Annotated in this window: 46 protein-coding genes and 1 pseudogene (2 of these 47 only partly in view); 22 read left to right on the top strand and 25 right to left on the bottom strand. The window is 47.0% G+C overall.

The window, feature by feature from the left end; genetic code table 11:
* Positions 1–427 carry the 5' portion of a CvfB family protein gene (locus KXJ80_RS15405; protein ID WP_037425700.1) on the bottom strand. Its footprint begins 413 nt before the window's first position, so the window shows 427 of its 840 coding nt (coding positions 1–427); the start codon lies at positions 425–427; its stop codon lies off the left edge, out of view.
* A gap of 476 nt (positions 428–903) precedes the next feature.
* Between KXJ80_RS15405 and KXJ80_RS15400 the strand changes: the two genes are divergently transcribed.
* The gene (locus KXJ80_RS15400; RefSeq protein WP_011071981.1) at positions 904–1,056 is read left to right on the top strand and encodes a hypothetical protein; all 153 of its coding nucleotides are present in this window, start codon (positions 904–906) and stop codon (positions 1,054–1,056) included.
* A 168-nt stretch (positions 1,057–1,224) separates the two neighbouring features.
* Here the strand turns inward: KXJ80_RS15400 and KXJ80_RS15395 are convergent, their stop codons facing one another.
* Positions 1,225–1,389, bottom strand: coding sequence for a hypothetical protein (locus KXJ80_RS15395; RefSeq protein WP_218738375.1), 165 nt, complete (start codon positions 1,387–1,389; stop codon positions 1,225–1,227).
* Between the two features lie 129 nt (positions 1,390–1,518).
* Here KXJ80_RS15395 and speA point away from each other — a divergent pair, with 129 nt between their 5' ends.
* Positions 1,519–3,432, top strand: coding sequence for a biosynthetic arginine decarboxylase (speA, locus tag KXJ80_RS15390; RefSeq protein ID WP_037417405.1), 1,914 nt, complete (start codon positions 1,519–1,521; stop codon positions 3,430–3,432).
* Between the two features lie 302 nt (positions 3,433–3,734).
* Entirely contained in the window at positions 3,735–4,691 is a 957-nt protein-coding gene (locus KXJ80_RS15385) for an adenosylmethionine decarboxylase (RefSeq protein WP_218738626.1), read from the top strand.
* A gap of 229 nt (positions 4,692–4,920) precedes the next feature.
* Here the strand turns inward: KXJ80_RS15385 and bcp are convergent, their stop codons facing one another.
* Together bcp and KXJ80_RS15375 are read right to left on the bottom strand one after the other, a co-directional pair.
* Complete coding sequence (gene bcp, locus KXJ80_RS15380; RefSeq protein ID WP_218738376.1) at positions 4,921–5,391, bottom strand: thioredoxin-dependent thiol peroxidase; 471 nt, start codon at positions 5,389–5,391, stop codon at positions 4,921–4,923.
* A 3-nt stretch (positions 5,392–5,394) separates the two neighbouring features.
* Entirely contained in the window at positions 5,395–5,946 is a 552-nt protein-coding gene (locus tag KXJ80_RS15375; RefSeq protein WP_037417572.1) for a glycine cleavage system transcriptional repressor, read from the bottom strand.
* A gap of 172 nt (positions 5,947–6,118) precedes the next feature.
* Between KXJ80_RS15375 and dapA the strand changes: the two genes are divergently transcribed.
* From dapA to KXJ80_RS15355, 4 genes are all read left to right on the top strand, one after another.
* Positions 6,119–7,003, top strand: a complete 885-nt coding sequence (gene dapA / locus KXJ80_RS15370) for a 4-hydroxy-tetrahydrodipicolinate synthase (protein WP_037417569.1) — start codon at positions 6,119–6,121, stop codon at positions 7,001–7,003.
* A 3-nt stretch (positions 7,004–7,006) separates the two neighbouring features.
* The gene (bamC, locus tag KXJ80_RS15365) at positions 7,007–8,104 is read left to right on the top strand and encodes an NlpB/DapX family lipoprotein (RefSeq protein WP_037417567.1); all 1,098 of its coding nucleotides are present in this window, start codon (positions 7,007–7,009) and stop codon (positions 8,102–8,104) included.
* A 356-nt stretch (positions 8,105–8,460) separates the two neighbouring features.
* Positions 8,461–9,543: an efflux RND transporter periplasmic adaptor subunit gene (locus KXJ80_RS15360; protein WP_011623099.1), complete on the top strand. Its 1,083-nt coding sequence runs from the start codon at positions 8,461–8,463 to the stop codon at positions 9,541–9,543.
* The gene (locus tag KXJ80_RS15355; protein ID WP_218738377.1) at positions 9,540–12,635 is read left to right on the top strand and encodes an efflux RND transporter permease subunit; all 3,096 of its coding nucleotides are present in this window, start codon (positions 9,540–9,542) and stop codon (positions 12,633–12,635) included. Before KXJ80_RS15360 ends, KXJ80_RS15355 begins: the two co-directional genes overlap by 4 nt.
* Before the next feature lie 72 nt (positions 12,636–12,707).
* On the opposite strand, the pseudogene KXJ80_RS15350 reads toward KXJ80_RS15355, so the two are convergent.
* The 15 genes and pseudogenes from KXJ80_RS15350 to KXJ80_RS15280 all read right to left on the bottom strand — a co-directional run.
* A pseudogene (locus tag KXJ80_RS15350) lies at positions 12,708–12,959 on the bottom strand (GNAT family N-acetyltransferase); the annotation flags it as partial.
* Positions 12,960–13,185: 226 nt separating this feature from the next.
* Positions 13,186–13,413: a hypothetical protein gene (locus tag KXJ80_RS15345; RefSeq protein ID WP_122040746.1), complete on the bottom strand. Its 228-nt coding sequence runs from the start codon at positions 13,411–13,413 to the stop codon at positions 13,186–13,188.
* Positions 13,414–13,514: 101 nt separating this feature from the next.
* Positions 13,515–14,270, bottom strand: coding sequence for a sulfite exporter TauE/SafE family protein (locus KXJ80_RS15340; protein WP_218738378.1), 756 nt, complete (start codon positions 14,268–14,270; stop codon positions 13,515–13,517).
* Positions 14,271–14,500: 230 nt separating this feature from the next.
* Positions 14,501–14,812, bottom strand: a complete 312-nt coding sequence (locus KXJ80_RS15335; RefSeq protein ID WP_218738379.1) for a cytoplasmic protein — start codon at positions 14,810–14,812, stop codon at positions 14,501–14,503.
* A gap of 31 nt (positions 14,813–14,843) precedes the next feature.
* The gene (locus tag KXJ80_RS15330) at positions 14,844–15,446 is read right to left on the bottom strand and encodes a DJ-1/PfpI family protein (RefSeq protein WP_218738380.1); all 603 of its coding nucleotides are present in this window, start codon (positions 15,444–15,446) and stop codon (positions 14,844–14,846) included.
* Positions 15,447–15,552: 106 nt separating this feature from the next.
* Positions 15,553–16,584, bottom strand: coding sequence for a hypothetical protein (locus KXJ80_RS15325; protein WP_256931086.1), 1,032 nt, complete (start codon positions 16,582–16,584; stop codon positions 15,553–15,555).
* Between the two features lie 365 nt (positions 16,585–16,949).
* Entirely contained in the window at positions 16,950–17,606 is a 657-nt protein-coding gene (locus tag KXJ80_RS15320) for a 3-oxoacid CoA-transferase subunit B (RefSeq protein WP_011623089.1), read from the bottom strand.
* 122 nt (positions 17,607–17,728) lie between these two features.
* Positions 17,729–18,433 carry a CoA transferase subunit A gene (locus KXJ80_RS15315; RefSeq protein ID WP_011623088.1) on the bottom strand — a complete coding sequence of 235 codons (705 nt, stop codon included), beginning with the start codon at positions 18,431–18,433 and terminating at the stop codon, positions 17,729–17,731.
* A 68-nt stretch (positions 18,434–18,501) separates the two neighbouring features.
* Positions 18,502–19,449 carry a hydroxymethylglutaryl-CoA lyase gene (locus KXJ80_RS15310; protein WP_218738382.1) on the bottom strand — a complete coding sequence of 316 codons (948 nt, stop codon included), beginning with the start codon at positions 19,447–19,449 and terminating at the stop codon, positions 18,502–18,504.
* A complete protein-coding gene (locus KXJ80_RS15305; protein WP_218738383.1) occupies positions 19,450–21,489 on the bottom strand; it encodes an acetyl/propionyl/methylcrotonyl-CoA carboxylase subunit alpha in 2,040 nt (679 codons plus the stop codon).
* Positions 21,489–22,334 (bottom strand): enoyl-CoA hydratase-related protein, encoded by an 846-nt coding sequence (locus KXJ80_RS15300; RefSeq protein ID WP_218738384.1) that lies wholly within the window; start codon positions 22,332–22,334, stop codon positions 21,489–21,491. Before KXJ80_RS15300 ends, KXJ80_RS15305 begins: the two co-directional genes overlap by 1 nt.
* A 46-nt stretch (positions 22,335–22,380) precedes the next feature.
* Positions 22,381–23,988, bottom strand: a complete 1,608-nt coding sequence (locus KXJ80_RS15295; RefSeq protein WP_099458072.1) for a carboxyl transferase domain-containing protein — start codon at positions 23,986–23,988, stop codon at positions 22,381–22,383.
* A 102-nt stretch (positions 23,989–24,090) separates the two neighbouring features.
* Entirely contained in the window at positions 24,091–25,260 is a 1,170-nt protein-coding gene (locus KXJ80_RS15290; protein ID WP_099458073.1) for an isovaleryl-CoA dehydrogenase, read from the bottom strand.
* 153 nt (positions 25,261–25,413) lie between these two features.
* Positions 25,414–25,818, bottom strand: coding sequence for a MerR family transcriptional regulator (locus KXJ80_RS15285; RefSeq protein ID WP_011623082.1), 405 nt, complete (start codon positions 25,816–25,818; stop codon positions 25,414–25,416).
* Between the two features lie 259 nt (positions 25,819–26,077).
* Positions 26,078–27,760 (bottom strand): L,D-transpeptidase family protein, encoded by a 1,683-nt coding sequence (locus KXJ80_RS15280; RefSeq protein WP_099458074.1) that lies wholly within the window; start codon positions 27,758–27,760, stop codon positions 26,078–26,080.
* A 225-nt stretch (positions 27,761–27,985) separates the two neighbouring features.
* Here KXJ80_RS15280 and KXJ80_RS15275 point away from each other — a divergent pair, with 225 nt between their 5' ends.
* From KXJ80_RS15275 to KXJ80_RS15250, 6 genes are all read left to right on the top strand, one after another.
* On the top strand, positions 27,986–29,893 hold the full coding sequence (locus KXJ80_RS15275; RefSeq protein ID WP_099458075.1) for a propionyl-CoA synthetase: 1,908 nt from the start codon (positions 27,986–27,988) through the stop codon (positions 29,891–29,893).
* 326 nt (positions 29,894–30,219) lie between these two features.
* Positions 30,220–30,534 carry a quaternary ammonium compound efflux SMR transporter SugE gene (sugE, locus tag KXJ80_RS15270; protein WP_037425659.1) on the top strand — a complete coding sequence of 105 codons (315 nt, stop codon included), beginning with the start codon at positions 30,220–30,222 and terminating at the stop codon, positions 30,532–30,534.
* A 227-nt stretch (positions 30,535–30,761) separates the two neighbouring features.
* Positions 30,762–32,297, top strand: coding sequence for an NADP-dependent phosphogluconate dehydrogenase (gnd, locus tag KXJ80_RS15265; RefSeq protein ID WP_099458076.1), 1,536 nt, complete (start codon positions 30,762–30,764; stop codon positions 32,295–32,297).
* 532 nt (positions 32,298–32,829) lie between these two features.
* Positions 32,830–34,953 carry a S8 family serine peptidase gene (locus KXJ80_RS15260; protein WP_218738385.1) on the top strand — a complete coding sequence of 708 codons (2,124 nt, stop codon included), beginning with the start codon at positions 32,830–32,832 and terminating at the stop codon, positions 34,951–34,953.
* A gap of 10 nt (positions 34,954–34,963) precedes the next feature.
* Complete coding sequence (locus tag KXJ80_RS15255; protein ID WP_037425650.1) at positions 34,964–35,428, top strand: serine protease external chaperone; 465 nt, start codon at positions 34,964–34,966, stop codon at positions 35,426–35,428.
* A gap of 241 nt (positions 35,429–35,669) precedes the next feature.
* The gene (locus KXJ80_RS15250; protein ID WP_256931087.1) at positions 35,670–36,479 is read left to right on the top strand and encodes a hypothetical protein; all 810 of its coding nucleotides are present in this window, start codon (positions 35,670–35,672) and stop codon (positions 36,477–36,479) included.
* A gap of 250 nt (positions 36,480–36,729) precedes the next feature.
* Here KXJ80_RS15250 and KXJ80_RS15245 read toward each other — a convergent pair whose 3' ends face one another.
* The gene (locus KXJ80_RS15245; protein ID WP_218738386.1) at positions 36,730–37,626 is read right to left on the bottom strand and encodes a LysR family transcriptional regulator; all 897 of its coding nucleotides are present in this window, start codon (positions 37,624–37,626) and stop codon (positions 36,730–36,732) included.
* A 201-nt stretch (positions 37,627–37,827) separates the two neighbouring features.
* Here KXJ80_RS15245 and KXJ80_RS15240 point away from each other — a divergent pair, with 201 nt between their 5' ends.
* Both KXJ80_RS15240 and KXJ80_RS15235 read left to right on the top strand, forming a co-directional pair.
* A complete protein-coding gene (locus tag KXJ80_RS15240; protein WP_047537258.1) occupies positions 37,828–38,304 on the top strand; it encodes a DoxX family protein in 477 nt (158 codons plus the stop codon).
* 70 nt (positions 38,305–38,374) lie between these two features.
* Positions 38,375–39,184 carry a DODA-type extradiol aromatic ring-opening family dioxygenase gene (locus KXJ80_RS15235; RefSeq protein ID WP_218738387.1) on the top strand — a complete coding sequence of 270 codons (810 nt, stop codon included), beginning with the start codon at positions 38,375–38,377 and terminating at the stop codon, positions 39,182–39,184.
* Positions 39,185–39,322: 138 nt separating this feature from the next.
* Here the strand turns inward: KXJ80_RS15235 and KXJ80_RS15230 are convergent, their stop codons facing one another.
* On the bottom strand, positions 39,323–40,198 hold the full coding sequence (locus KXJ80_RS15230) for a 1,4-dihydroxy-2-naphthoate polyprenyltransferase (RefSeq protein WP_037425645.1): 876 nt from the start codon (positions 40,196–40,198) through the stop codon (positions 39,323–39,325).
* Between the two features lie 330 nt (positions 40,199–40,528).
* On the opposite strand from KXJ80_RS15230, the gene KXJ80_RS15225 reads away from it, so the two are divergent.
* The 4 genes from KXJ80_RS15225 (at position 40,529) to KXJ80_RS15210 (ending at position 47,339) form a co-directional block, all read left to right on the top strand.
* Entirely contained in the window at positions 40,529–41,461 is a 933-nt protein-coding gene (locus KXJ80_RS15225) for an SDR family NAD(P)-dependent oxidoreductase (RefSeq protein ID WP_218738388.1), read from the top strand.
* Positions 41,462–41,579: 118 nt separating this feature from the next.
* Positions 41,580–42,446: an acyl-CoA thioesterase II gene (tesB, locus tag KXJ80_RS15220; protein WP_218738389.1), complete on the top strand. Its 867-nt coding sequence runs from the start codon at positions 41,580–41,582 to the stop codon at positions 42,444–42,446.
* Between the two features lies 1 nt (position 42,447).
* Complete coding sequence (locus KXJ80_RS15215) at positions 42,448–42,852, top strand: YbaY family lipoprotein (RefSeq protein WP_208662418.1); 405 nt, start codon at positions 42,448–42,450, stop codon at positions 42,850–42,852.
* Positions 42,853–43,421: 569 nt separating this feature from the next.
* Positions 43,422–47,339, top strand: coding sequence for a S8 family serine peptidase (locus KXJ80_RS15210; protein ID WP_259474461.1), 3,918 nt, complete (start codon positions 43,422–43,424; stop codon positions 47,337–47,339).
* 92 nt (positions 47,340–47,431) lie between these two features.
* Here the strand turns inward: KXJ80_RS15210 and KXJ80_RS15205 are convergent, their stop codons facing one another.
* Positions 47,432–48,313 carry a LysR family transcriptional regulator gene (locus KXJ80_RS15205; RefSeq protein ID WP_099457923.1) on the bottom strand — a complete coding sequence of 294 codons (882 nt, stop codon included), beginning with the start codon at positions 48,311–48,313 and terminating at the stop codon, positions 47,432–47,434.
* A gap of 180 nt (positions 48,314–48,493) precedes the next feature.
* On the opposite strand from KXJ80_RS15205, the gene KXJ80_RS15200 reads away from it, so the two are divergent.
* On the top strand, positions 48,494–49,744 hold the full coding sequence (locus KXJ80_RS15200) for an MFS transporter (RefSeq protein WP_047537240.1): 1,251 nt from the start codon (positions 48,494–48,496) through the stop codon (positions 49,742–49,744).
* A gap of 105 nt (positions 49,745–49,849) precedes the next feature.
* A complete protein-coding gene (locus KXJ80_RS15195) occupies positions 49,850–51,364 on the top strand; it encodes an MATE family efflux transporter (RefSeq protein ID WP_218738391.1) in 1,515 nt (504 codons plus the stop codon).
* Between the two features lie 374 nt (positions 51,365–51,738).
* On the opposite strand, the gene KXJ80_RS15190 is transcribed toward KXJ80_RS15195, so the two are convergent.
* Complete coding sequence (locus KXJ80_RS15190) at positions 51,739–51,942, bottom strand: DUF2986 domain-containing protein (RefSeq protein WP_069454764.1); 204 nt, start codon at positions 51,940–51,942, stop codon at positions 51,739–51,741.
* A gap of 156 nt (positions 51,943–52,098) precedes the next feature.
* Between KXJ80_RS15190 and yqfB the strand changes: the two genes are divergently transcribed.
* Complete coding sequence (gene yqfB / locus KXJ80_RS15185) at positions 52,099–52,416, top strand: N(4)-acetylcytidine aminohydrolase (protein ID WP_218738628.1); 318 nt, start codon at positions 52,099–52,101, stop codon at positions 52,414–52,416.
* Positions 52,417–52,469: 53 nt separating this feature from the next.
* Here the strand turns inward: yqfB and KXJ80_RS15180 are convergent, their stop codons facing one another.
* Positions 52,470–55,535, bottom strand: a complete 3,066-nt coding sequence (locus KXJ80_RS15180) for an efflux RND transporter permease subunit (protein ID WP_218738392.1) — start codon at positions 55,533–55,535, stop codon at positions 52,470–52,472.
* Positions 55,532–57,671 carry the 3' portion of an efflux RND transporter permease subunit gene (locus tag KXJ80_RS15175; protein ID WP_099457925.1) on the bottom strand. It continues 1,124 nt past the right edge of the window, so the window shows 2,140 of its 3,264 coding nt (coding positions 1,125–3,264); its start codon lies off the right edge, out of view; it ends in the stop codon at positions 55,532–55,534. Before KXJ80_RS15175 ends, KXJ80_RS15180 begins: the two co-directional genes overlap by 4 nt.

Here is a 57,671-nt window from a genome sequence, read left to right as displayed (position 1 = left end):
ACTGGGCGGGAGTTTTATCGAGGAATTTATCGATTTTTGATGACGCAACAATACGCTCATCAGCACGATTAACGTGCACATATACAAGGTACGAGCGACCTTCTTCAATCGGCTTGTGTTGTTCGCCAAAGGGCAGCAATAGATCTTTATCCAATCCCCAATCTAAAAATGCGCCAAAAGGCCCAGTGGCCACGGCTTTTAAGTAGGCAAATTCTCCTACTTGCGCTAAAGGCTTGCGGGTAGTGGCAATAACGATATCTTCGGAGTCCAGATATAAAAATACCTCTAGCCAGTCACCGACTTGGCAGTCTTTTGGGGTGGCTTTGTTGGGCAGTAACACTTGGCCAAATTCGTGGGCATTTAAATACACACCAAAACTGACTTGTTTTACTACCTCAAGTTTGCAGGTTTTTCCTATCTGTACCATGGAGCTCTCTATCTAAGGATGTCATTCGGCGGTGATTATAACCGCTTTATCCGTAAACAGCAGCTTCCAGATCGGCTTTTGCGTCGATAGTCGAAAATGAACAGCCGCGCTGAGATAAAACAATATTGCTGATGTGAGCAAATGTTATCAATTTATCTTGATTGGCTATTAAAAAATATTGAACGCACGTAGAGTAAGGTTGATGATTAACCTATTAATTTAAAATAGATAAATCTACTTTTCACTAGCCATTCTGTTAATGTGGTGTTTATTATATTTTAATGAAAAATATTAAATGAGATTCTTGCTTGCATTCTGTGACATTGCGCGGTTTAATTGCGCCGTTTAACGACTTCGCTCGTTACAGACATGACAAATATTACGTGAGTTGTAATGATTTTATGGTTCACAGGTCATTCACCGTGTAACGTACAATTTATAATGGTTACATGGGGTTAAGAGGAATTGTTTAGCTAATGCACAAGCATCCATTTTTTGCTCTTTGCCTAAAAGCATCTCAATGCCAGCGCTCAATCGTTGTTCCCTATGACGATACTAGCCTTAAACATCTCACGTTAATCCGTATCAACTCTGGCCGCGAAGAAGCCAACAGTCCCCTGTTACAATAATCTCACCTAGTGTTAGGTGTGCTTGGTGATGCCTTGCCGCTTAATACCTAATGTTTATCCTTAGTGTTACCTATTGTTTATCCACTTAATCGGCACCTCGTTTTTAGAGAGAGTCATATTGAGCGGAGACGCAACGCTTTAGCTTAAGGTTTTGAGTGTTTTTTAACCTCAAAGCGCGTTATGGTTAATGCCTTTGGGTGAAAGACCTATGGCGATAAAGGGGGATATAAACACCATCTTGTTATCGCCAAGGTAAAAGAGTATCGGGTTAATCCCGGTTGCGTTAAGGGAAATCGCATCAATGTCGCCTAAGCTGGGTTGATTTTGCTGCACAAATTAGGGTGAATTCATCCTAACTGTATGTCAGGTAACTATATGGTTTACCTGGGTTTGTCGAACGGGCGGTCTTGCAATGTTGCACTGACCGTTTAACCCATTTTTTTATAGACGGGCTAAATAAAAATGAATGATTGGTCTATTGATGCTGCTCGTGCTGGGTACAACGTTACCCACTGGAGCCAAGGGTTTTATGGGATCAGCGACCAAGGTGAGGTGACAGTGTCGCCGGATCCTAAGAATCCTGATCACAAGATTGGCTTAAATGAGCTAGCAAAAGACATGGTTAAAGCAGGGGTCGCTTTACCTGTATTAGTTCGTTTCCCGCAAATTCTGCACCACAGAGTGAACAGTTTGTGCCAAGCATTCGACCAAGCGATACAAAAATATGAGTATCAGGCGGACTATTTGCTGGTTTACCCCATTAAAGTAAACCAACAAAAAACTGTGGTAGAAGAGATCCTTGCGAGCCAAGCATCAAAAGAAGTTCCACAATTAGGCCTAGAAGCCGGCAGTAAGCCTGAATTAATGGCCGTACTTGCCATGGCGCAAAAAGCCAGTTCAGTGATCGTATGTAACGGTTACAAAGATAACGAATACATTCGTTTAGCCTTAATTGGTGAAAAGTTAGGCCATAAGGTCTATATCGTTTTAGAAAAACTGTCTGAGCTTAAGATGGTACTAGCTGAGTCTGAGCGTTTAGGGGTGAAACCTCGCTTAGGGTTACGTGCTCGCCTTGCATTCCAAGGAAAAGGCAAGTGGCAAGCCAGCGGTGGCGAAAAGTCTAAGTTTGGTTTATCTGCGGCGCAGATTTTGACTGTAGTTGACCAGTTAAAACAAAGCGATATGTTGGATTCGCTGCAATTACTGCACTTTCACTTAGGTTCGCAAATCGCCAATATCCGCGATATTCGTCAAGGTGTGAGCGAAGCGGCGCGTTTCTACTGTGAATTACGTGAGTTAGGGGCCAGCATTAACTGCTTCGACGTCGGCGGTGGTTTAGCGGTAGATTACGACGGCACTCGTAGCCAAAGTAATAACTCAATGAACTATGGTTTAAGCGAATACGCGAACAACATCGTAAACGTGCTTACCGATATCTGTAATGAATACGAGCAACCTATGCCACGTATTATTTCAGAATCTGGCCGTCACTTAACGGCGCACCATGCGGTACTGATCACCGATGTGATTGGCACAGAAGCTTATCAGGTTGAAGATATCCAGCCGCCAGCGGAAGAATCGCCGCAGCTGCTGCACAATATGTGGCAATCTTGGACTGAGCTGAGTGGCCGTGCCGATCAACGTGCCTTGATTGAGATTTATCATGATAGCCAAAGTGACCTGCAAGAAGCGCAATCGCTGTTTGCCTTGGGTCAATTAAGCTTGGCAGAACGTGCGTGGGCTGAGCAGGCTAACCTACGCGTATGCCATGAAGTTCAAGGTTTGTTAAGCACCAAAAACCGTTACCACAGACCGATTATTGATGAGTTAAACGAAAAGTTAGCCGATAAGTTCTTCGTTAACTTCTCATTATTCCAATCCTTACCGGATGCTTGGGGTATCGATCAGGTGTTCCCTGTGCTGCCATTGTCTGGTTTAGACAAAGCGCCAGAGCGCCGCGCTGTGATGCTGGACATCACCTGTGACTCCGACGGTATTGTGGATCAATATGTAGACGGCCAAGGGATTGAAACTACGCTACCAGTACCAGCGTGGAGTGCTGAAAGCCCGTATTTAATCGGCTTCTTTATGGTGGGGGCATATCAAGAGATTTTAGGGGATATGCACAACTTGTTTGGCGACACTAACTCGGCCGTTGTCAGCATTGAAGAAAACGGTATGACCAATATTGAATCGGTACTTGCCGGTGACACAGTCGCTGACGTATTACGCTATGTTAACTTAGATGCCGTTGACTTTATGCGGACTTACGAAGAGTTAGTCAACCAGCATATTGTTGAGGATGAACGCGCACAAATTTTAGAAGAATTACAAGTGGGCCTAAAAGGTTACACTTATTTAGAAGATTTTTCTTAATATTGAGTGTGTTAAAAAAGTCAGCCTAGGGACACTTAGGCTGACTTTTGTTTTTTATAGCCTATTATTTTTGCTAGCGAGTTGTAAAGGTGAGTGCGTTGCAAGGCTATCATCTTGTAAAAGCAAGCGCGGTGGTTTTATTGCGGCGCTAGTCGTGTAAAAATAGCCGCGCAAATTTGATGGGTTATCAGTCTTAAAATGCGTGCATACATTTAAGTCAGCGTTGCCAGCGAACCATGAATGACTGATATACCAATAGATTAGATGCCCAAACACAGGGATAAGATGAGGCGAACGGCTTGATGTTTTTTGAAGGCGCGGAAAAAAAGCTTGAGATCAGACTCACTTCCAATATGGCATCACTGCGCCAACGAGAGTACGGCTTTTGGTCAACCTTGGTCGCCTGTGCCAATGCGGAAATCCTGTCAATAATCCGTAATCCTGCCTGCGATGCCTATCTACTGAGTGAATCGAGCCTGTTCGTCTGGGATGATAAGATTCTGCTGCTCACCTGCGGTAATAGCACCCTGATTGAGGCGGCCTGCTACTTTATTAACGCCTTAGGGGTTGAGCACATTGCCGCGCTCTGTTATCAGCGTAAGAATGAATACCAAGCCCAGCTACAAAGCACACACTTTGCTGACGATATTGCGAAATTGCGCACCTTGATCCCCGGAAAAGCCTTTCGAGTTGGTCACTTAGATTCACATCATCACTATTTGTTTTGTACTGACAATCTGTTTTGCACTGACGGCCAACCTATGTCGTCAACGTATGATACCTGCCTTGAACTGATGATGTACCACATCTGTGGCGAGTTGGCTGATTACCTCAAGTTGCCCACACAAACCGAGCAGGGGATTTATCAACGCTTAGGATTGCAGCGAATTTTCCCTGATTTTCAATTTGATATGCACTGTTTTCAGCCCGCGGGATTTTCGTTAAATGGGATACGTGGGGCTGACTATGTTACCTTGCATATCACGCCATCGATAGGGCCGGGAGATAACTCCTACGTCAGCTTTGAGACTAATCTGGATTTAGCTGTTTATCCCTATCCCCTTGTTGCACAAATGATTAAGCTATTTATGCCCTCAAGCTGGGATCTCATCCGTTTTAACCAGTCGCTTATGACTGCTGGATTTCCTGAGCATGTATGTTTAGCGCATGGTTCAATCGTGACTGAGCAAGGCTGTCAGATTGATTTTAATCACTATCAACAGCTTCAAACTGAAGCGTTACTGCCTGTATTCCTATAATCGTTTCCCATAATTGAGTTGGTGATTCACTCGAATAAGCGACTGTTAAAGTTGCGGTGTGATTAGAGGATTTATTCGCCACAAGCTGAAAATTTTTCATCAAAAATGGCCCTGATTTCGGGCCATTTTATGTTTGCTTGCGGTTTTTTTGGGCAATTCAAACTGAAATTTCTAAACTGAGCCGTTGGCAATTAGTCAGAAAATCCCTTGCTATACCATTTAGCGGCCATTACTGCGCTGCAATCTCTGCCAACACTACTTGATGGTGGTCGCTGGTTTTAAACTTATCGAACACATGGGCAATAGTGCCATCGGTGTTGATGAGGAAACTTAACCTATGGATTCCATCATAGACTTTACCCATAAATTTCTTTTCGCCCCACACGCCAAAGGCATCAGCAACGCTGTGGTCTTCATCGCTGAGTAGGGTAAAGTTAAGTGATTGTTTTTCAGCAAACTTAGCTAATTTAGCCACAGGATCTGGGCTAACGCCAAGAACAGTGACGTTATGGCTATCGAGTTCAGCTTTGCTATCACGTAAACCGCAGGCTTGTACTGTGCAGCCAGGGGTTGACGCTTTAGGGTAAAAATAGACTAAAACGGGACCACGCGTTAAGCATTCTTGTAGTGAAACAGCGTTACCCTGTTGATTTTGTAAGGTAAAAAGTGGCGCTTTGGCACCAGCGGTTAAGGTATTCATCTATTATCCTCTGTCGTTTCTTGAGGTCGTGCCTTCCATGCGTCTAATGGTGCAATCCAGTGCCATCTCCTCGGAGAGTTGATAGATACTCTTTTCGAGCTTTTCTAGTTCAACTTTTTCAGGAATATTGATGGTTAATGAAATAGTTTGCGTTTGCTCGCCATTTTCAAGCTCTTCAGAGAAGGAGCGTACTGCCGCCAAGTCTAAGGAGCGGTCGGCAAGAAACTGGGTGATGGATTTCATCGTGCCGCGCTGATCTTTACCAGTAAAGCGCACTTCAAGGCGCGAAAGATAATTTTGCGGCGTGTGCTTAGAGGTACGCTTCATCACCGTCATCAGTTCTAATTCAACACTGAGACTCGGGAGCAAGCTTTCAATTTTCGTTATGGATGCCCACGAACCTGACAACATCATGATTAAGGTAAATTCGTTACCAAATAATGCCATACGGCTGTCGACGATATCGCAGTCACAGTCACTGGCAAGCCGAGCTAGTTTACTTACGAGTCCAGGACGGTCTACGCCCATTGCAGTTACGACCAGGAAATTGGTCATGAATTGTCCTCACTTTTTCGATATCATAGAGCGAAAACTCGAGACCGAGCGCCGAGTTTTTGTGCGGGATGTAATGCTACCATAACTAAATCAATTTGAGACCCCCGTTAGTGCTTGTCATTAATGGTTGGCATCAGTACCATAGCGAATCCTGAAATTTTGGGGAAGTCAGATGATAAACGGAAGCATCGTAGCCTTAATCACGCCAATGAACAGTGATGGCTCAGTAGATTTTGCAAGTCTTGAAAGGTTAGTCGAATTCCATATTGACCAAGGCACAGACGCCATTGTTGCCGTGGGTACTACCGGTGAGTCAGCGACTCTGCCAATGAATGAGCACGTTGCCGTGGTCGCTCAAACCGTTAAGTTTGTCGCAGGTCGTATCCCTGTGATTGGTGGCAATGGTGCGAATGCGACAGCAGAAGCTATCGAACTCACCAAGTCCTTATCTAAAGTCGGGGTTGACGCCATGTTAGGCGTAACACCTTACTACAATAAACCGACGCCAAAGGGCTTAGTGGCCCACTATAAAGCCGTGGCGGCCAGCACTGATATTCCCCAAATTCTCTATAACGTTCCTGGGCGCACCGCGGTTGATATGAAGCCTGAAACCGTGGCCGAGTTAGTGAGCGTGAGCAATATTATTGGTGTAAAAGAAGCCACGGGTGATGTATCACGGGTTAAACGACTACGTGAACTTTGCGGCAATGACTTTATGTTGTACAGCGGTGATGATGCGACAGCGAGAGAGTTTTTGCTCCTTGGTGGTAACGGGGTGATTTCGGTTGCCAACAACATAGTGCCAAAAGCCTTTAAAGCTATGTGCGACGCCGCATTGGCGGGCAACGCCGAATTAGCCGCCAGTATCGACGAGCCACTACGTGGTTTATATAGCACACTGTTTTGCGAAGCAAATCCTATCCCAGTGAAATGGGCAGCCCATCGTATGGGGTTGATTCAGTGTGGCCATATTCGTTTACCTTTGACTGAACTTTCTGAGCAATGTCATGGTCTGTTGTTAGATGCAATGACTCGTGCCCAGATAGAGGTTAAATAATTAATGTTAAAGAAAGTCACTCCACTGTTCTTAGTTGCTGCTGTTGCAGCTTGTAGTTCGCCATTAGAGCGTCGCCAAGCCAACGGTGCTGAAGACTATGTTCAGGCTGAGCAAGCGCCAATGCTAAAGATCCCTGAGGGATTGAAAACGCCGCCTTACAATAAAGAATACGAGGTTCCGGCAATCGGCGCTAAAGCAAACCCTGCGCTTGTTGGTAAAAACCTTGATATCCGCCCACCACTGCAAGTTTTGCCAATGGCAGAAGGTACGCATGTGGAAGAGGGCAGCGATAACATTAAGATTGTGGTTGAATCGATTGATAACAGTGTCGATCTTAAGCAAGAGATTTTCGCTAACTTAGATGGATTCTTAGCGAAGCAAGCGATCCCTGTTCGTAGTCGCGACTATGATAAAGGCAACATTGAAACCGATTGGATTGAAAGCCGAGAGGTGTTGGAGTCAAGTTTATGGGGCTCAGATAAAGAATATCTGCTGCGTCAGCGTTATCGCTTCGATATCGAAACCCGTCCACACGGCCGTACCGCTAATATCGTTATTCACTTAGTAGAACACGAAGAGTTTTACGATGGTAAAGAGCAGGATGTAATGCTCAGTGGTGAGGATAAGCAGCGTTACACCATCGATATGCTTAACAGTGCCATTGCTTATATGAGCGTTAAGCGTGAGCAAACCATTCAAGCAAACCGCTTAAAGCAGACCTTAGGGATCAATGTTGATTTGGTCACGCCAGAAGAGGGTGCTGCATATTGGTCTGCTAAGGCTTCCTATAAGCAAGTGTGGGATCGTCTGCGTATAGTATTGCCAGAAATGGGCTTTGAAATTTCAGATATGGACAGTGCTAAAGGCCTGTACTTTATCAAGTTTACCGATAACTCCGGTTTCTGGAGTTCATTGTGGAACGACAATCAATTGTCCTTAAAAGAAGGTAGCTACCGTTTACTCTTACAAGACGGTGATACCCCTGATGAGACTAAGATTTTGCTTCGTGACGCTGAAGATCAGCCGTTATCGAATGACGTTGTCGCCAAGGTGTATGAATCATTGTCGAATCTGATGAAAGAAGAGCGCAAACTGCGTTAATTCCACCTCAGTCAAAAAGGGCGATTTATCGCCCTTTTTTGTGTCTGCAATTCAGCCTATTGCTCTAGGACGATACAGCATGATGTATCAGAATATTTCTAGGTAATATCAATAGTTATATTATGGTTTTAGATTAAACCGCTTAAGTTGTGAGTTATTTTGAAACAATCCGCTTAAATTGCCATGTATCGTATTGCATTCTTCACCTCTGTGGTGTTTTTCGACTTGTCCGCAGCGTTATTACAAATTTTGCGCGCTCAGCGTAATTTGTAAGAAAAAGTAAAACGTATTGATGCAATGATGCGAGTGGGTAAACTAGCCGTCACTAATGCGAGTCATCATCATTTGGAAGCCAGATGAAAAAAATCATAATTATCATCGCTATTTTGGCTGCGGGCTGGTTTGGATACCAAAGTATGCAACCCCAAGCACCGCAGAAAGCTAATGTTAAGCTCACCCCTAATGTGGTCATCGCGACTGCCGCTATGGCGCCCGTGCGTGACGAAGTCGAAGCCATAGGCACCAACAAGGCCTATGAGTCTGTCACTATCACGCCTAAAGTCACCGATGTGGTCACCTCTCTCAAGTTTGATGATGGCGATATCGTCAAGAAGGGCGACTTATTGGTGCAATTGCAAAATGCCGAGCAGATAGCCAAAGTGAAAGTGGCGCAGGTGAAGGTGAGTGACAATCAACGCGAGTTAGCGCGGATCAGCTCTCTGGTGACCAGCCGCACTGTGGCAGAGTTAGAGCGTGACCGCCTGCAAACCTTAATCGATACCACCCGCGCCGAGTTAGAGCAGGCACAATCATCTCTAAATGATCGCAGCATAGTGGCGCCCTTTAATGGTCGTTTAGGCCTGCGCCAAGTGAGTGTGGGTAGCTTAGTGACTCCGGGGACTGAGATCACCACACTCGATGATATCTCTAAGATTAAATTAGACTTTTCGGTGCCTGAGCGCTTTATTCAAGACTTACAGCCCGGCAAGCAAGTCGAAGCCAAAGCCGTAGCTTTCCCTGATGAAATCTTTAAAGGCAAAGTGATTTCTATCGATAGCCGCGTTAATCCAACCACTCGTGCCGTGATTGTGCGCGCCGAAATCCCAAATCCGGATTTACGCTTACTGCCTGGGATGCTGATGAAGGTGAAACTCATCAAGCGCAGCCGTGAGGCCTTGATGTTGCCTGAGTCGGCGATTATCCCAATCCAAAAAGAGCACTTTGTTTACAGCGTCAATAAGGACAATGTGATTGAGCGTAAGCAAGTCACCATTGGTATTCGTACCCGCGGCTGGGTCGAAATCCTCGGTGGTTTAGAGATTGGTGAAAACGTGGTGATCCGCGGGCTACTCAAAGTGCACCCAGGCGATGTGGTCAAAACCGAATTGGCTGAGAAGTTTAGCTATCTTTCCGATGCTAATGCGGAGCCAAGTGTATGATCCTGACCGATCTTTCCGTTAAACGACCGGTATTTGCCTCGGTTATTAGCCTATTGCTGGTGGCCTTTGGTTTAGTGGCATTCGATAAGTTACCGCTGCGGGAATACCCTAACATCGACCCGCCGATTGTCTCGATTGAAACCAACTATCGCGGCGCCAGTGCCGCCGTGGTCGAGAGCCGTATCACCCAGCTGATTGAAGATAGGATCAGCGGCGTTGAAGGTATTCGCCATGTGAGTTCATCGAGCAGCGATGGTCGCTCGCAGGTGACCTTAGAGTTCGATATCAGCCGCAACATTGAAGATGCGGCCAACGACGTACGCGACAGAATTTCGGGCCTGTTAGATAACTTACCCGAAGAAGCCGATCCCCCAGAGGTACAAAAGGCCAACGGTGGCGATGAAGTGATTATGTGGCTCAACCTAGTGTCGGATCAAATGACCACATTAGAGCTGACCGATTACACCCGTCGTTATTTATCCGACCGTCTGTCCGTGGTGGACGGGGTGTCGATGATCCGTATTGGTGGTGGCAAAGTTTACGCCATGCGCGTGTGGCTCGACAGACAAGCCCTAGCATCCAGAAGCCTTACAGTTGCTGATGTTGAAGCCGCATTAAGGGCTGAAAACGTTGAGTTGCCCGCAGGTTCACTCGAGTCCAAGGAGCGTCACTTTACCGTGCGTTTAGAGCGTAGTTATCGCACCGCCGAGGACTTTGCCAATTTGGTGATTTCCCAAGGTGAAGACGGCTATTTAGTCAAACTTGGCGATGTGGCTAAGGTGGACATTGGCTCGGAAGAAGAGCGCATCATGTTCCGCGGCAACAAGGAGGCCATGATTGGTCTTGGGGTGTCGAAACAGTCGACCGCCAACACCTTAGAAGTGGCCCGCGCCGTTAATGCGTTAGTCGATAAAATCAATCCTACATTACCAGCGGGAATGTCGATTAAGCGTAGCTACGATAGCTCAGTGTTTATCGAAGCCTCGATCAAAGAGGTGTATCAAACGCTGTTTACCGCAATGATCTTAGTGATTATTGTGATTTATCTATTCCTTGGCAGCGTGCGTGCCATGTTAATCCCTGCAATTACCGTGCCCGTGTCTTTGCTCGGCACGTTTATCGTGCTCTATGCCTTGGGATATACCATCAACCTGTTGACGCTGCTGGCGATGATCCTCGCCATCGGTATGGTGGTGGACGATGCGATAGTGATGTTGGAGAACATTCACCGCCGTATCGAAGAAGGGGATTCCCCCTTAAAAGCGGCGTTTCTTGGTGCCCGTGAAGTCGCCTTTGCGGTCATTGCCACCACCTTAGTGTTAGTGGCGGTATTTATGCCGATCACGTTCCTCGAAGGAGACTTAGGCAAGCTCTTTAAGGAGTTTGCGGTGGCCATGAGTGCGGCGGTGATTTTCTCCAGTATCGTGGCGTTAACCCTAAGCCCGATGATGTGCTCTAAGCTGCTTAAACCCGCGTCGCAGGACTCATGGCTAGTGCGTAAGGTTGATAGCATTATGACAGGCATTTCCCGTCGCTATCAAAGCTCGCTAGAGAGCGCGATGGCAAAACCAGTGCTGATGTCAGTTATCGTGTTGATTGCGCTCGGTAGTAGTGTGTTTCTTGCCCAAAAAGTACCGCAGGAATTTGCACCGCAGGAGGATCGAGGCTCATTATTTTTAATGATTAACGGGCCTCAGGGGGCGAGTTACGAGTATATCGAATCCTATATGACTGAGGTAGAAAGCCGCCTAATGCCATTGGTGGATTCGGGGGATATCAAGCGTTTGCTGATTCGTGCGCCCCGTGGCTTTGGCCGCGCGGCAGACTTCTCTAACGGTATGGCGATTATTGTGCTCGAGGATTGGGGGCAACGTCGTCCTATGAAAGAAGTGATTGTCGATATTAACAAGCGCCTCGCGGATTTAGCCGGTGTGCAGGCTTTCCCTGTGATGCGCCAAGCCTTTGGCCGTGGCGTGGGCAAACCAGTGCAATTTGTTATTGGTGGTCCAAGCTATGAGGAACTCGCTGCTTGGCGGGATATTATGATGGAAAAGGTGGCGGAAAATCCTAAACTGCTTGGCCTTGACCACGATTATAAAGAGACCAAACCGCAGCTTAGAGTGGTGATTGATAGAGACAGGGCAGCAAGCCTAGGGGTGTCAATTTCTAATATCGGTCGCACCTTAGAATCTATGTTAGGTTCGCGCCTTGTCACCACCTTTATGCGTGATGGCGAAGAGTATGATGTGATTGTGGAAGGGGAGCGCAGTAACCAAAATACCGCGGCCGATCTGCAAAATATCTATGTTCGCTCTGAACGGACGAAGGAGCTGATCCCATTATCCAACTTAGTTACGGTAGAAGAGTTTGCCGATGCCAGCTCCCTTAACCGCTACAACCGTATGCGGGCGATTACCATTGAGGCCAGCTTGGCGGATGGTTATAGCCTAGGCGAAGCGCTGGATTACCTCAATCAAGTGGCGCGAGCTTACTTGCCTGCGGAAGCTGTCATCAGCTACAAGGGACAATCGCTGGATTATCAAGAGTCTGGCAGCTCAATGTACTTTGTGTTCTTGCTGGCGCTTGGGATTGTGTTCCTGGTATTAGCGGCGCAGTTTGAAAGCTATATTCACCCTATGGTGATCATGTTGACGGTACCGCTTGCCACGGTTGGCGCCTTGATAGGGCTGTGGTTTACGGGGCAGAGCCTTAATATCTACAGTCAGATTGGGATTATTATGCTGGTCGGTTTGGCGGCGAAAAACGGTATTCTGATCGTCGAATTTGCCAACCAGTTGCGGGATAAGGGCGTCGATTTTGACCGCGCCATTATCCAAGCCTCATGCCAGCGTTTACGGCCTATCCTGATGACGGGGATTACCACTGCCGCGGGCGCCGTCCCTCTGGTTTTGGCAACGGGCGCAGGTGCTGAAACCCGCTTTGTGATTGGCGTAGTGGTGCTTGCGGGCATTATGCTGGCGACGTTGTTTACCATTTATGTGATCCCAACTGCCTACGGTCTTTTTGCCCGTAATAGCGGCTCGCCAGAAGCGATTGCCCAGCAATTAGAAAAGGAATTAGCGCAGGATTAATCCCTCGCGAACGCTTACCCAAATAAATTAGGCGCTTAAGTACACTTAAGCGCCTAATTTATTTGGGTAAACTTACTTTGGGTTAACTTCAAGAGCTTGAATATAGCGAAAGGAGGTTTTCTCAAAGCCAATGGACTCATAGTAAGCTTGGGTCTGTTCCCGTCTCATTGACGTGGTGACCTCAAGTTGGCGACAACCTCGTTCACTTGCCCTCGATTTCGCAAAATCAATTAGTTGCGTCCCCACACCTAAGCCTCGACTGGCCTCAGTCACCACTAAAGCAGTAATGCGGCAGATTTGCTGCTGCGAGGGAAAATAATCAAAAAGATTAGGGCGTGTTGACGTTTCGAGATTAAATTTTGTTCGTTCTGGCAAGCACGTGCTCGCGAAACGAGGAATGATGTGTAGTTATTCTACTCAAATGACGAGTGACAAAGAGCAAGGGCTTGCCAGACGAACCCTTCGGGCAGCATTTGGCTGGCGTTTCTGCTGCGTTATCGTCCGTTTATGTAGAATAACTACACTGCACGGACTTTGCCTTGCATAAACGTCAGCCAAATAGCTGCAAAAATAACCCTGAAACGCCAACACGCCCTATACTTATCAACCCAACCACAACTCCCTCAGACTCGGCGAGATAGATTTCATCCGATCTTTTAGGATCATCGAGATACTGATGTAACTGCGCCTCGGTGGCACTATAACCCAGCTGCAACAGTAAGGCCGTCATGGCGTTATGGTCGGCTATCTGTGCTTGTCTAATTGAAATGGCGCCCATCACGCTTCCTTGTTTTATCCAGTATCTAGATTTCTATTAAGCAGGTAGTTTGCCAATACATGACTCTTGAGGTTGGCATATTTTAGGCTAACGCAAAGGGGTTAACGCATAAAAAATCCCACACTCATAGCGAAACCGACAAGCACAATAAAACCCCGCAGCAGTGATTGGGGAATGCGATAAGCCAGCGCGGCGCCAAGATAGCCGCCAATAATCGCCATAATGGCAAGCAGTAACAGATATTGTCCATCAATCAGATTACCTAGGGCGTATATAACCACGGCAATGGTGGTGAGTAGGGCGGAGAGCAAATTTTTAAGCCCGTTCATCCCATGTAATTGGGTTTGACCGAGTAGCCCAAAGGTTGCGAGTAAAATAATCCCTAATCCCCCATTAAAATAGCCGCCGTAAATACAAACGATGAAGAGAATCATCATTGCAGTCAGTGGCTTGACGGTATTCACTCGGGTGACGCTGGCATGGGCTAAACGTTTTTTCAGTAACCAAGGTCCAGCGATAAAGGCGAGGGTTGCCAGCAAAATTAACCAAGGGACAAGATAAGCAAAGACTTGCTCGCTGGTGTTTAGAAGAATTGCCGCGCCTAGGCATCCGCCCGCAATGGCGATCAAGCACAGGGTTTTTAGATTAAGATTTGCAGGATATTCAATCTCTTTTCGAAAACGCCAGGCACTGGCAAGGTAGCCGGGGAGCAGAGCGGCAGTGCCTGTAGCGTTGGCCATCAGTGGTGGCACGCCGACAAACACAAGGGCAAATAAGGTGATAAAGCTGCCGCCGCCCGCCACTGCATTTAGCATGCCGCCGAGTAAACCTGCGAGGGCGATCAGTAACCAATCCATAGTGAATACTCCGCTGCCATTGTCTCGCTCAATCTGAACGTCAATTGCTTATAAAAACATAACCTTAACTTAACAGTAAGTCACTCAGATGAAAAGCCATCAATATTGTAAGTGGCAGTAGATTGATGGCTTTGTTACGGGGGTTGAATCCGGTTTAGGCATAAAGCCTTGGCATTAATTGTTATGCCGCTGGATTTATCAAATATTATTAAGACTTAGCACTGATGTATTTATTCTGCATGGAACAGTCCTGAAGCAAATATCACCGTAGCGATTGCTAAATGTTGATCGCTAAATACCTCTTCTCCCCAGCAATGTTGCCCACGCTCTTGATAGTACACATGGTAGCTGGCATTCGATGGCGTAGCGACGCAGTACCAACCATCAAACGTCTGCTTGTTAAAGTTGACCCAATACTGCGCATCCGCTTGTTTGATCTGCTGGACTAGCGCTTCATCTTGCGCCAATAGCGCCGCTAGTTCGGCTGCGCTGGTGAGCTTGTGTTCGGTTTTTAACTGATTGAGTAGTGCTTTGAGTGTCATTATTGAAGGCCTTTTATCCTGAGGCGCTGTGTTAGCGAATGGCTGAGGCAATCGAGGATTCGATTAAGGCGTCAAACACATCGGCTTGGCCTGCGGGGATCAGTTGCCGATGAATTTCGCGGCGCTTTGCACTGTCAAATAAACGCTCCGCTACCCAACCCGTTAAATAGAGTGAGGACAAACAACCTCCCGCAGTGGCAATATTGCCATTGATCACCAGAGCTGAGTCTTCCACCTCCACGCCCATGGCTACTAATGCGGCTTTGGCATCCGGATGCGTCGTCGCCGAAATATTGTCGAGTAAGCCTAACTTGGCAAAGAAGAATGAGCCCGCACAAATACTGCCAAGCAATTGCCGTGCGGGATCTAATTTAAGGGCCGACATAAACTCAGGATCCGCAAGTGCGGCAGGTACGCCTTTGTAGCCACTGCTGAATAATACCACGTCAGCATCGGCGACTTGCGCGACATGACCATCGGTTTCTACCGTCATCCCCAAACTTGACCTGTGGCTAGGTTTGGTGCCTAGCACTTTGACAGTCCAATCGGTTGTTGTGCGGCCGAGAATATCGCGCATTAAAAAGAAATCGATATCGGTAAATTCATCAAATATCACAATCGCAATCTGGTACATCCTTTGTCCTCTCGTTTGCATTGGAATGACTTAAGGCTTGAATAGGCTCAGCCTTAAGTCAGGGTTATCAATATGGGATTATTGGAATACATGGTTAATCAACATCTTAACTTGCACTTAACGATGGGAGCCGCTTGGCAAAAATAGCATGGGCATTAAAATCTTGGCTTTGCATTCTGGTTAATGTCAGGGTTAACACGTCATCAGCCGCATCTTCAATCCGCTGGATTTTCTCTGCTGCGACATAGTCGCTAAAGGCTGTGGAGACTTGCTCAAACAACGCTGTTATATCGCCAAATGCGGGATGACTGAATTGCGGGTTAGGCAACCCCCTAAGGGATCGCAGTTTTAGCAGCATTAACGCTGTTAGCGGTAAATATGTATGTGGTCCTCCGTTGAACTCAAAAAAGCACTTTTTATCGCCGATAACTGCTTGCTCTACCTGATGGTCACACAGGGTTTGCAACATAGTGCGAACAAACACTTCATCTTGAGTATCCCAGTTATCTAGAAATTCAGCATAGGGAAAGGAGGCTGTTTTACGAAGTGTCATTTGCACTTCAGTAGCAAAAGGCGGCTCAATAACACCCAAATAGCGCCCATATAACAACACCAAAAAATCACCGATAAACCCGTGGGAACGAATTATCCAACCTGAACGCCAGGCGGTCGCCAAGGCGTGATACAGTTCGTCAGTCTCAGTCTTCAGCTCAGAGAACAGCATAAGTACAAGCCGAAAAACACTGGTTGTCATCCATCCGGCATTAGCTACTTCACCTGTTTTCTCAACAGCTGTGTAGTATTGATAGTAGTCTATCGCGGTATGAAAATAGCCGTAAGCAAGCGAGCACATAAGCGGCTTAGGCTCCAGCAAGCCCGATTCAATATAGGTAAGTTGGGCTACATTGCCCCAATGACACTCGGGTACACCAAACTCAGCTCCAAACAATTGCCATTGCCGAAAATCCTCATCAAACTCACGATATTGTTTCACTCTCTCGAAACCATCTGTCATCCCACTGTCAATATAATTCGTCAGTAAATACTGGTCATATTCAAAGACGTTTTTGGCATAATCGCGCATATGCTTACGACTGCGACTGCGCTTATTGAGGAATTTAGCTAACAACTTGAGCATCCTTATTATTTTGGCTGCGGCGAGTTTACCGCAACTGCATACAAGGTGGCTAACTGTGAAGGAAAACGACTGGATAGGCCATCTATTCAAACGATTTGTAAAGCAGGGGTGAATGTGCAGAAGATTGCAGCAAACAGCGCTGATGCGTTGGCGACCATCGAAAAAAGGGACTTTTTCGTTGAGCCCCCAAGGATGGGTTTACGGCGTGTCGCCAGAGCATAAGTGCTGTTGCACTCGACAGGTTCAATGGATTAAGCAAAGCAATAAAAAGCCCAGATTTATATTCTGGGCTTACTTGAATCAAATAAGTTAATGCATCGAACGCTAGGAGCTAAGACGTCATTAATACTTAGGCTTAAAAACGCTTAAAACACCATCTCTGGTACATGGTCTGGCACTATTAATTTGCCAGCAGTTTTGCTAACAATTTCTTCAACGCTGACACCGGGGGCGCGCTCTAACAGATGGAAGGCGCCATCTTTAATCTCGATAAAGGCTAAATCGGTGACAACACGTTTGATGCAGCCGTAACCTGTGAGGGGCAATTCGCACACGGGTAACAGCTTAGAGTTACCGTACTTATCGGCGTGCATCATAGTAACGATAATATTTTCCGCACCCGCGACTAAATCCATCGCGCCGCCCATGCCTTTGATAAGCTTGCCTGGGATCATCCATGAGGCGATAGAACCATTTACATCGACCTCAAAGGCGCCGAGTACTGTTAAGTCCACATGGCCGCCACGGATCATGGCAAAGCTTTCGGCGGAGGAGAAAAATGAGGCGCCTTTTACCGCGGTAACGGTTTGTTTGCCGGCGTTGATTAAATCTGGATCTATGGTTTCTTCCGTCGGAAATTCACCCATGCCGAGCAGGCCGTTTTCCGATTGCAGCATCACTTCCATACCTGCGGGAATGTAGTTAGCCACGAGCGTGGGAATACCAATACCGAGGTTGACGTAGTAGCCGTCTTGTAATTCTTTGGCAACGCGCTGTGCCAGTTGTTCTCTTGATAATGCCATGATCTTTATCCTTCCTTTACCTAGAGCCGCTATTAGCCTCAATTTTTTGTGCTTTTACTTTGGGCTCTAGTTTGAGCCAAGACTCTGTCGCTTTAGCTTGCGTTGTTAATCGTTTGCGCTTCTTATTTCGCCGCTTTTACCGTGCGCTGCTCGATACGTTTCTCGAACTTGCCTTGGATGACGCGATCAACATAAATGCCGGGTGTATGGATATGATCAGGATCGAGCTCGCCCGGCTCCACAATAAACTCGGCTTCCACTACCGTGATTTTGCCCGCAGTCGCCATCATAGGGTTAAAGTTAGCGGCGGTTTTGCGGAACACTAAGTTACCCATAGTATCGGCTTTCCAAGCGCGAACGAGGGCAAAATCGGCGGTCAGAGACTCTTCTAACACATAGTGACGGCCTTTGATTTCACGGGTTTCTTTGCCTTCCGCCACGGGGGTACCGTAGCCTGTGGCGGTGAAAAACGCCGGAATACCGGCACCGCCCGCGCGGATTTTTTCCGCCAGCGTGCCCTGCGGCGTTAAAATCACATTGAGTTCGCCCGAGAGCATTTGCTGTTCGAAGGTGGCGTTCTCACCTACGTAGGAGGCGATCATGGTCGAAATCTGGCGATGTTTTAACAATAAGCCCAGACCGAAATCATCCACACCAGCGTTGTTTGAAATGGCGGTTAAGCCCTTAACGCCCATCTTAACCATTTGATTGATTAAGCCTTCAGGAATACCGCACAGGCCAAAACCGCCAACCATAATGGTCATATCATCGGATAAACCTGCTAACGCTTCTTCATAGCTGCTGACGACTTTATTGAGTCCTGCCATTTTGATGTCCTTTTACTGTTATTCAGTCCCCAAGGCGCTAAGTATGCTTAACGCCTCGACGCTTGAGTCTAGGCTTTGGCGCCCTGCAAGATTGCATTGGCGACTTTAGAGCCATTAAGACGATTTAATTGTTTGCTGATCCCAAAACCCGCTAATGCCAGTTTTTCTAAATCGATACCCGTTTTCAAACCGAGTCCGTGGAGCATATAGACCAAGTCTTCACTCGCTAGATTGCCCGATGCGCCTTTTGCATACGGGCAACCACCTAGACCCGCCACTGAGGCATCAAAGCTGCGCACACCTAAGTCGAGGCAGGCGGTAATATTGGCTAATGCTTGGCCATAGGTGTCGTGGAAGTGCAGGGCGAGCTTTTCAACCGGGACTCGCTCCATCACGGCTTGCAGCATTTTACGGGCTTTTAACGGCGTGCCTACACCGATAGTGTCACCGAGCGAAATTTCGTAACAGCCCATTTTGTAAAGGATTTCAGACACTCTTGCCACTTCGCTCGCCGCGATTTCCCCTTCATAGGGGCAACCTAAAACGCAGGACACATAGCCACGCACAGGGATGTTGGCGGCTTTTGCCATGTCCATCAACGGGATAAAGCGTTCTATCGACTCTTCAATCGAACAGTTGATATTGCGTTGGCTAAAGCTTTGTGACGCCGCACCAAAGATAGCGACTTCGGAAGCTTTTGCATCCAGCGCTAACTCCAAGCCTTTGACATTAGGGGTGAGGGCGCTGTAAACCACGCCCGCTTGACGGCGAATTTGGCGCAATACGTCACCACTATCGGCCATTTGTGGCACCCATTTGGGTGACACAAAACTGCCTGCTTCAATTCGCTTCACGCCCGCATCGGCGAGGGATTCAATCAAGGCGACTTTGGCCTGTGTCGGGACGGCGGCTTCATTCTGCAATCCATCACGGGGCCCCATCTCGAATAGGCTAACCCTATCCGAGCTGGCGCTTACCGAGGTCGAGCTTAAGTTCGAAAGATCCAGCGCAGACATTTAGGCTTCCTCGCTCTGGGTTTTGGGCTCAACATGGAGCAGCACAGCGCCATCGCTCACTAACTCGCCCGCCTTGAAGTAGAACTCGGTAACAATACCGTCGAAGGGCGCTTCGATGGTGTATTCCATCTTCATCGCTTCCATCACCAGTAGTCCTTGTCCCGCCTTAACCTCAGCACCGACTTCCACTAAGTGGGTCACAACTGTGCCATTCATCGGGGCCTTGAGTTTATCTTCATTACTGGACTCTGCCTCAACCACTTGGGTTTTAACCGCCCTGAAGTGATAACTGCCTGAGGGTAAAAACAGCGTAAAATCATCGCCCTGAGCGCTGACAGGCACTTTACTCTTATGGCCGTTGATTTCGGCTAACAGTAAATCCTGCTTAAGCTCACCACTCAGCGACTTGCTCACTTGGCCCTCTGCTGCGGGTTGGGATAATTGGTAGTGATCGCCAAAGTCTAATAACACCAATTGTTGCAACTCGTGGGCATCGTCGAGCAGGGCAATAGTATGCTGGCTAACGCTGTTGAGTCTAAAGCCACTGACTTGGCCCCAAGGCGAGTAAGGATCGGCGCTATTAATTGCCTGTGCCTTGGCGGCTTCTTTACGGGCAAGCACTTGATACAGCGCGGCAAAAGCGATAGCCGTATCAGTTTCGCTCGAAGCACTGCCAATCAGCGCGTCGCCGTAACGGTTGATAAAGTCGGTGCTAAAATCCGCCTTGGCAAAGGCGGGGTGCTCGGCAATATTCGCCAAAAATTCAATATTGTGCTTAAGCCCGCTGATTTGATAGGACTCAAGGGCATGCACTAGGCGCTGTAGCGCACGCGGACGCGACTCATCCCACACGATGAGCTTGGCAATCATAGGATCGTAGAAGTTACTGATCACATCGTTTTCACGGATGCCCGAATCGATACGCACGTATTTGCTTTGCTCGGGCTCGCGCAGAAAGTTGAGCTTACCGCTGGCGGGTAAAAACTCATTTTGCGGATCTTCGGCGTAAATACGCACCTCAAAGGCGTGCCCATGGATACGCACTTCGTCCTGTTTGAGCGGTAACGGCTGGCCACTGGCGACCATTAACTGCCATTTGACTAAGTCTTGGCCCGTCACCATTTCGGTCACGGGATGCTCTACCTGCAGACGAGTATTCATCTCCATAAAGTAGAAGCTATTGTCGGTATCTAACAGGAATTCAACGGTTCCCGCGCCGACATAATCGATGGCCTTGGCGGCAGCTACCGCGGCTTCACCCATTTGGGCGCGCAGTTCATCACTTAAACCGGGTGCTGGGGCTTCTTCGACCACTTTTTGATGGCGGCGCTGAATCGAGCAGTCGCGATCCGATAAGTAAATCGCATTGCCAAAGGTATCGGCAAACACTTGCACTTCGACATGGCGGGGCTGGCGTAAATAACGCTCCATCAATAATTTATCGTTACCGAAGGAGGAGGCCGCTTCACGGCGCGCCGAGTTGATGGCGTCCATGATTTCGCCTTCATGCTCAACGATACGCATACCTTTGCCACCGCCACCGTAGGCGGCTTTAATCAGCATGGGGAAGCCGATTTTTAAGGCTTCTGCCTTGAGGGTGGCATCGGTTTGATCGTCGCCATGGTAACCCGGCACTAAAGGCACTTGCGCCGCCGTCATAATGGCTTTGGCCGCACTCTTGCTGCCCATGGCATCGATGGCATCGCTGCCAGGGCCAACAAATACGATTCCTGCCGCCTCACACTTGCGGGCAAAGTCGGCGTTTTCCGATAAAAAACCATAACCAGGGTGGATGGCTTGTGCCTGGGCCTTTTTGGCGATTTCGATAATCAAGTCGCCCTTCAGGTAAGAGTCCGCTGGGGCGCTGCCACCTAAGTAAAACGATTCGTCGGCCATGGCAACATGGCGGGCGTTTTTATCGGCATCGGAATATAAGGCTACGGTGCGAACGCCCATGGCCTGCGCGGTTTTGATAATGCGGCAGGCAATTTCACCACGGTTAGCAATTAAAAGCTTAGTGAACATGCTGTTAGTCAACATCAAAGAACTCCTTGAGTATCTGTTGGCGTGTGCCAGTTCGGCTGACGTTTCTCAAAAAAGGCGTTTAAACCTTCTTGGCCTTCATCAGATACCCGAATGCGGGCGATGCGCTCGCTGGTGTAATCAATCGTATCTTGGTCTATCACGCCATCTTCGAGGCGGGCGAGTAGGGTCTTCACCCATGCCATTCCCTGCGGACTGTTGGCGAGCAGCGCGGTGATAATGGGCTGCGCAGCGGCCGCTAAATCGTCGTTTATCTCATGGATAACATTGAGTTTGAGCGCCGTTTGCGCATCAAAACGCTCCGCGGTCAGCATATAGCGGCGTGAGGCGCGATTGCCCATGGCGCGGGCAACGTAGGGGCTAATCACCGCAGGGATCAGCCCGAGTTTAACTTCGCTTAAGCAGAAGCTTGCGCGCTCGGTGGCGATGGCAATATCACTGGCGCAGATTAACCCAAGCGCGCCGCCAAAGGCTGCCCCTTGGACTAAGGCGATAGTGGGTTTTGGAAAGGTATCTAAATCCTGCATCAGCTTGGCCAGCGCCTTGGCGTCATTCAGGTTTTGATCAAAATCCATCTTGGCTTGTTTGCGCATCCAATTTAAGTCGGCGCCTGCGCTGAAGTTTTTGCCATTGGCTTTTAATACCAGCAGTTTGCAGTCTTTGTGCTCGGCAAAATAACCGAGGACGGCGATCATTTCGCTGATCATCACCTCATCGAAGGCGTTGTGCACTTCTGCTCGGTTTAGAATTAACTCGCCCACGCCGTTATTCAGCGCATAGCTGACGTGCTGCAAATTGCCTAAGTATTGAGTGCTAGTGTTCTGGTGTTGTGTGTCAGTCATTGTTATTCCCTCTATATGAGTGATACGTAAGGCATCGCAAGATGCGTTACATACGGAAGACGCCGAAGCGGGTGTCTTCGATAGGGGCATTTAATGCGGCTGACAGGGCAAGGCCCACCACATCACGGGTTTGCGCTGGGTCGATAATGCCGTCATCCCACAGGCGGGCGCTGGCATGGTAGGGATGACCCTCTTTATCGTACTGGGCAATAATCGGTGCTTTAAAGGCTTTTTCGTCCTCAGCAGACCATTCTTCCCCTTTACGGGCTAAACCGTCGCGGCGCACTGTGGCTAATACGCCAGCGGCTTGCTCGCCACCCATCACAGAGATGCGCGCATTGGGCCACATCCACATCATGGTCGGCTCGAAGGCGCGGCCACACATACCGTAGTTACCCGCACCGTAGCTGCCACCGATAATCACAGTGAATTTAGGCACATTGGCGCAGGAGACTGCGGTCACCATCTTGGCGCCATGCTTAGCGATACCTTCGTGTTCGTACTTTTTACCCACCATAAAGCCGGTGATATTTTGCAGGAACAGTAGCGGGATCTTGCGCTGGCAGCACAGTTCGATAAAGTGCGCGCCTTTTTGCGCCGATTCTGAGAATAAAATGCCGTTGTTGGCCACAATTCCCACGGGATAGCCGTGAATGCGGGCAAAACCACAGACCAAAGTCGCACCATAGTTAGCTTTAAACTCATCGAAGTCGGAGTCGTCGACAATGCGGGCGATCACTTCTTTCACATCGAAGGGCTTTTTCAAGTCTGTGCCGACGATGCCATAGAGTTCGTTGATATCAAACTTAGGTTGCTTAACTGGGCTAAGTAGACTGTTGATTTGTTTTTGATGATTCAGACGCAGCACTGCGCGGCGGGCAAGCTCTAAGGCATGCTCATCGTTTTGGGCTAAGTGATCCGCGACACCTGAAATTTTAGTGTGTACATCGGCGCCGCCGAGTTCTTCAGCGCTGACTTCTTCACCGGTCGCGGCTTTCACTAACGGCGGCCCAGCTAAGAAAATAGTGCCTTGATCTTTAACGATAATAGATTCATCAGCCATGGCAGGAACATAGGCGCCGCCCGCGGTACACAGACCCATCACCACCGCAATTTGTGGAATGCCCTTGGCGGACATTTGCGCTTGGTTGTAAAAAATCCGGCCGAAATGGTCGCGATCGGGAAAGACTTCATCTTGACGGGGCAAGTTAGCACCGCCGGAGTCGACTAAATAGATACAGGGCAAATGGCAGCGGCTGGCAATCTCTTGTGCCCTTAAGTGTTTTTTGACCGTGATAGGGTAGTAAGTGCCGCCTTTGACCGTGGCATCGTTGGCGATAATCATGCACTCTACTCCACTCACGCGGCCTATACCGGCGATAATCCCTGCGGCGGGCACTTCTTCGTCATAGACTTCAAATGCCGCAAATTGCGACAATTCTAAAAAGGGCGAACCTGCGTCGAGCAGTTTCTCAACCCGTTGACGGGGCAGGAGTTTACCGCGGGCTAAATGGCGCTCAAGGGCAACGGGGCCGCCGCCGAGCTCAATTTTGGCGAGTTTAGTTTTGAGATCGGCCACTAGGGCGGCCATATCGTCGGATTTGGCTTTAAATTCATCGCTACGGGCGTTGATACGACTGCTTAATTGCGTCACGTTGATTGTCCTTATAAAGCGGTAACTCAGTATCAGTTGGCTCGGTGGGCGAAGGGGCATGAAGGGCTTAAGCCGAGTCATGCGCCGTTCGCCCTAGGTTGCTTATTTCGATTCGTTATAGAGTTCGCGGCCAATCAGCATACGGCGAATTTCTGAGGTGCCAGCGCCAATCTCATAGAGTTTGGCATCGCGCAGTAAGCGGCCAGTGGCATACTCGTTGACGTAACCGTTACCGCCGAGTAATTGGATGGCATCCAGTGCCATTTTGGTCGCCAGCTCAGCGCTGTAAAGAATGGCGCCCGCCGCGTCTTTACGGGTGGTTTCACCGCGATCGCAGGATTTCGCCACGCTATAGACATAGGCTTTAGCGGCGTTCATGCCAGTGTACATATCGGCTAATTTGCCTTGTACTAATTGGAATTCACCGATGGATTTACCAAATTGCTCACGTTCGTGGATATAAGGCACGACGATGTCCATACAGGCATTCATAATCCCCAGCGGTCCGCCTGACAGCACGACGCGTTCGTAATCTAAACCGCTCATCAGCACTTTGACGCCATTGTTGAGGCCGCCGAGAATGTTTTCCTCTGGCACTTCGACATCTTCAAACACCAGTTCGCAGGTGTTTGAACCGCGCATGCCTAATTTGTCGAGTTTTTGCGCTTGGCTGAAACCTTTAAAACCGCGCTCAACGATAAAGGCGGTGATGCCGTGGGCGCCTTTGGTTAAGTCGGTTTTGGCATAAATCACATAGGTATTGGCATCGGGACCGTTGGTGATCCACATTTTGTTGCCGTTGAGGATATAACGATCGCCTTCTTTACGGGCGTGTAGCTTCATTGAAACCACATCGGAGCCGGCATTAGGCTCACTCATTGCCAGTGCGCCTATATGCTCACCGCTCACCAGTTTGGGTAAATATTTGGCTTTTTGTGCAGCATTACCGTTGCGGTTAATTTGATTGACGCACAGGTTAGAGTGGGCGCCGTAACTTAATCCGATAGAGGCCGAGGCGCGGGAAATCTCTTCCATGGCGACCACGTGGGCAAGATAGCCCATATTTGCTCCGCCGTATTCCTCAGGCACTGTGACACCTAAGAGTCCCATTCCACCGAGCACGGGCCAAATTTCGTTAGGAAAGGCGTTGTCGTGGTCGACTTTGGCGGCAATGGGGGCGATTTCGTGTTTAGCGAAATCTTGCACCGCATCGCGCAGCATATCGACTTCTTCGCCTAGGCCAAAATTGAGACTGGTGTAGAGTGAGTTCATTGCTTGTGTCCTATCTTAGGTTCTAATTTATATTTTTATGATTATTAGGTGCTTGAGTCTTTAAAACCGTCTTACCGTGCGTAATATGTCCCTGTCACGCGGTCGTACCAACTGAGGTGTTGATTAATGCTATGCTCGCAAGCCTCGAAGGAATTAGGCCTTGGCCTTGCTTTCTTCTAAAGCGAGGCGGCATTGTTGCTCGGCCGAATTCAGCTCCATCAGTACCACTTTAATGTCGTCCATTTGCTGCTGCAGTGCGGATTTTTTCTCTTCCACTAGGGCAAGCATGGTATTGAGCTGGGTGGTGCTGCTCTTGTCGGCATCGTAGAGTTCGAATAGGCGACGGGTTTCTGCGAGGGAGAACCCAAGGCGCTTGCCGCGCAGGATAAGTTTGAGTCGAACCCTGTCTTTGAGACTGTAAATACGGGTTTGACCGCGACGTTTTGGCTTAAGTAAGCCTTGGTCTTCGTAAAAACGAATGCTTCGGGTCGTGATATCAAACTCTTTAGAGAGATCACTGATCGAATAAGTCGTTTGTGGCGTGTTAGTTGCGCTCATTCAGGCACCTTAGTTAATCATTTTTATGCAAGATATATGAAGTTTACGTAAAGGTAAAGATTGTGGTGTGGTTAGTCGATTTTTTTTGTCAATTCTTGTTGCCACTTGGCTCAAGCTATGTTGTTTAACATGTTGATAAATATTACGTTAGCTTGAACTCAAACAAGTGTTTTTTTAGGTGAGTCCCCCATATTGCCTTAAGGCTCCACGGGGGAAGAGAACTTATTAAGTGGTGGCGTTAAGGCTGGCGTGTAAGCCGTTATTCCAACGTATTGAGCAAGCCATCATCGGCTAACACACCCTCATAGGTTGGGCGATTTAATGCTTCGATAAGTACCGGGTCACGTGTGTATATATCATTGTAAAATTTGATTTTTCCGTTTTTGATGGTCACGGTCCAATACATAATCAAAATATCTAAGGGCTGATCTAAAAACAGGTTTTCTGTTTTTCCCTCTGCAAGTTTGCGATTGAGCGTTTCACTGGACCAATTCGCATTGGCGCTCAACAGTTTATCGGCGAGCACGAGGGGATCTTTTACTCGAATACAACCGTGACTGAAGGCTCTATTGGTTTGCTCGAATAGATTTTTCGATGGCGTATCATGCAGATAAATTGAATATTGGTTTGGGAAGATAAATTTAACTAAACCAAGGGAGTTATCTTCCCCTGGCCCCTGCACAAACCAGTAGGGAAAGTTTTTGCGGGTCATACTGTGCCAATCGATGCCGCGAGCATCGACGGGCGTGCCCGAGGCTTCAACGACTTTAAAGTGCTTTTTTTGCAGATAATCGGGATCTTTACGTAAGTGGTTGATGATCTCAGTGGAGATACTGCGGGGCACGGTCCAAGTGGGATTCACAACCACATATTTTAATTTGGATTTAAACAATGGCGTCTTTGCGTCGATTTTGCCGATGATAATGTCGGTACGCCAGTTTAAGTTATTGTCTTTAAATAGTAATAATTCGTAGCCAGCCAAATTAACCAGCAGATAGTTTGCCGGCAAGTTGGCTGATAGCCAGCGGGCACGCTCGAGGTTAATGCGGATCTGCTCGACCCTTTGTGTATAGGGAACATTTAACGCCTCCATTGTGCCTGCGCCTATCACCCCATCGGCTTTAAGGCTGTGGTCAGTCTGAAATTGACGTATCGCAGCTTCAAGCGTGCTGTCATAAGTTAAGGGCTCGTTCACGGCGGTGCTATTCTCCGCTGGCGAGCTTGCTGCTAAGTAACCTAACTCTTTTAGCCGTGTGGCAATGCCTGGTACCGAGGGTGAAGTGCTGCCGGGTTTAATGACTTCCGTATAAGGAATCGTGGTAAAGGGATAGCGAGCGGCCAAGTCTTTGTACTGGGCAAGATACTGTTTAAGCTGGTGATATGGCGCAATCTTAGGCGCTAAGCCTGTAATCGCCTCGGCCACTGTGTGCGTTTTAATGTGTTCTTCAAGCTGTTTTAATGTGGTATCAAAATCCAGATGGGCTTCATCATAGTTCCAGGTTTTGCCGAGCATACTGGGATTGACTTTTCCATTAAGTAAATGAATAGCATAGGTAATAATGCCATCGGTTAGCAGCACTTCAAATACACTACTGCGATACTCATCTTGCCAATTTGATGCACTCAGTTGTTGGTAAAGTTCGACCAACTTGGGATAGTGGTAATCTTCCTTCGCAAGACCCTCTTCATCGGCACTTTTAATTACATCGAGTAGCGTGCCTGCATAGTCTTTATCCTCCCAGAGCGCTTGATATTGGCGCACTTGATAGACCCGTGAGAGTAACTTAGCGCTGATGATCTGAGTGTTATCTACGTTAGCCCGCTCACCGATAGACAGGGGTTCGAGTAATGCTTCAAGTTGTTGTGTCGAAGCAAAACAAGCCGTACTGACGAGATTGATGAATAGGAGTAGACCGAGTTTGACTTGGCTGAAGCGGCGCATAATGAGTATTTCTTTCCGTGAAAAATCCATTAAAGACATAAGACTATGTGGAAGTCTTCTACACGGCAAGTGTTAGATGGTCTATCTATTCGGATTTATTTTTTAACCCCAGTATATCCCTTAGTCTAATGGGGGAATAATGCGTGGCAGGTCATAATCAACCTCGGAAGGAAGGGGAGAGTTTCATCTGTGTTGACACGGATGAGTGTCATGATGGGAGGCCTTATGACAGATGTTGGACAACAATTACATCAGACATCTATTGCGAACAAACAGGCATTTTGGCAACAAGCCGCCAAGGCCTTAGATTGGGTTACGCCAAGCAAACAAATATTAGATGAAAGCGAGGCACCATTTTACCATTGGTTTAGCGATGGTGAGTTAAACACGTGTTATAACGCGATAGACCGACATGTGTTAGCGGGACGTGGTGAGCAGATTGCGATTCATTACGTTAGCCCAGTAACCGAAACCGAATACAGTATTACCTATCACGAACTGCAGGCTCAGGTAGCAAGGCTTGCAGGGTATTTGCGTACTATGGGGGTGACAAAGGGTGATCGGGTGGTTATTTACATGCCGATGGTACCCGAAACGGCCTATGCCATGCTTGCCTGCGCGCGCATTGGCGCCATTCATTCGGTGGTATTTGGTGGCTTTGCGGCCAATGAACTTGCCACCCGTATCAATGATGCCAAACCTAAGCTGGTAATGTCTGCCTCCTGCGGGATTGAACCTTCAGGGGTGGTGCCCTATAAACCCTTACTAGATAAAGCATTAAATGAAGCGGTGCACAAGGTTGAGCATTGCTTGATTTTAAACCGCCCTCAATATGAAGCGCAGATGCAAACTGGCCGAGACGCCGATTGGCAGACCGCGCTTAAAGGATGCGAAAGCGTTGACTGCGTCACGGTAAATGCCACCGATCCTTTATATGTGCTCTATACCTCGGGGACCACGGGCCAACCTAAAGGGGTGGTGCGCGACAATGGTGGTCATGCGGTCGCATTAGCTTGGTCGATGGCCAATATTTATGATATTCATCAAGGCGATGTGTTTTGGGCAGCATCGGATGTGGGTTGGGTTGTTGGTCATTCCTATATTGTTTATGGCCCGTTACTCGTGGGGGCGACCACGCTGTTATATGAAGGCAAACCCGTTGGTACACCCGACCCAGGCGCCTTTTGGCGTACGATTGCCAAGTATCAAGTTAAAAGCTTTTTCACCGCGCCCACGGCGATTCGCGCTATTAAGCGTGAAGATCCCGACGGCGAATTTATTCAAGGTGTTGATTTAAGCTGCTTGAAGAATGTCTTTTTGGCTGGGGAGCGCTGCGATCCCGACACACTGCATTGGGCTGAAGACAAGTTACATAAACCGGTTATCGATCATTGGTGGCAAACTGAAACAGGTTGGCCAGTAGCCGCAAATCTAATGGGGGTGGCGCCTATTGCGGTTAAAGCCGGCTCACCGGGGCGACCCGTGCCTGGATACGAAGTTGATGTCGTCGATGAGCTGGGCGCTAAAGTGGCGGCGAATGTCTCTGGCAATGTGGTGATAAAATTACCCTTGCCACCGGGCACGCTCACAACGCTCTGGCAAAATAATAAACGTTATCAGGATAGTTACTTATCCATGTACCCAGGCTATTACCTTACGGGTGATGCGGGCTACATGGATGAAGATGGCTATCTCTATATCATGAGTCGTATTGATGACATTATTAACGTTGCGGGTCATCGTCTCTCTACTGGGCGGTTTGAAGAGGTGCTGTGCCAGCATCCCGATGTGGCCGAAGCCGCAGTGATTGGTGTTGATGACAAATTAAAGGGCCAAGTGCCATTAGGCTTAGTGGTACTTAAAAAGGGCGTGACTATTACGGATGAGGAGCTGCATAAGCAGTTAATTGCCCTCGTTCGCCAAGAAATTGGTCCCGTTGCGTCCTTTAGGTTGGTGAGCGCGATTCAAAAGCTGCCGAAAACTCGCTCGGGTAAAATCCTGCGCGGCACTATGCGTAAAATTGCCGATAATCAGCAATATACGGCGCCAGCGACCATTGAAGATCCGCAGACCCTCGATTTAGTCCGCACGACCTTAACCCGCATGGGCTATGCCGATGCTTTAGTGGGCTAGAGTGAGCGGCTCAAGTTAACGACTTAAAAAGTTAAGATCGTCAAACAAAAGAGCAAGCGATAGTCTTTTTAGATTATCGCTTTCTTATTTAGATTTAGACGAATGCTTAGAGCACTTGCCCTTATTCGTCACATTTTGGTAGTCTAGCCTGCATTCTTAATAGAGCTTTGCATCGACAGTGCACTATTAAGGCGCCGGATCTTAAGCGATACTGCGGACATTCATTATCCTTATTGCTTTTGACCCATTAACATTTCACAACGGCTTAGGGACGACCCTAAATACGCCGATATCAATTTGGGGACGACCCCGTATGGGAGTTCTCTATGAGCTGGTTACTGTTAATACTTGCTGGACTTTTTGAAATTGGTTGGGCCATCGGACTCAAATACACCGATGGTTTTACTCGCTTGTGGCCGAGTGTGTTTACTTTGCTCTCCATGGCGTTCAGTGTGTTGCTACTGGGTCTCGCCGTTAAGCAATTGCCGATAGGCACGGCTTATGGGGTGTGGGTTGGCATAGGTGCCATGGGCACGGCAATTGCGGGCATTATTCTCTTAGGCGAGGGAGTGAGCTTGCTGAAAATCGCCAGCTTAATCCTCATTTTGCTTGGCGTACTCGGCTTAAAACTCGCTCATTAATCAATTTACTTCCCCAAGGAAGAACTTGCCCAAGATGTATACGATTGGTAAAGATGTTTATGAGATTTGGGAATATTCTCCTGAAAAAACAACGCATCTTGATTTGCAATCGAGTTTGCCAATCGTATGCATCGTCTCTTCTCTCTGGTAATTAAGTTACAAAGGCCGATATAATTACTGCTCCAAATTGGTTATTTCTAACCTCTGTGACCCGTGGGAATTATATAATGCAAAACCACAGCAATCTTAATGATATTGGCGTGATAGGCCTTGGCGTAATGGGTAAAAACCTTGCGCTAAACATCGCCGACAATCAATATCGCGTCAGTGCCTTCGATCTCGATCCTGTTAAAGTCAACGGGGTTTTACAACAAGAAAAACAAGAACGTGTAGGACAGGATCTGCGTATTACAGGCTGTGCTAATCTTTCAGAAATGTTAGCCAGCCTCACTCATCCCCGTATTCTCGTGCTATCTGTCCCTGCGGGTGCGCCTGTGGATGGGGTATGCCATGCCCTGATTTCTGCTGGTATCGAAGCGGATGATATCGTTATCGATACGGGCAACAGTCTTTGGACTGACACCGTTGAACGCGAAAAGCGTTATCAAGGCAAATTTATCTTCTTCAGCTCAGCCGTTTCGGGCGGTGAGGTTGGTGCGCGTTTTGGGCCTTCATTAATGCCAAGCGGCGATCTTGGCGCATGGCAACATGTTGCGCCGATTTGGAAGGCTATTGCCGCTAAGGTTGACCCTAAAACTGGGCTGCCGATTGAGCGTTTTGAGCCGGGAAATCCGGTGACCGAAGGCGAACCTTGCACGACCTATATTGGGCCTGCTGGTGCTGGGCATTATGTGAAAATGGTGCATAACGGTATTGAATACGCCGATATGCAGCTGATTTGCGAAGCCTATCAGTTAATGCACGATGGCTTAGGCATGAGCGCAGCACAGGTAGGTGAGGTGTTTGAACGTTGGAATAAGGGCAGTTTAAACAGTTATCTGATGGGGATCAGCGCAGAGGTGCTCAAACAGGTAGATCCGCTAACGGGTCAGCCATTAGTTGAGATGATCCTCGATAAAGCAGGGCAGAAGGGCACTGGACTTTGGACTGCGGTGAGCAGTTTACAAATAGGTTGTCCGGCTCCCACCATTGCCGAAGCGGTTTATGCGCGCGCGGTGAGCACCCAAAAACCCCTCCGTGTTGAGCTCAGCAAAAAGCTTGCTGGCCCCTTATCTCCTGCGATGGATGAAAACCAAAAAGTCACCTTAATCGATGCTTTAGAGAGTGCGCTCTATTGCGCTAAGGTCTGTTGCTACGCTCAAGGTTTCCAACTGATGGCAATGACGGCGCAGGAGCAAAAATGGCAACTCGATTTTGCTGAGATCGCGAAAATCTGGCGTGCGGGTTGTATTATTCGTGCCACCTTCTTGCAATCGATAACCCAAGCTTATCAAGCGGATGCTGACTTAAGTTGTTTGTTAATGGCAGACACCTTTGCAACTACCTTATCAGAAAAACAAACAGCGTGGCGCAGTGCTGTGGCGGCGGCGGTTATGCAAGGGATCCCAGTGCCTTGCATTAGCTCGGCACTGGCCTATTACGACAGTTATCGCAGTGAGACCTTGCCAGCTAATTTGCTCCAAGGACAACGGGACTTTTTTGGTGCCCATACTTTTGAGCGTTTAGATAAGCCAGCCGGTGAGAAATACCATTTAGATTGGAGTGCCACAAACAGAGTTTTAATTAAACTCGAGATAAAATAATTTGAATAGCCCCTAGAAATAGGGGCTTTTTTATTGGTCGTATCTGTTTAATAACTCAAACTTGTTTTATAAATGTTAATAACTTGATGTTTTAACCGTTTGTCATTCTATATTTTGGGACGGTTTAATTTTGCTGTTTTAGTATTTTTTAAAGAATTTTAAAATTCAAAATGTAAAAATTTATGTAATTTAAACAGTTTGTTGTTTTGTAATTTTAAAAAACATATAAAAATATCATGTTTTTGTTTTTAATCTGTTTTTTGATGTCTTATTTATTGTCTGTCTTTATCTGTTCTTAATTTCATCTGCTGCTAAAATAATCGAATAAACCTATTCAGTCTTTCATTCTGTTTATATTTGTTTTCATAATTATTTCCTTTGTGTTAAATCTTTGCTTCCCATTTGATGCTTGTATTTTATAAGAGTTCATAGGGTATAACTAAAATAACAGAACTTAATGCGGAATAATGTTAATCAACATTATCACGCCAAATTAAGTTGTAATAAGTAATGAGAAGAAGGAATGTCTATTATGCGTATGTCCATTGTTGCATTAAGCATCACGGCGGCCTTATTGGCTGGCTGTGGGAGCGATGATAAGAAGACTCCGGCACCTGTGCCTAAAGTGAATACTGCCCCGACCACAGCGGATATGACTGTTGATGTGTCACAGTCGATTCTTTTTACTGGAAAACTTGAGGGGACGGATGCCGAAGGTGGTTTAACTTATTCTTTAGTGGACCCTGCCGATCTCAAACTCGGCACCTTTACGCTAGTCAATAAAAGCACGGGTGAATTTACCTATGCATCTGATGCCAATGAAGGGACTGAGGTGGTTCGGTTCAAAGTGTCCGATGGCCAATTACAGGCTGAAGCCAATCTGACAATCAATATTAAGCATGGCGATCCACTCTTTACCTACCAATGGCATTTAAAAAACACTGGGCAGAATGCTTTTGCGGCTAACCGCGGTGTTGCCGGTGAAGATATGAATGTGAGCGGTGCAATTTCAGATAATGCTATGGGACAAGGTGTGATTGTCGCGGTGGTCGATAGCGGCTTAGAAATTGCTCATCCAGATCTAACAAATAACACTGTAAATGGTGGTTCATACAATTTAATTACAGGTACTGTTGATCCAACACCTTTCTCTGGGTCTGCGACAGCAGCTCATGGTACAGCAGTAGGAGGGATTATTGCTGCAGAAGGTTGGAACGGTATTGGTGGTCGCGGTGTGGCACCTAATGCAAAATTAATTGGCTTTAACTTTTTAGATGAAGATCCAACGGGTAAAGTGACAAACGTACAAACATTTGAAAACTTTGCTAAATCCCACGGTGCCAGTGCCTATAGCGATAGTGCACGCGTTTTTAACCAAAGCTATGGTTACAGCGTGCCATTCCCTCATGGGTTTGATGAGGATGAAACCGAAGTTTATCAAGATATTGCAACGCAAAGCTTCGATGGCAAAGGCAGTATTTTCGTTAAGTCTGCGGGTAATGGGTATGACTACTATCGTTTCCGTACTTTCTGGTTACCGGGAGATTACTTCACGGCAACGACGGAAAATCCCGCTAACCACGGCTTACCTTTCCATAATTCCAACATGTCCTCTGACAATGCTAACGTTTATAACTTAGTTGTTAGTGCAATTAATGCTAAGGGTAAACTTTCTAGCTATTCATCCGTGGGCTCGAATATTTTTGTCACAGCACCCGGTGGTGAGTATGGTGATAATGATCCTGCGATAGTTACTACCGACTTTATGGGATGTGTGAAGGGCTCTGCAATCGCAGAAGATAGACCAAGCACGCCATTCCACGGTGGTTTAAACCCGTTAAACCCCAATTGTGATTACACATCGACAATGAACGGCACCTCGTCTGCGGCACCTAACACTTCGGGAGCTGTCGCTGTCATTATGAGTGCTAATCCAGATCTCACTTGGCGTGATATTCGCTATATTTTGGCGAAGACAGCTACCAAAGTTGATGCGGATATTGCGCCTAAAACCGTGACCATTGGTGAGGGTGAAGGTGCGCCAGTGTATGCGGCTATCCCTAGTTGGTTACAAAACGCGGCGGGTTTTTCATTCCATAACCTCTATGGTTTTGGTCGAGTGAATTTAACTGAAGCCGTTAAGCTCGCCAAATCCTATGCACAGGACTTAGGTGACTATGTCGTAACCGAGTGGCAAGCAAGCGCAGCGCTCACCAAAGCGATTCCCGATGCCGATATTAATGGCGTGACGGATACCCAAGTAGTCGCTGACGATTTAGTGATTGAAGCCGTGCAAATTGAGCTGACTGCCGATCACCTGCGTCTACCGGATTTAGCGGTAGAGCTGATTTCGCCTGCAGGTACTAAGAGTGTGTTGATGACACCTTATAACGGTTTAGTTTATCAAGGGGTGATGGATAAGAATGACCCAGATGATCTTGTTAAAGGCTATGATGCAACACCTATGTTATCAAATGCTTTCTATGGCGAATCATCAAAAGGTGAATGGACAATCAAGCTGATTGATGTGAATAGCGGTAGCTATCGATTTGTTAAATACGATCAAGGCTATATCTCAATCCCTAACGAAGCCGATGGCAAACTGAAAGGTTGGTCAATTCGTTTCCATGGCCATGCCGCCAAGTCTGCGTCTTAAGGAGTCACCAATGAAAGCGTTAAATTTATCATTAGTAGCTGTTGCACTTTCACTGTCAGTTCAAGCAATGGCACATGACAAGATCGAACTCACTGAACCTCAAGCTGAGTCTAAAGGTGTTCAAGTGAGCCGTGCCGAGTTTTTAGGTTTAGATACACCCTACTTTGTTAAAACTGAGACTGGGATTAAACAGGCTAAGCAATTGGTTAAAGGGCAGAAAGTGGTGACTCAATCGGGTAAACCCTTTGCCGAAATGACCGGAAAGTTAGTGGTTAAACTAAAACCAGGTGTATCAGCCGATGATTTTGCTAAGACTCACGGTTTAAAAGTTGATTGGCAGAATGACAATAACTTATTGCTGCTGGCCGCCGAAGAAGGTACTGATTTAATTGGCTTAATTCAAGCGGTTAAAGCCTCGCCTGAAGTGGAGCGTGCTAAGTTAGATCGCGCACTCGCCAAGCAAGAAATTCAGTAAGCCATTTAGCGAAGTTAAAAGGTGAATAAAGGGCCGCAAGGCCCTTTATTATGAGTTAATTATTAATATGAACCTATTAATATCAGAGGCTTTATCGTAAAACGACCAATAATATAACCACTTAGCGCTAAACTATCTGGTTCACGATGGGTTTAGAGATTACAATCTGCTTTTATGCCTTGGGGCTGTGCTTCACTCGGCTTTAGCGCATGATTAACATGGACCATGTTTGCATTATTCCATGTACTTTTTCCATACGAGTGGTTGCATTGTTCAGCCCGAAGGTCTCACCAACTCAAGTCTCAATATGAACTACTGGAATAGCGATAACTTTGAAGGATTAAAGTCGATAGGGACTCAGTATTCGGCTCTGAAGGGGTATGAACTTTTTGGCCAATATTGCCTGCAAAAAGAGCAAGGACTAAAGAAGCAAGCGATTGCGACGGTGAACACATTTGTGTCGCACTGCAAGAGCCAATCCTTGACTAAACAAAGGCAAATAGCTGAAGAACTATCATCCTTAGGTTATTGGCAGCGTGAAACACACCAGTTACTCGCTTACCCCCTCACCGTATTGCTCAAAAATGTGCTGGCCCAATGGGCGGTAGATGAACCCAACAACCCCATTCCCCACAAATGGTTAGGCTATATTGGTGAGGATATCGCCTCCTATGAAAGGGCGTTGGCGCTTGAGCCTAACGATGAAATTTGTCTTACTCAAGTTGCGTTGGCCCATTTAAACAGTGTCGATTTTCAGACCCACCATTTATCTGAATCTGTATTGTTGGGCGATATAGTGCGAGCAAAAGACTCACTAGCATCAGCACACACATTAATCGAGCGATTACAAACGCAGGAGAGTAAATCAAGGCTGCAAAACCGGCATGATTATTACCAGTCGATGATAAATTGCTGGGAGGAGTATTCCACTCATGCTGTGGCTGAGTCGTTTCCGGATTGGTGCGCCGCCAAAGGCGAGCAGTTTGATTTTTGGTCAATTATTTATTATCGGCGCTGTGTTAATTGCTTGTTGGATAGCATGACTGAGTAATATGTGGGAAAAATTGCGTCATCGCGGCTGCAAATTACGCGATAAAACAACGATAGGCTTTTACTGAATAAGCATGATGAAAACCGTATCAGAGTGTCACGCGCATTTATTTAAGTGCTCCTTTAGGCTGAATTTTTAGCTTCTATCAAGGCAGCCAGCCTTCAAAATATGACTGATTAACGAATGTCATATTCAGATTACATATACAGATTACATATACAGATAGTGTGATATCAAAAGAGGTTAATTATCAGCTTGGCTTAATGGCTAGTTGCACTAAATTGTCCCATAGCGCCTGTGCCACAGGGCCTAGTGGCGAGTGGGGCGGCCGCATCACATAGTAATCGAGTTGGATCAGGTTTTGTCTTTCTTGTAGTTCAAGCTGTTGTAAGCTTCCTTCTGCGATGGCTTCTTCGACCATATAATAGGGAAGTTTTCCCCATCCCATCCCTCCTTGAATAAGCATTTTCTTCGTATAAAAATCATTCACATACCAACGGCGCTGCCCAGCTTGCACCCCAAATTCGATATTGGCGGTGCCAGTGCCAGTATCTTGGATCACAATTTGGTACTCGTTCACCAATTGCCTTACATGACTTAAATTGGGATAACGGCTCAGTAAACGGGGGGAAGCAACATCCAATAAACTCCCTGAAAATAAATAACCAAGCTCATAATGGCTTGAGCGGAGCAGCTCAATACCGCCAGCTGAAATCGCAATATCGGCTTTGCCTTGATTTAGGGCTTCGAGTGCTCCAGTTAAATACTCTTGTTTAAGAATAATTTGTGTATGTGGAAACTCATTTTGTGTGCGCTCTAACATCGGCAAGATTCGAGCAAGATTAAAGGAGGCCTCAAAGGCTAAGGTGATACTGGCCTCGTTACCTTTGGCTAAATGCTTGGCCACTTGGCGCATTTCCTGCGCTTCATTCAGTACGCGCTGGGCGTATTGCAATAGCTTTCGTCCCTCTTGGGTCAGTGCTAACCGATAACCTTGGCGGTCGAACAGCACTACATCTAGCTGGGATTCCAATTGTTTAATGCTCTGACTGATCGCAGGCTGGGTCTTATGGAGTTTGTCACTGGCGGCCTTTAGCGAGCCAGCGAGGGCGACGGTATTGAACATCAGCAGTTGTTCTAAGGTCATGGTAACACCCTTAAACAAATAAAGAATTATTTTAGAAGATGTTAGATATTATTCCATATTTATTTATTTTGTGTGGGCGCATAATCTCGCCATATGACAGTAGTGGGCACAAAATACGAGCCCACTACTTTGCGTTTAGGATACTGTTTAGTAAGAGTTTATACGGAATTAGGTCTAAAAGTGATGAGCAATGAGGTCGTTATGTCTATCAATCAATTATGTTTTGCCAAAAGTGAAAACAAAACCGCGGCCGAGACTGACCCTCAAAAACTCTTTGTCTGTGCCAATACCTTAAATCGTGCGGCGGCTTTGGTAACGCTCGCCATGAGCATAGTGTTTTTATTCTCGGGCATGGGTAAGTTACTCAGCGTGCCGTTTTTCCATGCGCCCTTTAGCGTGATGAATTTACCAACGGGTTTTGGCTACTTTATCGGTGTGATTGAAGTGCTGGGTGCCATTGGCATTGGCTGGCGTGAATCTCGAGTCCTGTCGGCAACAGCATTACTGTCGGTGATGATGGGAGCCATTTATTACCACTTTAATTTTGAAGCTACCCTTAACGCGCTACCCGCATTGTTATTATCTGCCTTGCTTTTTTTAATCATCAAGTTAGATGAAACCGTCGATAGATTAGTGCGTTTTCAACGTCAGCTGGTGGACATAAAAGCGGTTTTCTGATTTTGGCCACCGCGCAGACAAGTTTCAATTTACAAGTGACAACTCACTGTTTAATCAAGAGACATTTACTATGACGTACGCGAACTCGGCTCAAATGCCAGTGCTGTTTGTTCCCCATGGTGGCGGGCCTTTACCATTACTCAATGATGCAAATCATCGGGAATTACGGTCATATTTATCCAAGGTGGCAGAGACTATTCCCACGCCCAAGGCGATTGTATTAGTTACTGCTCACTGGGAAGAGGCGCAGGTGACACTGTCGAGCCATTCTCATCCTGGTATGCTGTTCGATTACTATGGTTTTCCCCCTGAGGCTTATACGCTTTCTTATCCTGCACCCGGTGAGCCGCAGCTTGCCGAAACCATTGCCAGTTTACTTAAGGCAAGCGGCATTGAGGTACGGTTGGATAATCAACGTGCCTTCGATCACGGCACCTTTGTGCCACTTAAGTTGATGTATCCTGAGGCCAACATTCCTGTGGTGCAAATGTCCTTAGTGCAGCATCTGGACCCGAGTGCCCATATTGCTATCGGTGAAGCATTGGCATCATTACGTACCCAAGGGGTGCTGATTGTGGGGTCTGGCATGTCGTTTCACAATATGCTCGCGTTTTTCTCCGGCGATCCTAAGGTGTTGCCTCGCAGCCAAGCGTTTGATACTTGGTTAACCGATGTAGTGACATCAGGCGATAACCACGCCAAGGCACAATTAATCGATTGGCAATCGGCGCCAGAGGCGCGTTTTAGTCACCCAAGGGAAGAGCATTTAATTCCTTTACATGTGTGTTTTGGGGCGGCGCATTTACAGACGCCAAAAGCCACGCATCAATTTAGTGGCGTGTTATTTAACACGGCAATCTCGGCTTATCTCTGGTCTTAATTTGTCCCTAAAAGCAAAAGGTTCATCATGTTGTGCGTTTGGCGCATCATGACGAACCTTTTTGTATTTTAACCTAGCTAATTGGTGGCTGGCTCTTACTCAGTAATGGGGACAACTCTGAGATGTTGGTATTCCAGCTTAAGCGGTAAACACCAGTCCCACACTGAATAGGGTACTGAAAATCATAGTAAGTTTTGCTGTGCGTCCCAATAGTGGATTAAGCGCCTCACCCGATACAGCATAGAAATCGCTACTGAGTTTACGGGCGATAAGCAGAGATAAACCCGCCAACAATACCGGTAATCCAGGCAGAATGCCCAGTAAGAATCCCGCGATCACTAAACCAAAGGGTAAGTAAATTAAGGCTTGATACAAGACTTTGGCCTGTGCCTCACCAATCCTCACGGCTAGGGTATGTTTGCCCGCTTGGGTGTCGGTGCGAATATCGCGGGTGTTGTTAACTAACATAATGGCGGCGTTAAATAAGCCAATCGCACAGCCAAGTAGCCACGCATTCAAATTAGTATCACCTGCCTGCAAATAATAACTGCCGACCACAGCCACTAAGCCAAAAAACACAAAGGCGGCAACTTCGCCTAGCCCGTGTGAGGCTAAAGGATAAGGACCGCCGCTGTAGCCGAGGGCGCCTAAAATTGCAGCCGCCGCTAAAATCGCTATTGGCCAACCACCGTGCCAAATCAAATAGGAACCAACTGTTAACGCGAGTAATAGGCAGAAAATCATCGCATTACGTACTTTATAGGCTGGGATCATCCCGCTTTGCGTCACGCGAACTGGGCCAATACGTTCGGCAGTATCGATACCATTTTTAAAATCAAAATAGTCATTGGCGAGGTTGACAGCGATCTGCAATAAAATCGCGCACAACATCGATGTCACGGCAATTAACCAACTGAAACGCTCAAGGTGCAGCGCTAGAATATTACCAATTAACAGGGGACCGATTGCCGCGGGTAAGGTGCGAGGTCTGATGGCTAAAATCCAAGGATTCATGATGTCTAGTCGTTATCTAAAAAGGAATGAGTAGTGAACAGCGCCATAGCATAACAAGAAATTACCCTAAAGTGAGTACTATCTAATACACGCATGTAATAGAGTTTGAATTGGCGCACAGATGTTTCGCGGTTAGGGAAAAGATTTGCCGCCAATGTCAAAGAAAATCCACATTGTCTGTGCTTTTATAGTTTATGCCGTTTACCCGTATGTCATTGGTAAAGCCAGTAACTTAACGCTGATTGAGCCTTGAGTGTAAGGCAAGTCATCGGGCTTAGCTGCCGGAGAATGAGCACGTCACCTTTATGTCAATGATAAGGATTCGATAGGATGCGTTTCGATAACCAAGTGGCGTTGATCACCGGAGCTGGCGCTGGGCTTGGGAGAGCCTATGCCATTATGTTGGCAGAGCGGGGCGCCAAAGTGGTGCTTGTCGACCAACCTAAGGTGTCCTCTAAACGCCCAAAACACCCAGATGCTGACTATAGCAATGATGAATTGCGCCAAACCCATGAGACGATTTTAAAACTCGGGGCCGAGTGCCTTTGCTTTGAGGTGGATGTCAGTCAACAGATGGATGTTCAGACTATGGTGAATAGCTTGCTTCAATGTTGGCAGGGCGTGGATATATTAATCAATAATGCCGGTGTTTATGGTGCTCGTCCTTTTGAGCATATTCAACAAGCTGAGTGGCAGCGGCAGTTTGACGTTGATGTTAATGGCAGTTTTTATCTGACTCAAGCAATATGGCCAGCGATGAAAGCACAGGGTTATGGCCGCATTTTGATGACAACGGGGGTTTCGGCACTCTTTGGTGATTTACACCAAGTCGCATTCAGTGCCGCCAAGATGGCTTTAGTGGGAATGGTAAACAGCCTATCGATAGAGGGCGAGCAATATAACATTTATGTCAATAGCTTATGCCCACAGGCATTAACGGCTATGACCCGAAAGCATTTAGCTCCTGCGATTCAACCATTATTTTCCTTTGATACGCTGACTGCGACCGTGGCGTTTTTAGTGAGTCCAAAGGCCCCTAATGGTCAGCATTTATTGGCGGGCGCTGGCAGTGTCAGCCACGGCAGATTCGCTGAGTTTCAGTCTATCTACTTTAGTGAGGGACAATGTACGCCCGATAAACTCGTGAAATATTGGTCAGAACTTCACAATGCCTTTCCGGTTAATTTACATTCCTGTGGTGAGGATAAAGTGTTGGCTTGGTCAAAACAGAGCGCTCTTGAGCATCATATAAAAATTGAGTAGTTCGGCGTGCGTTTTGTTAAATTGTTAACAAACACCATGCCAAGTGACTCCCTACTGGTCAGCCCTAGTCGAACTGAGTTACCCTTGTGTATTCATTGCTAATTTTCCGTAGGATCCCATGAGTCAGGTATTAGACGATCTCTTATCATTATTATCGCTTGAGCAAATCGAAATCGGGCTGTTTCGCGGTCAAAGTCAAGACCTAGGATTTGGGCATGTGTTTGGTGGGCAAGTCATGGGACAGGCCTTGAGCGCGGCTAAGCAAACCGTACTAGCAGAGCGCCAAGTGCATTCGCTTCACTCTTATTTTTTACGCGCAGGAGATGAGAAGTTACCCATAGTGTATGAAGTTGAAAATATGCGCGATGGAGGCAGCTTTAGTGCTAGGCGGGTGAGTGCAATACAAAAGGGACGGCCGATTTTTCATATGACCTGTTCCTTCCAAGAACCCGAGGTGGGTTTTGAACATCAATCACAGATGCCGCAGGTGCCTGGCCCTGAAGGTTTATTAAATCAAAATGAGTTGGCTATGACCTTAAGGGATAAAGTCCCAGCAAGGATCCTTGAAAAGTTTATGGAAGACGCGCCAATTGAGATGCGCTTAGTCAACCCTCTGCATCCCTTCGCACCTAAAGAAACTGAGCCATATCGCTATGTGTGGTTAAGGGCGAATGGTGCAATGCCAACAGATAGTCATATCCATGAATATTTACTAGCCTATGCCTCCGACTTTAATTTTTTAGTCACGGCGGCTCAGCCCCATGGCGTGTCGTTTTTAACCCCGGGCATCCGCATGGCAACCATAGATCATGCGATGTGGTTCCACCGACCCATTAATATGGGAGAATGGTTGCTCTACAGTATCGACAGTCCAACCGCCAGCGGTGGACGGGGTTACGTACGAGGACAATTTTTTAATCAGCAGGGTGAGCTTGTCGCATCGACGACCCAAGAGGGGCTGATCCGTATGGTAAAAGGAAGTTAATATGTTGATAAAAATAAAGTTGTTTCTTTCATTCTTACTGATGACATTTGCCTTAAGTGGCTGTGTGACGGTTCAACCCGATCCTCCGGTGGTGGTGAATGGAGCCGCGGGCTATTTGGAGAAAATTCTCCTCCCCCAAGGCAGTGAAATTACCATTGCAATTATCGATTTGAACACGCCAGGCGTCATTGTTGCCCAAAAGAGTTTTAATATCGCCCGGGCACCAGTGCCGTTTAAGTTCTTACTACCTGCACAATCAATCGATAAACGCATTAATTACGGCGTAGTGGCCATGATCAAGTATCAAGACAAGGTGATTTTTCAGACCTATGACCGTTTCCCTGTGATTAATAATGGTAAATACACCACTGAAGTATTGATGAAAGCGGTTAGAGTCGAGCAGTAATGGGGACCGTTATTTAAGTCTTACCATCTTATCAATCAAGACTTAGTTTAAAGGGGAATTATTCCCCTTTTTTGTTGCTATTTTGCCGTTGATCTCATTACTCCAAAAAGTATTTCATTCCGTAATGCATAAAACACAAGATTATTCTGCATAAATTTTTGATTTGAAATTGTTAAAAAATAATAATTAGGTGAAATAATTTCATATTAAATTGATAGATATTTATAGTTAATCATACTGTTTAGTGCGCTTTAGATTTATTCACATCTTTAGTGGCTTTTTTGTTTTTATTTTTGTTTTTAAGTATTTGCTAAATATGTGGCCTTATGTTTTAACTGGTTACGCATTCTGTTAATGTGTATTTTATTCAAAACTATTGGGTACGCTGTTCTTAATAGTTGTTTTTACGGAAAATTATACCGTTAATTATCTGTTTCAATATGTATCGTCTCGTGTTAAAACGCTGCTGTGAAGTTCACTTGGTGCAGGCATTTTATTATGTCTTCGTGCTGAATAAATATTAAAAATTGAACTTTGTAGAAAAATTATGTTTAGCGAAGGAAGCGAGAATGAAAACAAAAATTGCATTAGCAGTGTCTATGGCACTGTTGTCATCTGCAGCAAATGCGCAGACGGTATTATCTCCAACGGGTGAAACAATTCAGTTAGATATTCCTGCCGAATTATTAAATGATTCGACTCGAGGTCAATTAACCGCGGTTAACAACCAAGATGTAAAATTTATTCCTGAGCCAGAGTTTGCCGAAGGTGAGCATACTTATATTGTTCGCTTGCGTGACAGTGCTGTCGCGAATTATCAAGGGGATATTCCTGGCTTCAAAGCAACTAGCCCACAACATGTACAGTCGACCTCACAGGCAAAAAGCTCTGGTAAGACAGGTAATGTCAAGCTTAACGCCGCGGCTCCTGAGGTGAAAAACTACGTTAGTTTCCTTAAGGTCAAACAAGAGCGCTTTTTAACAAGTGCCAGTGCTGCTATTGGTACGCAGCTGGAGCCATTAACGACCTATCAATATGCACTCAATGGTATCGCAGTGCGTATGACGCAGGCGCAAGCGATAAAAATGGCTGAACTACCTGAGGTGATTTATATCGAGCGTGAGCGTATCGAACAGCTTGAGACCGATGTGAGTCAGGCACTGATCGGCTCCCCAAAGGTGTGGGACGGTAGTGCTACTGGCACCAAGGCCATGGGTGAGGGTGTGATAGTTGCGATCATCGACTCGGGTATTAACTCTGATCATGCCTCGTTTGCCGATATTGGTGGTGATGGTTATGACCATACAAACCCCTTAGGCCAAGGGATTTATATTGGTGATTGTAAAACCGATTTTGCCAGCATGTGTAACGATAAGCTGATTGGTGTGCGTAGTTACCCTGAAATCACTGATATCTATGACGATGAAAAGATTTTTGGTGCGACGCCTCCCGCTAAAAATGGTGAAGACTACGGTGGCCATGGCTCGCACGTGGCCAGCACCGCGGCTGGGAATATCTTGCTTGATGTGCCTTATGTTCAAGGAGAGAAGGGCAAATTAGAAGGTTCAGGTATCCCTACAGATATTAAGTTTGCACAGATTTCAGGTGTCGCGCCCCACGCTAATATTATCGCTTACCAAATTTGTAAACCTGGGGATGCGGGTGACAAGTATTCGGGTTGCCCGACTGTGCCTATCCTTAAAGCCATTGATGATGCGATTAAAGATGGCGTTGACGTGATTAACTTTTCCATCAGTGGCGGTGGTAATCCCTGGAATAGTGCCACTGAACAGGGTTTTTTAGCGGCACGTAATGCGGGCATTTTTGCTGCAGTCGCTGCTGGGAATACTCGTCCAGCGACCGCAACCAGTGCCGCAATCACCCAATCACCTTATTCGACTCCCAAAAATGCCCCATGGTATACCTCTGTGGCTAATTCGACACATGGCCGAACTATTAAACCAACTGTTGAATTTAATGGGAAAAATTATCTTTATACATTAGGTGATGGCCCTGCGATTGTTGAGTCTGTTACTGGTCCAGTAGTATATGCAGGCGCACTTGATGCTAATAATTTTGAAGGCTGTAATGCTTTTGCGGCTGATGCTTTCAAAGACAAGATTGCGGTAATAAAGCGGGGCACATGTGCTTTTTCTGTGAAAGTTGCAGGGGCATTAGCTGCGGGAGCGAAGGGAGTCATCATCTTTAATAGAGACGGTGAAGGTAAGGATATTGATTTTACGATGACAGGTTTAGCAGACCTCAATGTCCCTTCTATTTTGATCAGCAATCTAGATGGTATTGAACTTGTTAATAGTTTGGAAACTAATCCAAATCAACAGCTTACCATTGGTATCGCTCCTAAGGTTGTTGAACGTGAAGCTGATGTTCTTTCTAAAAGCTCGTTGATTGGCCCAAATGCGACCAATGATGTGATTGTGCCTTCGGTGGCCGCGCCTGGTTCGGATATTTACGCTGCTTATTCTGATCAACAATTTGGTCACGATAAATCGGGCACAAATCCTGCCGACTTTACCCTCATGTCGGGCACTTCAATGGCAAGTCCCCATGTTGCGGGTGCTGGCGCACTGTTAAAGTCGCTGCATAAAGATTGGACGCCGGACAATATCCGCTCCGCATTAATGCTGACTGCAACGACCGCTCAGGCGATGAAAAAAGCCGATGCTAAAACCGTTGCCGATCCGTTCGATGTGGGTGCTGGCCGTATTCGCGTGGATTTAGCCGCTAAAGCCGGTTTAGTGATGGATGAAAGCGCACTGAACTATGAAATTGCAAATCCCTTATTGAACGGCGATCCTCGTAAGCTCAACGTGCCTAGTATGGCTGATTCTCGTTGTGTCAATACCTGTACTTGGACCCGTACCGTAACCGCAACCCAAGATGGTAGCTGGACGGCGAAGGGCCAAGCGGTGACTGATAAGCTGGCACTAACGGTATCGCCTGAAAGCTTTACCCTGAAAAAAGGTGCAAGCCAAACCATTACTGTCACCGCCGATGTAACGCAAGTGGGCGCAGATTGGGGCTTTGGCAACTTAGTGCTCGAGTCAGCTAACTTCCCGACGGCGACTATGCCGATTGCGGCTAAGATTGGTAAGCGTAACCTGCCAAACTTGGTGAGCATTCAAGCGACTCGTAATGCGGATGAGATCACTCTTGAAGGCTTAAAGGCGGTGGATTTTGCTAGCGTTGGCGCCGAAGTGACGGGCCTCAAGCTGAGCCAAACCATTGAGTCAAGCGTGAAGCAAGACTCGAATAATGCTTCATATACAGATGATCTTGATGATGGCGTCAAAGTGTTTAAGTTTGACGTTAATGAAAATGCACTGTATTTCCGAACCTCAATTAGCTATACCACATCGCCCGATCTCGATATGTACGTGCTACTCGATAAAAACGATGGCAGCAAACTTGCGCGAGCGGGCTCATCAGCCAGAGATGGTTCACAGGAAAGTGTATTACTCAATAATCCGGTTAAGGGCACTTATTACGTCATTGTACAAAACTATACTGCTTCAACAGCCACGGCTGATGATGTGTTTGGTTTAAAACAATTGACCCTCTATGACACGGCTGAGGATAACCTCACTGCGACGCTGTCTGGCGATACCAATGACTTTGACGTTAAGCTGACGTGGAAGGACGCGCTCAAAGTCGGTGATGAAGGTTTAGCTATGCTGACCCTCACCACTGGCGATGACAAAGTAGCACCAGTGAAGCTCCCCGTCGTCTTTGAACGTGTAGGTGATGATGTGCTGTCGCCTCTGGGCAATACGCTGAGCGGTCAGTTAACGCCGGGCGTGGCTAAGGTGATGAAAACCCGTATCGAAGCCAATAAAACCCAAGTAACACGCGTGTATAACTTAGAAGCTATGCTGCCTGAAGGCCATGAAGTGGCTAACATCAGCCATGACGGCAAGCAAGATGGCAATAAGATCACTTGGACGATCGAGATGCCATCGGGCGCTGAAGCAAAAGACATCAGCTTTGAGCTGGTTCCACGTAAGGCAGGTGTTGATAATGAGTTAAGCCTGTCGAACAAGGTCAACAATGCGTCGTCAGAAACCTTGACTCAGCGCTATCAGTTCGATGTTGCTGAAGTGGCGCCTGTGGCCAAGGTTGAAGCGCCAACGTCAGTACAAGAAGGTAAGCCGTTGTTTATCGATGCCAGTAAATCATCGGATGCGAATAATGATCCGCTGACCTACAAGTGGACTCAGTTAGGTGGCGCAAGCTTTAATTTTGACCCCGCAGCGGCCAAATTAAACTTAGTGGCGCCAAGTGTGAATGGCGCGGCACAAACCGTATCATTCCAACTGACGGTATCCGATAACCACGGCAATAGCGATTCGAGCTTAGTATCTGTCTCTATTACCGATACTCCGCCGAAGAAGGATGACGGTGGTGCCTTAGGCTGGTTAAGTTTATTACTGCTGCCATTTGCCTTTGGTCGCCGTAAACTGCGCTAAGTGGTTCGAGCTGAAACCGGTTAACCTTAGCATGTTTAAGGGTTAACCCTGATGAGGGCCGAGATTATCGGCCCTTTTTTATTGCCCGTTTATTATCGATTTTTCATCAAAAATTCCACAAAGGCGCGGTCGGCTTGACTGACGGGACGTTGCTTTTTCCACGCAATATGCAGATTTAAAAACACTGGTGGGTCAAAGGGTTTGGCGAGAATGTCGTCTTTTGGACTGATGGCCATTTCGAGCACGCTGGTGATACCAAATCCCTGCGACACAATTTGTTTGATCAAGTTAATCAGATTGGTCTCAAAGGCAATATTGGGCTTTTTACCCAAGTCTTTTGCCTGAGAGAGGATCCACTCGCGGTGAAAATAGCCGGTTTTGAACATCACCAGTTCATGGTCAAAGAAGTCGTTGAGGCTGACCGCAGGATGATCAGCAAGTGGATGCTCGGCGCCCATGGCGATCACCATCTGCTCACGGATCAACAATTGGCTATCGAAGTCACTCTGCAGATCTTGGGCAGTAATGATAGCAATATCCACTTCTTCCTGTTGTAACATCCGCAGCGCGTCACGGGTACCGCCTTCGAACAGTGACAGCTTTAACTCGGGATATTGATGACGAAACGCCATAAGGCGTGAGGGCAGATAGAAGGAGCCCAGCATACCCGGCACCGCAATCCGAACTTCCCCCGAAGTGAGATTCGCCATGGCACGGATTTGTGCTTCCGCCTGCTTGATTTGTTTTAGGATCAACGTGGCATGTTGGTGCAGCACTAAGCCTTCGGCGGTGAGCGCGAGGTGCTTGTCATTTTTATTGCTGGTGCGGTTGATCAGGGTGACGCCAAGAGATAGTTCGAGCCGTTTAATGCTTTGGCTTAGGGCAGGCTGCGCCATATTGAGCTTCTTGGCCGCGGCGGTAAAACTGCCAGTATTTGCAAGTGCATCTAAGTGTTTAAGTTGGCGTATATCCATGGTGTGAGCCTTTTGCTTGTGATGCACGCTTACGCGCGACAATTTGCGATAACCATGTCAGTTATAAAAATTTGCCATAACAAAAATCAATAATGTCGATATAAATTATCTATTATTGTTATGTTATGCCCAGTGCTAACCTTTGTCTATTATTAGAGTGAGGCGTTATCGAGGCTAAAAGTGCAAGCCGTGTTAGACACTATTATCGACAATAAACAACGTGATACCCGACTGATGTGGGCACTGTGTGTGGCATCCGTGGTGGTATATATCAATCTGTATTTGATGCAGGGCATGTTACCGCTGATCGCTGAGCATTTTGCCGTATCGGGATCGCAGGCTACGCTCATTCTCTCTGTGACCAGTTTTTCATTGGCATTTTCCCTATTAATTTATGCGGTTGTGTCCGACAGAATTGGCCGGCATACGCCGATTGTGGTGAGTCTTTGGTTATTGGCATTGTCGAACCTGCTGCTGATTTGGGCTGGGGACTTTAATGCGCTTGTGTATGTGCGTTTTTTACAAGGCGTATTGCTCGCTGCGGTGCCTGCCATTGCCATGGCTTATTTTAAGGAGCAACTCTCGCCAAGCACTATGCTCAAAGCCGCGGGCATTTACATTATGGCCAATAGTATCGGCGGGATTGTTGGGCGTCTGCTGGGCGGGTTGATGTCGCAGTTTTTATCTTGGCAGGAGTCCATGTGGCTACTGTTTTTAGTGACCCTCGCAGGTGTTGCCTTGACGAGCTTTTTATTACCTTCTGGCGCAGATGCGAAGGCGATATCTGGCGGGCAAACCTCGGCGCCTTCAGTCTCAAAACGGGCTCGGTTACTTCAGGATTTTTACGGCTTTAGTCACCATCTAACCGATCCACAAATGCGGTTAGCCTATGCCATCGGTGGGATCACTTTTATGATGATGGTGAATCAATTTAGCTTTATTCAACTGCATTTGATGGCCGCGCCCTACGAGTGGAGCCGCTTTCAAGCGACCTTGATTTTTTTGTGTTACTCCAGTGGTACTGTGGCCTCCTATTTTACCGCTAAGTGGCTGGCAAAATTTGGTCAGCACAAGTTATATCAATGGTCTTGGTGTTTGATGCTGTTGGGCAGTTTATTGACCCTGTTTGATACCACAGCCACCATTTGCATGGGCTTTTTGATGACGGCATGTGGATTCTTCTTAACCCACAGTTGTTGCAACTCTTTTGTGGCGATGCGCGCAAGCCGCGATCGCGCCAAGGCCACTTCGCTGTATCTGTGTTGCTATTACTTAGGCGCCGCTTTGGGCGGACCTTACTTGATGTTATTTTGGCATAAAGCCGAATGGCAAGGGGTGGTGATGGGGTCGTTAACGCTGCTTGCGTTAATTGCATTGTCAATCAGTCGTCTGCGTTACCACCAAACGAAGATGAGCCCAATTGCGGCATAAGCTGCTTTAGTGCTTGACCTAAATACCCATAGATGACTATAAAAGCAAAGGCCAACAATTCAGTGTTGGCCTTTGCTTTTGCAATTAATAAGGTAAAACAACCCCATGACCCAAGCTAAGTTTGTTGAAGGTTCAATTCTTCGCCATATTCTCGTGATGAGTTCAACCGCTGCGGTGGGGATTTCTGCGTTATTTGTAGTCGATTTACTGGATATATTTTTCTTAAGCTTATTGGGCGAACATGAATTAGCCGCGGCTGTAGGTTATGCGGGCAGTATTTCATTTTTTACCACATCAATTGGCATAGGTCTCTCCATTGCGCTCGGGGCCTTGGTGTCTCGCTCTATCGGCGCTAAGGATATCGAATTAGCGAAACGCCTATTACTTAACAGTGCGGTGGTGACCACGATCATTAGTGTGTTGGTTAGCATTGTGGTCACGACTTTTATTCCTGAATTAGTCACGCTTGTGGGTGCCAGCGGTCATACTGCCGAGCTTGCAGAGAGTTATCTGTATATTTTGGTGCCGTCGCTGCCGTTCATCTGTCTCGCAATGGCCCTTGGCGGTGCGCTGCGTGCCGTGGGAGATGCAAAACTTTCGATGATGTCGACCTTAGCGGGGGGCGGCGTGAATGCTGTGCTTGATCCTATTTTTATTTTCCTGTTTGCGATGGGGATTGAAGGGGCTGCACTGGCATCAGTATTGGCTCGTATTGCGGTATTTATCATCGCGGGTCGGGGTGTTGTGGTCAAACATCAACTCCTTGGCAGGTTTAATCTTCACTATTTTAAAGCCGATCTTAAACCGATTTTCGCCATTGCAGGACCAGCCATACTGACCAACATTGCCACACCAATTGGTAATGCGTTCGTGACCCGGGCAATTGCGGATTTTGGTGATGCTTATGTTGCGGGTTGGGCGGTACTCGGCAGGTTAGTGCCTGTCACTTTTGGGATGATTTTTGCCTTATCCGGCGCTATTGGGCCTATTGTTGGGCAAAACTTTGGAGCAGAACGATTCGATCGGGTGCGCGAAAGTTTAACGAAGGCGATTCAATTTTGTACCTTGTATGTGGTGGTGATGTCGTTACTTTTGTTTTTACTTAAAGCGCAAATTGTCAGTTTGTTTGATATGAAGGGCGATAGTGCGGCACTTATTGAATTTTTCTGCAGCTATATTGCGGTGTTTTTTATCTTCTCTGGGATTTTATTTGTCGCAAACGCCTCCTTTAATAATTTGGGTAAGGCCAAATATTCCACCTTATTTAATGTGGGCAAGGCGACTTTAGGTACCGTTCCCTTTGTGTATATGGGCGCGCAGTGGGGCGGGGTTTATGGGGTACTTATTGGCCAAGTCATAGGCTCAATTCTTTTTGGTATTTTAGGGGTTTGGGTTGCCTATCGTTTAGTTGATAAGGTCGCGTTGACATCGACCGGACATGGTGTTGCTGGCTTAGCAGCCGATGTGGACGAATTGATGACGAATGAGGTGGCACAGAATTTACCGAGTGCAACTAGCCCTCTTTCATCCTCCTGCGCGCAGATGGCACAATTGACGGAAGAGCAAGAAATGGAGCCTGTTATACCCTTTATAGAGCAACAGGATAATGCTAAGCGTTAATGTATGTAGTGACTAGGGCGTGTTGACGTTTCGAGATTAGATTTTGTTCGTTCTGGCAAGCACGTGCTCGCGAAACGAGGAATGATGTGTAGTTATTCTACTCAAATGACGAGTGACAAAGAGCAAGGGCTTGCCAGACGAACCCTTCGGGCAGCATTTGGCTGACTTTTATGCCGCGTTATCGTCCGTTTATGTAGAATAACTACACTGCACGGACTTTGCTTTGCATAAAAGCCAGCCACATTGCTGCAAAAATAACCCTGAAACGTCAACAGGCCCTAATAACTGACTATTTAAAATAAAAATGCCACAGTTTGGCTGTGGCATTACTTATTGGTCTTATTAGCGCATAATTTTGTTTTCATTAAACAATATTATTGCTCAGTTGTTGCCTCTTGTGGCTCACTTGCTGCTGATTCTATTTCTGCAGTCGCAGCAAGTGCTGCGATTTTGGCGCGTTCAGCCTTAGAGATATAGCCAGATTTTGCGGGTGCGCCAATGGTGGCTGGATCGACTTTATTCAGTCTAGCTTTAGCACGTTTCGCAATTTTTTTGATGATCTTTTGTTTCTTGTTCATAAAGTCTCTAATGTCGTTCGCACCCGCTAAGCGCAGGAATATGAGGCCAATGGCTCAATTGAGGTCGAATTCTAACTTAAATCGCGCAAACTGACCATGTTTTGCTGTATTTTGTGCCGTACTATCGGCATTTTGACTGGATAAATAGAGGGATTAATCTTGTTAACTGACATCACTTTTTTTGAACGCTTTGAACACGATATTTTGATGGGCAAGAAAACGATTACGTTACGTAATGAAGCCGAATCCCATGTAATACTAGGGCAAATCCTCCCAGTGTCGACCTTTGAAACTCATCGTTGGTTTTGTGACATCCAAGTGTTGGAGGTAATGCCAATTACATTGTCTGGACTCACAACACTGCACGCCCAACAAGAAAATATGACCTTACCCGAACTGCACCAGGTGATTGCCGAGATTTACCCAGGTCTTGAACAGTTATATATGATCCGTTTTAAGGTGCTAACAAAATAATAAAGGCTGCGATGCAGCCTTTTTAATGAGCAATGTCAAGCTATCCCGTCATATCATGTTTTGGCTGTCCACGGTAAGAGTTTTTGGGCGATACGATTCGATTCGCCAAGTCGCACTGCGGCGCGGTATCGCATTCTATAGAGGAGTTGATAACACAATGGCACCAAATATAGGCTAGTTACGGTTGAGAAAGACAAGCCGCCAATAATGGCAATTGCCATCGGATAATATGGCGGGCCGCCGCCACCAATTTGGGTATCGCCCATCGCCAGTGGCACTAAACCTAGTACGGTTGTTCCTACTGTCATCAGTACCGGGCGCAAACGGGTAATACACACTTCGCGAATGGTGTCCGACAGCTTATCGAGATCGGGTGTCATTTGGTTGATTTGATCGACCAAGACGATACCGTTATTTACCACGATGCCCATTAAAATCAGGATACCGATCATCGCCATGACCGACATAGGCGTGCCTGTGAGCAGCAACGCCCAAAACACCCCGGTTATCGAGAAGAGGATTGAGGTAATAATGGCCGTCGGTAATAACAAGGACTCAAATAGTGCCGCCATCACGATGTAAATCATAGCGATAGCAAGTAACATATTGATTGCCATGATACTTTGGTCTTCATCTTGGCGTTCAAAACCGCCCCGTAGCGAATAGTTATAGCCATCAGGAAAACGCACATTCTCCATCACTTGTTTGATCTTAGTTTGGGCTTCCTCTGTGGTGAGATTATCCAAGTTCGCTCCGATAGACAGCGAAGTTTGGCGATTATAGTGCTTGATGGTATCGAATCTAGGTTGGATTTCGATACTGGCAAGGTTATCAAGTGTGTAAAGGCGTTGATCGATTCGCACTACCGGCAATTGCTTAAGCTTATCGAGGGATTTTTGCCATTCCTTCTCATAGGCCATTTCGATACGCAGTTCCCCGTTTGGATCGTGCCTAAATGAGCGCAGTGGTGTCCCTCTTAGTGCCATTGAAATGCTGGAAGCTACTTCGTTCAGTTTTAAATCCAGTCTTGCCGCCATTTGCCGATTAATACGGATAACCACTTCCTGTTGAGCACCGTTGACTTCAGAACGTACATCCACTAAGCCTTTGATCGTCGAGAGTAATGGCAACACTTGATCACTCAAATAGATAAGCTCTGAGGTGGAGCGTCCAGTGAGGGTGACGCGTACACCCGAATTATCGTCACCCCAGCCAAACTGAGGTTTAGCGATGGAGTACTTAGGAAAGCCACTGCGAATATTCTTCTTCAGTTCATCAAGGGACATGGGCAGATCTTTTTTCAATAAGATGACCGATGAGGCTTCGTCGGGAGCATAGTAGCTATACACAGAGTCAATATGGAATTTTTCTTTATTTTTATAAAGATACTCCTCCATTTGACCCACCATCGCTTCGGTCACGTTGAGATTATGGCGCCCTTCAACTTGGTAGTTGATGTAAATTCGCTCTTTACTTTGACTGTCCTCTTGATCCTGCTTGACCATTGACAAGGGCAGGGCGGTAGATGCGAGAATCGCGATGGCGATCAGCCCTGAACGCCAAGGTCTGAGAAGCACCCAATTAAGACTGCGATTGTAGAAACTTTGCAATTTACCCGCAGATTTCTCTGGTGCAATCTCAAAGTGGAACTTAGTCAACATCAATGGAATTAATGTTTTAGCCACCAAAAGTGATGCTGCCAGCGAAATACAAATCGCAATGGCTACATGCTCAAGGAAAATAGTCAGCTGAACTTTTACCCCAAAAATATTGGGTAAAAACACAATCGCTGTAGTCATAGTACCCGCCAGTACAGCAAGACTCACCTTATCGACCCCCGTCATAACAGCGTTTTCATTGTCTTGGGCGCTGGTTTTGAGTGAGTTACCTTGTTTTTCTTGCAGTACACTTTCGGTGACCACAACGGCGTTATCGATAAGCATACCTACAGCCAATAACAAGCCCATCATCGATAGAATATTCAAGCTGTAACCGAGCAGATACATGGCGGCTAACGTCATACCGATAGAAATTGGTACTGAGGACACCACAATTAGGGTCATCTTGAGGTTTCTTAGGAACAGATAAAGCACGACAAATGATAACAACGCACCGATCAATCCCGACAGCAGTAGATCCGATAAAGAGGATTTCACGCCTGAGGCTTGATCTTCCATAATAAACAAACGGATACCTTGAAATTGTTGGTCTTGTTTGGCCTGCTCAATGACTTTAAGTACGCGGTCGGACACATCCACCAAATTGGCGCCGGAGGCTTTAAATACATCTAAACCCACCGCATAGTGTTGATCTAAATGGCGTCCTTCACTGCGCTCAGGCAGGGAAAATTGCACATCGGCAACATCGCCTAAGGTCAGTCCAGGGATTAACACCAGCGACTTAATATCCTCAAGGTTTCTAAATTCCCCCTTAGGGGAGACTTGATAAACGAGGTTACTTTCTCTCAAGGTGCCAGCACTTAACACGAAGTTTTCGCGCCCGAGACGAGCTTGTAATTCAGTCGCTGAAAAACCGCTGGCGGCGAGTCTATTTGCATTGATCCGCACTTCAATCTGCTTTTGTTCAACCCCATAGAGACTCACCTTAGAGACGCCCTCCACCCGCTCTAATGGTCGTTTTAGCTGCTTATCGAGTAAATCGAATGCACCAGAGAGCTCGCGGTCGCTCGAAATGCGTATAGTGAGTACAGGCATATCGGCAGTGGAAAATTGGCGGATAAATACCCGCTCAACATCCTTGGGCAATAAATGCCGCACGGCATCGATTTTTTCGCGTGCTTCTAAGCTTTTTGTGGCAACGTTTTCGCCCCATTTCATATTGATTTCAATTTCAGCGCCCTCTTGGGAGGACTCTGATTCAAGTTCATCGATACCGCCCATGGTGGCGAGCGACTCTTCGAGCACCTTAGTGATATCGCGTTCCACTTCTGCAGGAGTCGAGCCTTTATAAGGCACTTGCACGACAATCTGCGGAATATCAATACCGGGGAACATTTCGAGCGGTAATAGACGGCTAGAAGCCAGACCAAACAGCAAGATAGCAAAGAAAAACATGCTGGTGGTGACAGGGCGCTTTATCGCTAGATGGGTGAGGTTCATAGGCGAGCCTCCGCAGTTTCTGCCGTGTTGTCTTGCTCAGTGGTGGTATGCGTAAACTCTTTACGGTCAAACAGGGCATAGAGCACTGGGATTACAATCAAGGTTAATAACGTCGATAAGCTCAAGCCAAATATCACGGTAATCGCCATTGGTGCGCGAACTTCTGAGCCATCGCCTAGCCCTAATGCCATAGGGAGCAGACCTAGTACAGTGGTGAGCGTTGTCATCATAATCGGGCGAAGACGGGATTTCGCTGCGACTTTTATGGCTTCAAGCTTCTGCACGCCCTCAGCACGTAGTTGATTTATTCTATCCACTAATACAATGGCATTATTGACGACGATCCCCGCCAGCATGATAAGGCCAATAAAGACCACCACGCTTAGATGGGTTTGGGTGATATAAAGACCAAGCACACTTCCAGCCAGTGCCATTGGTACAGCGAATAAAATGAGCAATGGATGCAGCAGTGACTCAAATTGGCTTGCCATCACGAGGTATACCAAGAACACCGCTAGGATCAATGCAATTTTTAGTGATTGGAATGAATGCTCCATTTCCTCATTCTGGCCACCGAAACGGGCTTGCACCGATGCCGGCAATACCTGCGTAGACAGGATTTGCTGTGCCTGGGCTACGGCATCACTTAAGTCGCCGTAGGCAAGGTTTGCCGATACCAAGGCCACCCTTTGTTGACTGATACGGTTAATCGCCGATGGGCCTAATTGCAGTGATACTTCTGCTACTGCACTAAGGGCTATGGGTTGGGAGCTGTCAGGGTTGATAATTAAGGTATCGATGTCGCTAATTTGATCCCGCTCATCCAGTTGACTCCGAACGAGAATATCAATCTTGCGATCACGAACCGTATATTGACTGGCGACAGTGCCACCAACACGTTGGGCAATGCGATTGGCAACCGTCGGGGCATCCATTCCTAATGCGGCTAAACGAGCATGATCGAAACGGATGCTCAATTCTGGCTGACCATCACGCAGGCTAGTATTTACATCGGCAAAGCGATCAGATGCTGACAACGCCTTAACAAGGTTATCGGCACTGCGTTTTAGTAAGGTTAAATCGTAGCCTGTTAGCTCAATCTCCAATGGCGTCTTAAAGCTAAAGAGTTCAGGTTGCTCGATTTTTGCCTCAAGCTCGGGGATGCGGCGCGCCGTGTCTCGTAGCACTTGCGTTACCTGATGATAGGCGTTGTGATCTCCAAGTACGACCTGTAATCTGCCCCAGTTTTCGCCACCACGAGCGGTATCTGAGGTCATTAACCCTCCGCTACCCGCTTGGCTGTAGGCATGTTTCACTTCTGGTCTGTCTTTAATCGACATCGCCAGTTGTTGCAAGACCCTATCGGTTTCACCTACAGCAGTGCCAGGTGGTAGCAGTATTTCAACATAGAATTCCCCTTGGTTCATCGGTGGAATTAATTCCATTCCTAAACGGGGAAGCAAGCTAATACAGGCACCAGTGATCCCAATTGTCAGTAGTAACGTCATGATTTGCTTACGCAGCGCCAAAGCCAGTAGCTTATGGTAAATAGACTCTATACTGTGGTACACAACATTAAAGCCATTGCTCAGCGGGCGCATCACTAAGCCAAACAACCAAGAAAAGAAGCGGCCAATAATCAACACTAAGGTGAGTAAGGCACTCGGCAAGTAACTAAATAGCAACACAATCGGGAAGGAGAACACCGTCGCACTATAGTGTTTTAATTTGCCAAGTTTAGTGGTCGGTTTTTCCTTCGGCGTTTTATTCATGAGCTCCGGCAAAGCTTTAAATCCTTCCCGTGAGGCCAGCATAGGAATCGAGGTTAAGGCAACCAGTAAGGAGGCCAAGAGCGCAAAGGTCACCGTTAAGGCTTGATCTGAAAAGAGGGCGCCAGCAATACCATCGACAAAAACTAAGGGAACAAACACCGCGAGCGTCGTCATTGTCGAGGCGAAAATCGCGCCAGCAACCTCCTTTGTGCCCGTTACCGCAGCATCCAATTTACTCATGCCTTCACTGCGACAGCGGTCGATGTTTTCGAGTACCACAATCGCGTTGTCAACCAACAGACCAATCGCCAGCGCAATACCACCTAATGACATGATGTTTAAGCTGATATCGGCAAAGTACATC

The sequence above is a fragment of the Shewanella xiamenensis genome (assembly GCF_024971755.1).
Lineage (GTDB): Bacteria > Pseudomonadota > Gammaproteobacteria > Enterobacterales > Shewanellaceae > Shewanella > Shewanella xiamenensis.
Note: the sequence above shows the minus strand (reverse complement) of the source record. Positions and strands in the feature narration are given on the sequence as shown.

Excerpts from the sequence above, each read along its gene's own strand:
- KXJ80_RS15400 (WP_011071981.1), top strand. The coding sequence starts at position 904 with ATGCACAAGCATCCATTTTTTGCTCTTTGCCTAAAAGCATCTCAATGC.
- speA (WP_037417405.1), top strand. The coding sequence starts at position 1,519 with ATGAATGATTGGTCTATTGATGCTGCTCGTGCTGGGTACAACGTTACC.
- KXJ80_RS15385 (WP_218738626.1), top strand. The coding sequence starts at position 3,735 with ATGTTTTTTGAAGGCGCGGAAAAAAAGCTTGAGATCAGACTCACTTCC.
- bcp (WP_218738376.1), bottom strand. The coding sequence starts at position 5,391 with ATGAATACCTTAACCGCTGGTGCCAAAGCGCCACTTTTTACCTTACAA.
- KXJ80_RS15375 (WP_037417572.1), bottom strand. The coding sequence starts at position 5,946 with ATGACCAATTTCCTGGTCGTAACTGCAATGGGCGTAGACCGTCCTGGA.
- dapA (WP_037417569.1), top strand. The coding sequence starts at position 6,119 with ATGATAAACGGAAGCATCGTAGCCTTAATCACGCCAATGAACAGTGAT.
- bamC (WP_037417567.1), top strand. The coding sequence starts at position 7,007 with ATGTTAAAGAAAGTCACTCCACTGTTCTTAGTTGCTGCTGTTGCAGCT.
- KXJ80_RS15360 (WP_011623099.1), top strand. The coding sequence starts at position 8,461 with ATGAAAAAAATCATAATTATCATCGCTATTTTGGCTGCGGGCTGGTTT.
- KXJ80_RS15355 (WP_218738377.1), top strand. The coding sequence starts at position 9,540 with ATGATCCTGACCGATCTTTCCGTTAAACGACCGGTATTTGCCTCGGTT.
- KXJ80_RS15345 (WP_122040746.1), bottom strand. The coding sequence starts at position 13,413 with ATGGGCGCCATTTCAATTAGACAAGCACAGATAGCCGACCATAACGCC.
- KXJ80_RS15340 (WP_218738378.1), bottom strand. The coding sequence starts at position 14,270 with ATGGATTGGTTACTGATCGCCCTCGCAGGTTTACTCGGCGGCATGCTA.
- KXJ80_RS15335 (WP_218738379.1), bottom strand. The coding sequence starts at position 14,812 with ATGACACTCAAAGCACTACTCAATCAGTTAAAAACCGAACACAAGCTC.
- KXJ80_RS15330 (WP_218738380.1), bottom strand. The coding sequence starts at position 15,446 with ATGTACCAGATTGCGATTGTGATATTTGATGAATTTACCGATATCGAT.
- KXJ80_RS15325 (WP_256931086.1), bottom strand. The coding sequence starts at position 16,584 with ATGCTCAAGTTGTTAGCTAAATTCCTCAATAAGCGCAGTCGCAGTCGT.
- KXJ80_RS15320 (WP_011623089.1), bottom strand. The coding sequence starts at position 17,606 with ATGGCATTATCAAGAGAACAACTGGCACAGCGCGTTGCCAAAGAATTA.
- KXJ80_RS15315 (WP_011623088.1), bottom strand. The coding sequence starts at position 18,433 with ATGGCAGGACTCAATAAAGTCGTCAGCAGCTATGAAGAAGCGTTAGCA.
- KXJ80_RS15310 (WP_218738382.1), bottom strand. The coding sequence starts at position 19,449 with ATGTCTGCGCTGGATCTTTCGAACTTAAGCTCGACCTCGGTAAGCGCC.
- KXJ80_RS15305 (WP_218738383.1), bottom strand. The coding sequence starts at position 21,489 with ATGTTGACTAACAGCATGTTCACTAAGCTTTTAATTGCTAACCGTGGT.
- KXJ80_RS15300 (WP_218738384.1), bottom strand. The coding sequence starts at position 22,334 with ATGACTGACACACAACACCAGAACACTAGCACTCAATACTTAGGCAAT.
- KXJ80_RS15290 (WP_099458073.1), bottom strand. The coding sequence starts at position 25,260 with ATGAACTCACTCTACACCAGTCTCAATTTTGGCCTAGGCGAAGAAGTC.
- KXJ80_RS15285 (WP_011623082.1), bottom strand. The coding sequence starts at position 25,818 with ATGAGCGCAACTAACACGCCACAAACGACTTATTCGATCAGTGATCTC.
- KXJ80_RS15280 (WP_099458074.1), bottom strand. The coding sequence starts at position 27,760 with ATGCGCCGCTTCAGCCAAGTCAAACTCGGTCTACTCCTATTCATCAAT.
- KXJ80_RS15275 (WP_099458075.1), top strand. The coding sequence starts at position 27,986 with ATGACAGATGTTGGACAACAATTACATCAGACATCTATTGCGAACAAA.
- sugE (WP_037425659.1), top strand. The coding sequence starts at position 30,220 with ATGAGCTGGTTACTGTTAATACTTGCTGGACTTTTTGAAATTGGTTGG.
- gnd (WP_099458076.1), top strand. The coding sequence starts at position 30,762 with ATGCAAAACCACAGCAATCTTAATGATATTGGCGTGATAGGCCTTGGC.
- KXJ80_RS15260 (WP_218738385.1), top strand. The coding sequence starts at position 32,830 with ATGCGTATGTCCATTGTTGCATTAAGCATCACGGCGGCCTTATTGGCT.
- KXJ80_RS15255 (WP_037425650.1), top strand. The coding sequence starts at position 34,964 with ATGAAAGCGTTAAATTTATCATTAGTAGCTGTTGCACTTTCACTGTCA.
- KXJ80_RS15250 (WP_256931087.1), top strand. The coding sequence starts at position 35,670 with ATGTACTTTTTCCATACGAGTGGTTGCATTGTTCAGCCCGAAGGTCTC.
- KXJ80_RS15245 (WP_218738386.1), bottom strand. The coding sequence starts at position 37,626 with ATGACCTTAGAACAACTGCTGATGTTCAATACCGTCGCCCTCGCTGGC.
- KXJ80_RS15240 (WP_047537258.1), top strand. The coding sequence starts at position 37,828 with ATGTCTATCAATCAATTATGTTTTGCCAAAAGTGAAAACAAAACCGCG.
- KXJ80_RS15235 (WP_218738387.1), top strand. The coding sequence starts at position 38,375 with ATGACGTACGCGAACTCGGCTCAAATGCCAGTGCTGTTTGTTCCCCAT.
- KXJ80_RS15230 (WP_037425645.1), bottom strand. The coding sequence starts at position 40,198 with ATGAATCCTTGGATTTTAGCCATCAGACCTCGCACCTTACCCGCGGCA.
- KXJ80_RS15225 (WP_218738388.1), top strand. The coding sequence starts at position 40,529 with ATGCGTTTCGATAACCAAGTGGCGTTGATCACCGGAGCTGGCGCTGGG.
- tesB (WP_218738389.1), top strand. The coding sequence starts at position 41,580 with ATGAGTCAGGTATTAGACGATCTCTTATCATTATTATCGCTTGAGCAA.
- KXJ80_RS15215 (WP_208662418.1), top strand. The coding sequence starts at position 42,448 with ATGTTGATAAAAATAAAGTTGTTTCTTTCATTCTTACTGATGACATTT.
- KXJ80_RS15210 (WP_259474461.1), top strand. The coding sequence starts at position 43,422 with ATGAAAACAAAAATTGCATTAGCAGTGTCTATGGCACTGTTGTCATCT.
- KXJ80_RS15205 (WP_099457923.1), bottom strand. The coding sequence starts at position 48,313 with ATGGATATACGCCAACTTAAACACTTAGATGCACTTGCAAATACTGGC.
- KXJ80_RS15195 (WP_218738391.1), top strand. The coding sequence starts at position 49,850 with ATGACCCAAGCTAAGTTTGTTGAAGGTTCAATTCTTCGCCATATTCTC.
- KXJ80_RS15190 (WP_069454764.1), bottom strand. The coding sequence starts at position 51,942 with ATGAACAAGAAACAAAAGATCATCAAAAAAATTGCGAAACGTGCTAAA.
- KXJ80_RS15180 (WP_218738392.1), bottom strand. The coding sequence starts at position 55,535 with ATGAACCTCACCCATCTAGCGATAAAGCGCCCTGTCACCACCAGCATG.